Here is a 51,352-nt window from a genome sequence, read left to right as displayed (position 1 = left end):
AGCTCCTACAGGGTAATGCGATTCATGTAGGAGCTGCCGAAGGCTGCGATCTTTTGATCTACAGGTTTTGCAGTGCCAGGTTCAGCTCCAGCACATTCACCACCGGCGGCCCCACCAGCGGCTGTTCGATGTGCTTATCGAGCAGTTGCTGCAAGGTCGACACCGGCAGGTTACGCGCCGCCGCGACACGCGCCAGTTGATAGGCAATTGCTGCCGGTGGCAAGTGCGGATCGAGGCCGCTGGCGGAGGTGGTCAGCAGTGCCAGTGGCACCGGGCCCTGGCCGGGGACTTGTTGTTTGTGGGCGTCTTCGATCACTCGGGCAGCCAGGGCCGGATTGCTCGGCGCGAGGTTGCTGGCGCTGCTGGCCACTGTGGCAAAAGCCCCGGCGGACGGGCGTGGGTGAAACCAGTTGTCGCCGCTGAAATCCTGGGCGATCAGCGACGAGCCGCGAACCTTGCCGTCGGCGTCGTGGATCAGGCTGCCGTTGGCCTGATCCGGAAAAGCGACCTGGGCAATGCCGGTGACCGCGAGTGGATAGGCGACGCCGGTGACCAGGGTCATCAGTGCCAACAGGGTCAGGGCCGGGCGTATCATTGTGGACATTTCAAGATCCTCGAATTCGTTGGGCAAACTTTTGCGGGGTGTCAGGGAGATCTTTTCCCCCTCACCCCAGCCCTCTCCCCCAAGGGGGCGAGGGGGAAAGGGAGCCGATCTATGTGCAGTTCAAAACCCGAGTTCGGCTCGGTATCTCAAGTCGGCGTACCTCGCACAAACACCTCGGTCAGTCCCCTCTCCCTCCGGGAGAGGGCTAGGGTGAGGGGCTTTTTTCAGCCTCACACCAGATGCAACGCCGTAAGCAGCATGTCGATCGCCTTGATCCCCACGAACGGCACGACAATCCCGCCCACGCCATAAATCAGCAGATTGCGCCGCAACAACGCCGCCGCACTCGCTGCCTGCACGCGCACGCCGCGCAACGCCAGCGGAATCAGCACGACAATGATCAACGCGTTAAAGACGATGGCCGAGAGAATCGCGCTCTGCGGACTGCTCAGGTGCATGATGTTCAGCACGCCCAGCTGCGGATAAATCGAGGCGAACAGCGCCGGCAGAATCGCGAAGTATTTGGCGATGTCGTTGGCGATGGAAAAGGTCGTCAGCGCGCCACGGGTCACCAGCAATTCCTTGCCGATCTGCACCACGTCGAGCAGCTTGGTCGGGTCGCTGTCGAGATCGACCATGTTCGCCGCCTCGCGTGCCGCTTGCGTACCGTCGTTCATCGCCATGCCGACGTCTGCCTGGGCCAGTGCCGGGGCGTCGTTGGCACCGTCGCCGCACATGGCGACCAGGCGACCGTCGTTCTGCTCGTGACGAATGCGCGCGAGTTTTTTCTCCGGCGTGGCTTCGGCAAGCACGTCATCGACGCCCGCTTCAGCGGCGATGGCCGCAGCGGTCAGCGGGTTGTCGCCGGTGACCATCACCGTGCGAATCCCCAGTTTGCGCAGCTCGGCAAAACGCTCGCGGATGCCCGGTTTGACCACGTCCTTCAGATGAATCGCGCCAAGCAATTTGCTGTCAGCGCAGACCAGCAACGGCGTGCCGCCGCTCTGGGCGATCCTGTCGATTTCCCGCGCCAGCGCCGGGGCCAGATCGGTGCGTTGCTGACCAAGAAACGCCAGCAGCGAATCCACCGCGCCTTTGCGATACACGCGGCCCTGATAATCCACGCCGGACAAGCGGGTTTCCGCGCTGAACGGTACGGCGGTCAGGGTTTCCAGGGCAGGCTCCGGTTGTGGATGCAGACCACGGAGGAACTCGACGATCGATTTGCCTTCAGCGGTTTCATCGGCAAGCGACGCAAACAACGCACCTTCGGACAGCTCACGGCCGGTCACACCCGGCGCGGCATACACCGCGCTGCAACGACGGTTACCGAAGGTGATGGTGCCGGTCTTGTCGAGCAACAGCACATGCACGTCACCCGCCGCTTCCACCGCGCGACCGGACTTGGCAATCACGTTGAGGCGCACCAGACGATCCATCCCGGCGATACCGATGGCCGACAGCAGACCGCCGATGGTGGTCGGAATCAGCGTGACCAATAACGCCACAAGGAACACCAGCGGCAGGCTGCCATTGGCGAAGTGCGCGAACGGTTGCAGGGTGACGACCACCAGCAGAAAGATCAGGGTCAGGCCGATCAGCAGAATGTCCAGTGCCACTTCGTTCGGGGTCTTCTGGCGTTTGGCGCCTTCGACCAGCGCGATCATGCGGTCGAGGGTCGATTCACCGGGGTTGGCGGTGATCTTCACCAGCAGCCAGTCGGACACCAGCCGCGTGTTGCCGGTAACGGCGGAACGGTCGCCGCCGGACTCGCGGATCACCGGCGCCGATTCACCGGTAATTGCCGCTTCGTTGACCGCCGCGATGCCTTCGATGACTTCGCCGTCACCGGGGATCATCTCCCCGGCCTCGACACGCACCACGTCGCCCTTGCGCAGATTGGCAGCCGGCACGATCTTGAAACTGCCATCGGCCTGGCGGCAGCGCGCACTGAGGCCTTCGCTGCCGGCCTTGAGGCTGTCGGCGCGGGCCTTGCCGCGACCTTCGGCCAAGGCCTCGGCGAAGTTGGCGAACAGCACGGTGAACCACAGCCACAGGGCGATTTGTGCGGCGACGAAGGTCGGCACGTCGGCATCCGGGATGAAGCACAGCACGGTGGTGAAAATCGCCGTCAGTTCGACCACCAGCATCACTGGCGAACGCGCCAGTTGCCGTGGGTCGAGCTTGACGAAGGCTTGCACCAGCGCCGGCCGCCACAGGGCCGAGATCGCGGTTTTTGCTTGTTCCGGCGCCTTGACAGCGGCGGGTTTGATTGCAGGCATATTCATGGATGGATTCCTTGGAAGCCCATACTTAAATGTTCGGCGACAGGACCGAGCGCCAGCGTCGGCAAGAACGTCAGGCCGCCCACCAGCAAAATGGTCACGGTCAACAGGGTCACGAACAGCGGGCCGTGCGTCGGGAAGCTGTTCTGGCCGACCGGTGCGCTTTTCTTCATCGCCAGGCTGCCGGCCAATGCCAGCACCGGCAGGATGTAGCCGAATCGACCGATCAACATGCCCAGGCCGAGCATCAGGTTATGGAACGGGGTGTTCGCGCTCAGGCCACCGAATGCCGAGCCGTTGTTGGCGCTGGCCGAGGTGTAGGCGTAGAGCAACTGACTGAAACCATGGGGGCCGGGGTTGCTGATGGTCGCCGCCGGGCCGGGTAGCACCGCAGCAATGGCGCCGAGCACCAGCACGCCGACCGGCATCACCAGCAGCGTCACCACCAGCAACTGCACTTCGCGGGCCTGGAGTTTCTTGCCGAGGTATTCCGGGGTGCGGCCGATCATCAGACCGGCGAGGAACACCGCGATCAGCACGTTGAGCAACATGCCGTACAGCCCGGCGCCGACACCGCCGAAGATCACCTCGCCGACCATCATGTTGACCAGCGCGACCATGCCGCTGAGCGGGTTGAGGCTGTCATGCATGGCGTTGACCGAACCGTTCGAAGCCGCCGTCGTCGTCACCGACCACAGCACCGTGGCGGTGGTGCCGAAGCGCGCTTCCTTGCCTTCCAGCGGCGCGGTCTGCTCGACGGCGGCGTTGTTCAGGGTCGGATTCGGCTGATACTCGGCCCACAGCGAGGTCGCGCCGCCGATCAGGAACAGCGCCAGCATGCAGGCGATGATCGCGCGGCTCTGACGCAGATCCTTGACGTAGTGGCCAAAGGTGAACACCAGCGCCACCGGAATCAGGATGATCGAAGCGACTTCGAACAGGTTGCTCCACGCCGTCGGGTTCTCGAACGGATGCGCCGAGTTGACGCCGAAGAAACCGCCACCGTTGGTGCCCAGTTGCTTGATCGCAATCTGGCTGGCGGCCGGGCCGAGCGGGATCACTTGATCGACGCCCTGCAAGGTCACGGCATTCACATACTGGGCGAAGGTTTGCGGCACGCCCTGCCAGACCAGATACAGCGCCAGCAGCAGGCACAGCGGCAGCAGGCCATAGAGCGTGGCGCGGGTCATGTCGACCCAGAAGTTGCCGAGGGTTTTCGTCGATTTACGGCCGATGCCACGGCACAGCGCGACCAGAACGGCGAGGCCGGTGGCAGCGCTGACGAAGTTCTGCACGGTGAGGCCGACCATCTGGCTCAGGTAGCTGAGGGTTGCCTCGCCGCTGTAGGACTGCCAGTTGGTATTGGTCATGAAACTGACCGCGGTGTTGAATGCCTGCGTCCATTCCTGGCCCGGCAGGTTTTGCGGGTTCAGCGGCAGGTGGTCCTGGAACAGCAGAATCGCAAACAGCAGCAGGAAACCGGCGAGGTTGAAGGCCAGCAGCGCCAGCGTGTACTTCTGCCAGCTCTGCTCCGCCTGCGCATCGACCCCGGCGAGACGATAGCAACCGCGCTCGACCGGGCCGAGAATCGGCGTCAGCCAGGTGCACTGGCCCTCCATGACCTTGTAATAAAAGCGCCCGAGAAACGGCGCCGGCAACAGGACCAGCGCGAAAAACCCGAGGATCAGCCAATAGTCATAACTGTGCATAGCCGCTCCTAGTTCCGGTCCGCGCGCAACAGCGCAACCAACAGATAAATGAACAGCCCCACTGCCAACAGCAGTGACACCCCGTCCAGAACGCTCATGGAAGATCTCCGTGTTACGGCGTATTGCCGTGTGTGCGCTGATTGTCGGGAAGGTCGCTGTAAAGGAACGAGAGCGAGGCGCGGCGCAGGACATAAAGAAAGCGTAAAGAGTGGGTTTATGCGGGCTTTACAGGGAGATTTCTGGTGTTTGTACAGGCCCCATCGCGAGCAGGCTCACTCCTACATTTGGAATGCGTTGCCCTGTAGGAGCGAGCCTGCTCGCGAAGGCGGCGGCGCAGACAACATCGCACCCAACTGGCGCACAAAACCCACACATCCAGCGCCAATCATCCCCGCTGCGACAGCTTTGAACTCATTACGACTTGTTTCACGGCAATGGCACGCCCACTGCACGCGCCCTCCCCGGAGCTTTCCAACCATTGCGGGAGCAAGCGCATGAACACACAACTCAAACCGACGCTGGGCACGTTGCACCTGTGGGGCATTGCCGTGGGGCTGGTGATTTCCGGGGAATATTTCGGCTGGAGTTACGGCTGGGGCGTGGCGGGCACGCTGGGTTTTCTGGTGACTTCATTCATGGTCGCGACCATGTACACCTGTTTCATCTTCAGTTTCACCGAACTGACCACCGCAATTCCCCATGCCGGCGGACCATTCGCCTACAGCCGCCGTGCGTTCGGCGAGAAAGGCGGATTGATCGCGGGGCTGGCGACACTGATCGAATTCGTCTTCGCCCCGCCGGCGATTGCCTTGGCGATCGGTGCTTATCTGAATGTGCAATTTCCGGCCCTCGACCCGAAACACGCAGCGGTTGGCGCGTACATCGTGTTCATGAGCCTGAACATTCTCGGGGTGAAACTGGCGGCGACGTTCGAGCTGATCGTCTGCGTGCTGGCGGTGGCTGAGTTGCTGGTATTCATGGGCGTGGTCGCGCCGGCGTTCAGCTTCAGCAACTTCGCGCTGAATGGCTGGGCCGGCTCCGACGTCTTCGGCGCGCCGGCGATTGCCGGGATGTTCGCGGCGATTCCCTTTGCCATCTGGTTCTTCCTCGCCATCGAAGGCGCAGCGATGGCCGCCGAAGAAGCCAAGGATCCCAAGCGCACGATCCCGAAAGCCTACATCAGCGGCATTCTGACCCTGGTGCTGCTGGCCATGGGCGTGATGTTCTTCGCCGGCGGCGTCGGCGACTGGCGCACCCTGGCCAACATCAACGATCCGTTGCCACAAGCGATGAAAACCGTGGTCGGTGACAACTCCGGCTGGCTGCACATGCTGGTGTGGATCGGCCTGTTCGGCCTGGTCGCCAGTTTTCACGGGATCATCCTCGGCTACTCCCGACAGTTCTTCGCCCTCGCCCGCGCCGGCTATCTGCCTGCTTCGCTGGCTAAGCTCTCGCGCTTCCAGACACCACACCGCGCGATCATCGCCGGCGGGCTCATCGGCATTGCCGCGATCTACAGCGATGGCCTGATCAACCTCGGCGGCATGACACTGACAGCTGCGATGATCACCATGGCCGTGTTCGGCGCAATCGTGATGTACATCATGAGCATGCTCAGCCTGTTCAAACTGCGTAAAACGGAACCGAATCTGGAGCGCACCTTCAGGGCGCCGTGTTACCCGCTGGTGCCGTTGATTGCGCTGATGCTGGCCGTGGTTTGCCTGGTGGCGATGGCGTGGTTCAACACGCTGATCGGGCTGATTTTCCTCGGCTTCATGGCGGTCGGGTTCTGTTACTTCCTGCTGACCGGACAACTGCGCGCCGATGCACCGGCGGATGCGATGCTCACAGGCCTGTAACGCCCCGTCCCCTACAAAAATTTGGGATCCACCCGGGGGCAAGCGGCCTGGAAGGGAACCACTGCGAGTTCACTTCGCTCAAAAGTGGTATGCAGCATCGCACGGCGAAATCCTCGCCCGTCGAGCTGCCATTAAGGAGAGCCGTTATGCCCTGGTATGCCTGGTTGATTCTGGTCGTTGCGATCGGCTCGATTGTTGGCGGATTGATGATGTTGCGCGACACCGCCAACAAGGTCGAACTGACCGATGAAGAACGCAAGCGCGTCGCGCAGCGCAATGCCGAAGCGGATGCCAAGGACGCACAGGACCGCTGACACCAGACCCCGCTGCAATGGCGGGGTTGGTTTTTCCAATGCAATCGGACTTACTGGCAGGCTTTTTAGATTTTAGAAGTACAGTCACCATTTAATCTTCCGTGGTTAAGATGGCAACATCGTCGCGGAGAGCTCCACATGCGTTACTCGCCAGATCACAAAGCCCAGACCCATCAGCGCATCATCAAGGAAGCCTCGGCGCGCTTTCGCAAGGACGGCATCGGCGCGACCGGCCTGCAACCTTTGATGAAAGCCCTCGGCTTGACCCATGGCGGTTTCTACTCGCACTTCAAATCAAAGGAAGAACTGGTCGAAAAAGCCCTGCAAGCGGCCGGCGCGCAGGTCGCGGGCCTGTGCGAAGACATCTTCGCGCAGGAAAACCCTCTGCAGGTCTTTATCGATACCTACCTGTCAGAGTGGCATCAGACCTCGCCCCACGAAGGCTGCCCGCTGCTGACCATTTCCTCAGAGCTGGGCCTGCGCGGCCAGCCGAGCCCAACCAGCGACGAAGTCCTCAATGCTCGGCTCAGCCAGATTCAAGGCACACTCGCAGGCGACAATATTGCCGATCGCAGCATTGTCATCATGGCGACCCTGGCGGGTGCACTGCTGCTGTCGCGCAGCGTCGCCGATGCCGACTTCGCTCAGCGCATCCTCGACGTCACCCGCGAGCATCTCAAGCAATCGACCGATTAACCTCCCCAGCGCTTGAACAACACACTCGCATTGACCCCGCCAAAACCGAAGCCATTGGACAACGCAAACTCGATCGACATCGACCGCGCCTCGCCATGGACAATGTCCACCCCTTCGCTCGCTGGATCCGGGTTTTCGAAGTTGAGCGTCGGCGGCACCACCTGATCACGGATCGCCAGCAGGGTGAAAATCGCTTCCAGCCCACCCGCCGCGCCGAGCAAATGACCGGTGGCGGATTTGGTCGACGTTACGGCGATTTTGTTCTGCGCACCGAACACCGCCTTGATCGCGGCCAACTCGCCCAGGTCGCCAACCGGCGTTGAAGTGGCGTGAGCGTTGAGATGTTGCACCTGCGCCGGCGTCACGCCACCCTGGGCCAAAGCCAGTTGCATCGCCCGCCGCGCGCCGCTGCCGTCTTCTGGCCCGGCGGTCAGATGATACGCATCGGCGGTGGTGCCGTAGCCCACCAGTTCGGCCAACGGTTTTGCCCCCCGCGCCAGAGCATGCTCCAGCGACTCGATGACCAGCAGGCCGGCCCCCTCACCCATCACGAAGCCATCGCGCCCGCTGTCGAAGGGACGGGAAGCTTTCTCAGGGGTGTCGTTGTAACCGCTGGACAACGCCCGCGCGGCGGCGAAACCGGCCAGACTGACGCGATCGATCGACGCCTCCGCGCCGCCACATACGGCGATGTCCGCCTCTCCCGAGCGAATCAACCGCGCCGCGTCGCCGATCGCCTGAACCCCGGCGGCACATGCGGTCACCGGTGCGCCCAACGGCCCTTTCAGGCCATGCTGGATCGAGACATGACCGGCCGCGAGATTGACCAGAAACGATGGAATGGTGAACGGTGACAAACGCCGAGGACCACGGCTGTCGGTGGTACGCACGGCGTCGGCAATGGCCCCGAAGCCGCCGACGCCCGAGCCGATGATCGTCGCCGTGCGCTCCTGGCTTTCAGGGTCCGCTGGATGCCAGCCGGCCTGCTCCAAAGCCTGCCGCGCCGCTTCCATGGCAAACAGGATGAAGCGATCCATCTTCTTCTGTTCTTTGGGTGGCGTCGCGCGATCCGGGTCGAACCCGGCCTCGGCGTCCTCCTCGACCGTCGGCACACTGCCGCCCACCCGGGTCGGCAGATCAGCCACGACCGCGTCAGGCAAATTGCGCAACCCGGAATGCCCGGCGAGCAAACGCTTCCAGACGATTTCAACATCACTGCCCAAGGGTGAAACCAGGCCCATGCCCGTGACGACGACTCGACGTTGGTTCATACCGTGGTGACCCCTTTATCAATTCAAATATTCGACGTATCGCGGCGTGCTGCGATTCGGCTACTGCGTCAGCGACGAAATGCCGAGCAGCTCGGCCGCTGCCGTTTCGGCTGCTGAATCAGCCCCAAGCGGAATTTATTATAGGCATAATCAAGGCGCAATATGATACCCGTAATGTTTAGCCTGTAAGCCTCCACTGGTCGACAGCCAATAAAAAGGCCGGTCAATGACCGGCCTCTCGGCGTTAAACTGTCAGCTTAGTTCACTTCCAGCTTTTCACGGTTGCGATCCAGAATCGCCTTGCCGATCCCCTTCACTTCCAGCAACTCATCCACCGATGCGAACGGCCCGTTTGTATCACGATACGCAACAATCGCTTGCGCCTTCGCTTCTCCCACACCCGACAGCTCCTTTTGTAGCGTCGCCGCATCCGCGCCGTTGAGATCGACCTTCGCGCTTGCCGAGGGCGCAGCCGCCTCCATCAGCGAAGGCGCTTTTGTTGTCTCGGTCGGGGCTACAGGGGCAGCAATGGCAGCGATCGAGGCGCTGGTGAGGAAAGCAAAGATCAGCGAGTAGAAATAACCGGTACGCATAAGTGACGCTCCATCATCGTTTTAGAAAGCAGCTTTTCCGAAGCTGCTCTACAAACGTAGGTCATGCTGGAGCGATGTCAAAAATGCGTGCGTTACAGAATGTGAAACAATCAAGGCTCAAGGCGGCGTTGCTGGTAGATCCAGTCGACGATGTCGCCGTCGGGTGTATAGCCGCTGACGGTTTCGCGCAAGAGCTGCCGGACGTGGGTGTAGTTGTCGCTATCAACGGCTGACAGCAGTTCGCTTAGCCGGGCTTTCAGTACATCCCATGGCAGATGGTCCTCATGGGCGCTCATGATCATCGGATGCGGGGTGGCGGCGACGTTATCGCCGATCAACAACTCTTCGTAGAGCTTTTCGCCGGGACGCAGCCCGGTGAACTCGATGGAAATATCGCCTTGCGGATTGCGGTCCGAGCGCACACTCAGACCGGAGAGATGGATCATTTTCTCGGCGAGCTCGACGATCCTCACCGGCTCGCCCATGTCCAGCACGAATACATCGCCACCTTGCCCCATGGAGCCGGCCTGAATCACCAACTGCGCCGCCTCGGGGATGGTCATGAAGTAGCGGGTGATTTTCGGATGGGTAACTGTCAGCGGCCCGCCGGATTTGATTTGGCTGTGGAACAACGGGATCACCGAGCCGGACGACCCCAGCACATTGCCGAACCGAACCATGGTGAAGCGGGTTTTGTTGACCCTTGAAACGTTGGACTTGTCGCCAAACAGTACCGGAGCAATCTCGTGACTGAGCGCCTGCAGCACCAACTCGGCCAGGCGTTTGGTACTGCCCATCACATTGGTCGGGCGTACAGCCTTGTCGGTAGAGATCAGCACGAAATTGGCAACACCCGATTGCAGGGCGGCCTGCGCAGTGTTCAAGGTGCCGATCACGTTGTTCAGCACACCTTCGGCAATATTGTGCTCGACCATGGGTACATGTTTGTAAGCGGCGGCGTGATAAACAGTGTCGACGTGCCAGGTTTTCATCACGTCCAGCAGCTTGTGCGGATGGCGCACGGAGCCGAGGATGGGCAGCAGTCTGACCTTTCCCGACTCCCTGCAACTGCGCTGCTCGAGTTCGGACAGAATGCTGTAGAGATTGAATTCACTGTGATCGAACAACAGTAGCGTGGTCGGTTCCAAGGAAAAAATCTGCCGGCACAGCTCGGATCCGATCGACCCACCGGCACCGGTCACCATGACCACTTTGCCCTTGATGCAGCGCTGGAGCAGGTCCGGTTGTGCCGGCACCGCATCGCGCCCCAAAAGGTCAGCAATGTCGACTTCCTGAATATCCTCGACTCTCACCCTGCCACTGGCCAGATCGGTGAAATTCGGCACGCTGCGGATATGCAGAGGAAAACCCTCGAGCAGATTGAGGATTTCCCGCCGCCTGGCCCGGGTGGAGGATGGCAGGGCCAGCAGGATTTCCTGCGCACCGGTGACGTCGATCATTTCCTGAATGTGCTTGGGTTTATAGACATGCAGACCCGAGATCGAACGGTCAGCGATACTGGCATCATCGTCGATGAAAGCCACGGGGCGCATCACCTTGCCCATGCGCAACGCGGCAACCAACTGATTGCCGGCGACGCCGGCGCCGTAAATGGCGACCTTGGTCAGGCCGTTATCACGATTGGTGAAGGGCACGTGCTGTGCTGCAGTGAACCAGTCGCCCATGAAGTACTGGCGCATGCACAGGCGCAGTCCGCCGATGATGACCAGGCTCAACCACCAGTAATTGAAGATGATCGAACGTGGGACCACAGCCTCATGGTTGCTGTACCAGTACACGACAACGGCCAGGATCAGCGAAGAGAGACTGACGGCCTTGATGATGGCAATCAGGGCATCATTGCCGAAATAGCGCATGACCGCCCGGTACATACCGAAGCGGATGAACAGGGGAATGGCGACCACGGGTGCGCAGACAAACAGCCAGACATGCACTCTGAACGGGTTATACATGTCATCGATGCCCAGGCGCACGATGAACGCCAGCCACAGGGCTGCCCAGACCAGGACGATGTCCGTTGCCACCTGAATCAGGCGCTTGCGTCGCCTTGGCAATGCGACGAGCCGTTCCCGAACCTTGTCCATCAACTCTTCAAACACTCAGTTTTCTCCCTTCAACTGCTGTATCCCTCTGCGCAACTGCTGGCATGCCCTGCACTGTAAACCCAAATGACAGAACTGTTACCCGCGGATCTCCGAGCTCTTTTCCAGTTCGCCGGCGCGATACCTGATCGCCAGCCACAGCAAAGGAGCATAGGCGACAATAATGCCCACGCTCCCGTCCAGACCGAAATGCATGACGGCCACGGCAATCGGCAACAGCCAAAACATATTGATCACGGCAACGGCAATAGTGACGGGCAGATGACTGCCAAACCGACGAGAGGCATATTGATAGGCATGACTGCGGTGCGCCTCATAAACTTTATCGCCGCGCAGCAGGCGCCGAAACAGCGTGAACGTCGCGTCGACAATGAATACGCCGAGCAGAATCAACCAGCCCCACAGCAGTTCGCCATTCTGTCCTGCCGCCTGGAGCGACAAGCCTCCCAGCACGATACCGAGAAACCCGCTGCCGGCATCGCCCATGAAGATCCTCGCGGGCGGGAAATTCCAGAACAGGAAACCGCCGACGCAAACTGCGAGCAACAACGGGGCCCATATCAGCTGCGGCCAGCCACCCAGCCAGCCAAGAAGACAGGCGCCGAGGCACACGCAAATGGCTTCGACACTGGCGATACCATCGATGCCATCCATGAAGTTGTAGAGGTTGAGCAGCCAGACCAGATAAAAGGCCGCCAGCACATCACCGACAACGCCCAGGTCGACCAGCACGCCCCAAATCCGCAAGGCAGGCAGTCCGCCCATCCACCAGAGCAACCAGATCGCCGCGGCAAAATGCCCCAACAAGCGCCAGCGTGCGGCGATGTGTCCATGGTCGTCCATGAAACCAACCACGGCGACCAGCGTACCCGCCCCGGCGATGGCCAGAAATGGCGCAAACGCGAGCAGATCCCGCCACAGCAGATAAACCAGCGCCACTATGAATGTCAGAACAATCGCCACCCCGCCCCCGCGCGGGGTTGGCACCGAATGCGAGCTTCGCGCGTTGGGAATATCCATCAGACTGCGTGACAGTGCGTAATGGCGCAATGCCCAAGTCAGCGTGAGGGAGAAAAGCGCGATGATCGCGATGAACCATCCGTAATTCATATTTCGCGAGTATCCAGAAAATGCTGCGCCGTCAGGCTCAAGGCGCGATCAAGGGGCACAGGAGGCACCCAGTTCAATAGTTGGCGGTTCTTACTGATGTCGACCTGCAGAGAACCGAAGATTCTCTGCGACAGGGCTTCACGCCCCAGCAACCTGGCCACACCGCTCATCAAGCCGACAGGGACCGGCACCAGCCGGGCCGGTCTGCCGAGCGCGATGCCAAGCCTGCGCAACAGTTGAGTGGTCGACACATCTTCACCATCACTGGCCAGGAATACCTGGTTTGCAGCGGCCGGGTGCTCGACGCACGTCAGCAAAAGGTCGATCAGATTGTCCAGCCCCAGCAGGCTGCGTCGGTTGTCGACAGTACCGAATGGCAGCGGCACGCCTCGAACGAGCCAGCGCATCATGTCGAGGAAATTGGCTTTGACCCCAGGCCCGTAAACCAACACCGGTCGAATGATCACGACTTCCATGCCAGTCTCCTTCGCCAGCGCCTGCAACACCTGCTCCGCCTCGTATTTCGAGATACCGTACGGATCGACCGGAGCAGGTACGTCGTCGGCGCAGTACGGCCGGCCCGGCGGAGTACCTTCGCCATTGACCTTGATCGAACTGACGAAGATGAAACGCCGCACTCCGGCCGCCGCAGCTTGCCGGGCAAGATCCAGAGTGCCTTGGACATTGACCTGACGAAACGCTGCCAGCGGATCAACAGCCACCTCGTTCATGACGTGGACCCGGGCTGCCGCATGAATGACGCAATCGACGCCCTGCAGCGCTTCCGACAGATCCTGCCCGCTGCCAAGACCGGACCACTGGATCGCACGCATGCGAGGGTCGACGGCCGTTTCGGCGCGGCGCAGAGGGGCCACGACACGGCAGTCGGCTGACGCGAGCAATTGCCCGATCAATGCCCGGCCGACGAAACCGTTGCCACCCGTTACCAGAAATGTCTTGGTGCTCATGGGCGACCCTTGGAAGAAATGGATGCTGCAAACACACTGCAGCGACGCTGTTGCAAGTGGCGGAACTGCGCGTGTGGCGCGACGCCAGGAAAATCGGATCGGCTATCGACTTGAGGCGGGCAGTTTATTGAATCGTCGACGTCATAGCCACTTCTGTGGCGATAGCAATGCTGCACGCTGCATCCCCCGCAAAGCCCGACACTGGCGCTAATTGCACTTTGCTGTTGGAGCGGACTCAGGGTACGGATAGAATCCGTGCGGAAAAGTGATCAGAGCGCTCGCCGCTACAGGATTTTCAGATCCGTCATCACGCCAAATCTCGGCTAACACCGGCCAAAATCAAGATAGCAGACGCCTTTTGCTTCGAAATGGAGAGCACCCATGCAACAGATCAACAACCTCGCAGCGAAGATCGACAAGTTCAAGTCGCAGATTAATGCTTCGGTGCAGCGCGTGGTCGACAGCGGGTGGGTGGTTTTAGGACCGGAAGTCAAACGCTTTGAAACGGCATTCGCAGAGTATCTGCAGGCTGGCCATTGCGTCAGCGTCGCCAATGGAACCGACGCCATTGAGCTGGCGCTCAAGGCACTCGGTGTCGCTGATGGCGATCAGGTCGCTACAGTGGCCAATGCCGGCATGTACACCACCACATCGGTACTGGCCATCGGCGCCACTCCGCTGTTCATGGATGTTGACCTGGACACTCATGTAGTCACATTGGCGAGCGTCAAGCAGGCGATCGAAGCCGGGGCCAAAGCCGTAGTCGTCACCCACCTGTATGGTCTGGCAGTGCCGGACATCAAGGCGATCGCCGCGTACTGCGCGGCGCACAAGGTTGCCCTGCTGGAAGATTGCGCCCAGGCTCATGGCGCCGAGCGCGATGGTCAGCGGGTGGGTACCTTCGGGGACGCTTCCAGTTTCAGCTTCTATCCTACGAAGAATCTCGGCGCCCTGGGCGACGGCGGCGCTGTCGTGACCAATTCGGCTGCGATAGCCCAGCGTGTGGCGCAATTGCGTCAGTACGGCTGGTCCTCCAAGTACTGCGTGGAGCTCGCGGGCGCCCGCAATAGCCGCCTGGATGAAATGCAGGCAGCCATCCTGTCCGAGTTCCTGCCGCACCTCGATGAGGGCAATGCCCGCCGTCGCGAAATTGCCCAGCGCTACCGCACCGAGATCCGTCACGCAGAGGTCAGCCATGCGCAGGATGCAGGCCTGGCCTCGGTGGCCCATTTGTATGTGATCAAGTCCTCGAAGCGCGACGCCCTGCAGCAGCACTTGCGTCAGGCGCAGATCGCCTCCGACGTTCACTATCCGATTCCCGACTACAAACAACCGGTGTTCGGTGAGCAGTTTGCCGGCCTGAGCCTGGCCAATACCGAACAACTGGCATCGCTGATCCTGACGCTGCCCTGCTACCCGGAAATGAGCGATGCAGAAGTCGGCAACGTCATCGCTGCGGTCAATGGATGGGCTGCATGAGATATTCGGTCATCGTCCCGGTCTATAAAAACGCGGATTCCATCCCCCGGCTGATCCAGGCGCTGACGGACATGAACACCACCCTCGAGAACCAGCTCGAGGTGGTATTCGTCGTGGACGGCAGCCCTGACGATTCGTTTCTGCTGCTCAAACAGGCTTTGGGCGCAATGAGCTTTTCCGCACAATTGCTGGCCCACTCGCGCAACTTCGGTTCGTTCCCCGCCATACGCACCGGCCTGATGGCTGCCAAGGGTGATTATTTCGGTGTGATGGCCGCTGATCTGCAAGAGCCGCCAGAACTCCTGATCAACTTTTTCAGGTCGCTTGCCAACGATGAGTGCGACGTCGCCATCGGTACGCGCAACGCCCGCCAGGATCCGTTTTCCAGTCGGATGGCGTCATCGATCTTCTGGGGCCTGTATCGCCGCCTGGTGGTGCACGACATGCCGCCAGGAGGGGTCGACATCTTCGGCTGCAACAAAGCGTTTCGCGAGCAGCTGCTGCAGTTGAACGAGTCGCGCTCGTCGCTGATTGCGCTTATTTTCTGGCTCGGCTTTCGGCGCAAGTTCATCGAATACGAACGGCAGACACGCCTGGAAGGCAAATCGGCGTGGACCTTCAAGAAGAAGCTCGAGTACATGATGGACAGTGTGTTCGCGTTTACCGATTACCCGATCAGACTGCTCACACGCATGGGCGCCATGGGTTCGCTCATTTCGCTGTTCATCGGTTTCATGGTGATCATTGCGAAGCTGTCTGGAGCTATCGAGGTACCAGGGTATGCCGCCACCATGCTGGTGGTGCTCTTGTTGGGCACACTCAATCTGCTCGGCCTGGGACTCGTGGGCACCTATGCCTGGCGCGCCTACGAAAACAGCAAGCAGCGACCGCTTGCCATTGTCTGCATGAAACTCGACAACAAGGAACATTCCAATGACTGAGCCGTTCATCCACGCCAGCGCCGATGTAAAGAGTTCGAAGATCGGCAAGAACACACGCATCTGGCAATACGTTGTGGTCTTCCCGGACGCGGTGATTGGTGACGACGTCAACGTCTGCTCGCACTCACTGATTGAAAATGACGTGGTGATCGGTGATCGCACCACCATCAAGTCCGGTGTCTACGTGTGGGACGGCTTGCGGATCGGCTCCGACGTATTCATCGGCCCGAACGCCACGTTCACCAACGACAAGTTCCCACGCTCGAAGGTATATCCGGAGTCGTTTTCGCAGACGGTCATTCAGGACGGCGCCTCGATTGGTGGCGGCGCGGTCATTCTGCCTGGCGTCACCATCGGTACCGGCGCAATGGTGGGTGCAGGTGCGGTCGTTACCAAATCCGTACCTCCGTACGCCATCGTGACCGGCTCTCCGGCCCGTATAACAGGCTACGTGGAAAACTCCGCATCCAGTGATGCAACCAAGACTCCTGCCGTCAAAACCCAGGAGCAGGATGATGCGGTAGTACGTATCGGCGTCGGCGATGTCACCACCCACCGCTTCAAATACATTGCGGACATGCGCGGCGACCTCTCCGTGGGTGAGTTCCACAAGGAAATCCCGTTTACCCCCAAGCGTTATTTTCTCGTGTTCAATGTCCCGAGCCAGAAGACCCGCGGAGAGCATGCCCACCACAAGTGCCACCAGTTTTTGATTTGCGTCAAAGGCAGCTGTGCAGTGGTAGTCGACGACGGTACCAACCGAGCAGAAGTGATGCTCGATGCTCCGAACAAGGGCATCTATCTGCCGCCACTGACCTGGGGCATCCAGTACAAATATTCCGAAGATGCGGTACTGCTGGTGTTCACCTCGGACTATTACGAAGCTGACGATTACATCCGTGATTATTCAGAGTTCACCAAGCTGACCGCAAAAAAAACAACGCCGTGACTACACTGAAGGACAATCCGCAAGTTCGCCGCTGGATCAGCTTCCTGATCGGCGGCGGACTCAATACCGGAATAACCTACTGCCTCTATCTGTTGCTCAGCTATGTGATCAACTACCAGATAGCCTATGCGATCGCCTATGTTGCCGGAATAGTCTTTGCCTACTTCTTCAACTCGAAAGTCGTGTTCAAGGTCGAGCACTCGGTAATCGGCATGCTTGTTTATCCGAGCATTTATCTCGTGCAGTACGTACTCGGCGCAGTTTTACTCAATGTGCTGGTCGAGCACTTGAATATGCACAAGGCTGTCGCACCGATTCTGGTCATATTGCTTCTCCTACCCTCAAGTTACCTTCTAAACAAAGTCGTTCTCAAGGCAACTCATAAAACCAAGCCCGCGAAGGATTAACAGGCGCCCCATGACAACTACGAAACCGGCATTGCCTGCGATGCCTATTCATACCTATAGCAGGTCGATGCTATGGCTTGCCCACTTGGCTCCGGCACTGCTGACCGTTGTGTTCATATGGCTGCCCTTCGGATTTTTGCTGACCGGGCTTATTGAGGAATGGGGTGTAATCGGCCTCTTCAGCAGAGCGGGGCTGTTTTTCGTAACAGACATTTCAAGCCCCTTGCCTGCTCATGCCTTGCGACCACTGACGGTATTTCCCCACGCGGTTGCTTATTTTCTCGACCCGAACAGTTTCAATTTCTGGCACATATTGCTGATGGTTGCACTGACGATCAAAGGCGCCTCATTGAGTTTGCTTACCACGCGGGTGACAGGCTCTATCAAATGGGGAATGTTCGCCAGCATTCTGGTCATCATTTATCCAGCTGACACGATGCAGCTCTCGTTCCGGGCGATCCACATCAATTGGGCATTGAGCCTGGTATTGATTGGCAGCGTCTTGCTGCTCGCAGCAACTGACCAGAACAGCAAACTCCGCGGGACACTCCTGAGCCTGGCTGCTGGCTTCCTGCTGGCTTGTGCCAGTGCAATGTATGAAGCCTCCCTGCTGCTCGTCGCAATTCCGTTTCTGGTCGCGTTCGCACAGACGGGATTCAAGCGATTGTTTTCGAATCTGAAAGACAATTGCCTGTACTACGTGATCTGGGTTTCCGGCGCCCTGACGTATATTGCTTATGTCATTCATACTGCGCCGCTGGTAAAAAGCTATCAAAGCGTGCTGGCTGGCGGCAGCGCACTGACGACGCTGATGACGTACTATCCCAATCTGTTCAAAGTGGGCCTGTTTCGCAGTATCTTCGGCGGCTGGATCGATGCACTGCGCATCACTCGCATCGAGATAATCAGTTATTGGTACCTGGTAGTTGCGACTGCACTACTGATGGGATTGATTTATGTCTTCTTGAAGAGATCAGTAAAACCCGTCGCATTCGAAGAAAAAAGCGCCAACCTCGCAATCGTTTTCCGGCTCGCCTTGATCGGCCTCGCCCTTATTTGCATCGGCTACGCTCCGTTTCTGCTTTCGCCTCCGCATATGGCGATCAGCCAACGGACCTTTTTATTCGCCACACCGGGCGCCGTCCTGTTCGCAGTCTCAATGCTCTGGGCTTTGAGCAAAGCATCCAAAGCACTGACCTCGGCAGGATTCGCCGCGCTCATCTTCACTGGCCTCGCCTTCCAGCTGTTCCAGTTTCACCATTACATTGAAATTTCCAGGCAACAGCAGCTCGCGCTCAGGGACATTGTTCAAAATTTCGACGGCAACGCAGCTGATAAGACCCTGTTGATACTCGACTACAACAATCAGCTCAATCATGTCTGGATGTTCTTGAATCCTGATCTGGCAAACGTTCTTACTTACATTTATGGCAAACCCGTCAACGACATTCAGGTTTGCTATATGCCTAGTCGCGAATGGCAAGCTCCAACACCTTCGGTACAACGCAAGGGCACTTGCGAGGAGGGCAAAGATGACTGGACATTCAACTTTCCATCGCCTGTTACTGGCCCAGGCATGGAGTTGGCACCCGCTACCCCGAGCATGAAGCTCTCCAAGTCGAAAGTGGTCACGGTGGTAGTCGGGGACAGAAAGCCGAACGCGGAAAATGGTTTATCGGCATCCTACCGCACGGAGCTGGAATCGGGCGATACGCCGACCAGCCTGCGCTACCGTGGAATTACCGAAACCAAACCGTGGTTTGACTTTTTCAAATTTCGCGACCAATTGGCCAAAGATGAATACTCCTGGGGCTTTGGCAACTGGTGGAATCTCGACCTTCCTACGGCTGGCTCTGGATGGCGCGACGCAGATTGGGAACCTCGCCGGTTCAATCACATTGCTACGGCCTGGATGAATGCACCGCAAGCGTCACTTTACTTCGATATCGAGCCGAAAAACGCGCCTTACGTACTGAGCGGTTTTTTCGACGCGTTCCCGAACGAGGCGAGCCGCAGCAACATGAAGTTCAGAATCAACGGCGCAGAGATTCCTGTTGAATGGAGCGAGGTTGGAAAGTTCACTGGGACAGTGGACCCTAAACTTTTGAAAACGGGACGCAATGTACTCGAGTTCGAGACGGTCCCGAACCATGATTACTACGGTTACTCTGCCCGGCTGGACTGGGTCAAGATCGTACCTGAATAACCCTGCAGCCCCGCATCCTTGCCGAGTCAAAAATGCAGATGCGGGGTTTATCGGAATTTATTTCACGTCGAGCCAGCACACTCTTCGTTGAAAACGGAGCAACAACATGGATGCGATGAAAATCGATACCCGCACCCCGTCAGAGCAATCGGCAATGTATACCTTCAGACTAAGCGAGAAATTCGTCGCCTTCATACTGGCCACGCTACTGATGTTCATGGCCCAGCTTTACATCAACCCACAGACATTCCTGGGTGATGCCTATAACTATTGGGACCTGAGCTCAAAAGTCTGGGATTTTTCATTTCCAAAATCTTTGCGCGGTTACTTTTATCCATTGCTGCTCTCGCCAGCGAGGATATTCTTCGACGCTTATCCTGCAACGGGATATCTGGCTGTCCATTTGATCCAGGCACTGGCCTTCTCCTACTCACTGTGCATTTCGCTTCCATACGTGTTCAGCAAGGTCATCGGGGGCAAAGTCACTCTGCCGCGCCGCCTGTTGGTTCCCGCGCTGGTAGCCATTTTCTTCCCGCCGCTGATTGCTTACACACTTAGCGACCTTCCCGCTTTCTGCCTGATCATTGGCGCGCTGGCCCTGATTCTCAAAGCAAGCGAGCAAAAGAGTGTTGCAACAGCAATCGTCCTGATGATCGTGGCAGGGGTACTGGCATACGGGGCATACAATACTCGAACGATTTATCTGTTCACTCTCATTGCCTTGCTGCCGGCTATTCCCCTGCTCGCCCTTAAGAATCAATGCCTGCGTAAAAAAATGCTGTTATTGGCGTTCTTCGTTATCGGCTCGGCGATCGCAGCCATTCCTCAGTCTTTGATAAACAAAAAGCACTTGGACTCTGCAACCCCGCTGGTTGTCGCGAGCGTCAACGACGCTTCACTTTTTGCAAGTCAGCTGAAATGGGGGATTACCCTGCAGCGTTATGAAACAGGCCACGACACAGAGACCGGCGCAATCTTTCCTATCTTCTATCTCGATCCGATAGGTGTGCGATTGACTGAAGAATTAAAGTTTAAAGGTACTGTTCCAACACTACCGTGGTACTTCCAACTGCTCCTCTCGGAACCGGTTTCATTCCTCAAGATATACACCAAGCATTTTGTGAACGGGCTGGATGTTCGCGACTATGACACCTACACAAAGGTTCGTTCCAAGGAAAATGACGTTCGTTCGGCGACCAGTATCGCAACCGCTTTGTTTGGACTGATCTGCTTATTCCTTTTAGTGATTCGAAAATCGGACAAACCGGCGCAGGGCCTATATCGCATTGGCTGGCTGGCGGTTATTGTGCTGCCGGTATTCGCAATTCTTCCGGGCGCCATTGAGACCAGGTTTTTCTTGCCTCTGCATGTGATGGCTTACTGTGCGATTGCGTTCGGAGTTTCAAAACAGTGCGCACGAGCGACTTCGGCAAAAGTCCTGATTCCCTTGGGCATTTTGTTTGTGGTCGCCGTACCAATTGCGTTCATGATTGCAAAAGCTGCGATATCCAACCCGGTATTTCAGCTGAATTGAGAATCGGATGTCAGTGTAAGGGCGCCGCGCGAGACGCCCTTACATGCAGATTGAGCCGACGCGCTCACGATGGCTGTACGGAAGATTCCACGACGCTTGTGCGAAGCACTCGGACCTCAGGGCTTTCGCAGCAAGCGCCGATAGATTGCCGCGTACGCTGAAACCATGGATTGCGCAGAAAACACCTCAGAGTATCGACGCTGCGCATTCTCACCGAAGGCCTGAGCGCGCTCAGGTGCGTTCGACAACGTCAACATTGCGCTGGCAAGGGCACCGGAGTCTCGAGGCGGAACCACAAGACCAGTCTCACCAGCAATGTTGATGAAGGTCGTACCCGAACCGATTTCACAGGAAATGAGCGGTTTGCCATACATCGCCGCCTCAAGCAGCGAGATGCCAAATGACTCCGAACGCAAGTGTGATGGAAACACAAAGGCATAACACAGCGTCAACAGCGCAGCCTTGTCCTCATCACCCAACCCTCCCAGGAAATGCACATTGGCAAGGCCGAGCCGCGCAGCCTGCTCTTTTAGTTCGGACTCCTGATGCCCACCCCCGAGGATCACTACTGGCAGTCCGCTGATCTTTGCCGCATCCAGCAGGTAATCGAGCCCCTTGTAATATCGCAAGGCACCGACGAACAGGAAGAACTTCGACCCCACCCTGCTCCGCCAGAAATCAAGCCTGGCTTCGGGCACGACCGGATAGGTAGCCCTGTCCAACCCATAAGGAATGATTTCGACCTTGTCGCGGAACCGTGACAGCACCGGACTGCTTTGCGCGTAGTTAGGTGAAGACGCCACGATACAATCCACGCTGGAGAGAAAGCGGTTCATCAGTGGCTGATACAACTTGAGCAGTGTCTTTTGCTTGACGATATCGGAGTGATAACTGAGTACCGAGGGTTTGCCATGCCGAGTCGCAAAATGGACCAGGTCCATATAAGGCCATGGGAAGTGGTAATGCACCACGTCAGCCTGTTTGGCCAATTGCGAAAAATCCTTGAACGCGGACAGAGAGAATCCCGTCGAGGCAACATGCATATCCAGCCTGGAGCGATGGGTCAGGTGATTACCCACTGTTTCATTACGAGCAGCGCCCCGTTCACTGAGGTACAGCACTTCGGAGGAAAACCCGTGTTCCGCGCCACCTTGGGCTATCTGGAAAATGACCTGCTCGATCCCGCCCATCGTTTCCGGGTAATAGGTTTTGAAGAAGTGCAGAACCTTGATCATTTGGCGTCGATAACCTTTTGGTAGACCTGCAGGGTTTCTCGAGCACAACGCTCCCAGGAAAAGCCTTGAGCGTGCTTCACTCCCTTGATGACGGCGGCATCGCGCCAACACTGATCGGTCAGCCCGCGTTCGATAAGACCGGTCAGCGCTTCGACGTCCAGCGCGGCGCACATCAGCGCAGCATCACCCGCCACCTCAGGCAGCGATGAACTATTGGAGCAGACCACCGGCACCCCGGAGCTCATGGCTTCCAGCACCGGTAGACCGAAACCTTCATAAAGCGACGGAAACGCGAACAGACGTGCACCAGCAAACAGCAGGGGCAAGTCTGCGCTGGGAACGAATCCGAGATAATGCGCCCAGCCTTCACGCCTGGCGCTTTCGAGCTTCTCGTGAATCGCGTCGTTGCGCCAGCCGTGATACCCGGTAAGGATCAACGGCCAACGGGTTCGCAATGCAAGGGGCAATCGACCATAGGCGGCGAGTAAGGTCTCGATGTTCTTGCGTGGCTCGATCGTACCGACAAAAAGCGTGTAGCCATCGGGCTTCAAGCCATGGCGTGCAAGCACATCGCGAAGCTCGTGCGGCGCGCGAGGAAAGAACTCCGGAGAGCTGGCCAGCGGCACAGTATGGATTCGTTCGATGGGCCAGGAAAAATAGCTGGCCAGTTCCTGTCGCGTGAATTCCGAATCAGTGATCAGGGCATCAGCCCTGACCAGTGTGGTTTTCAGCTCTTTTTGCAGGTAACGGACTAACTGCGGCGCGTGACAATGCGCCCAGGTGAAGGGCGACAGGTCGTGAAACGTCGCCACGCTGCGCCCGGCAAAAGGCGGCAGATAATAATTGGGACTGTGGTAGAGAAAATCCCCGTGACCTTTCAGGGCAGCCTTTCGCAACATCGGCATCAATAGCCGATAAGCTTCAACTGCCAGGAAGTTCTTCTGCACCGCACGCTTCAAGCCGTAGCCACTGCCTGACTCATTGGCAGCTGTGGGAAGTTCAGGCAGAAAACGTCGACCGGCAAAAAATTGCAGGTCGGTAATTTCAGGACTTTGCTGAAGTCTCAGCGCAAGTTCATAGGTATAGCGGCCGATGCCAGTCAGCGGAAAGCGGATCGGCTCAACTGAAAGAACTAGCTTCATTTATTCCGCCGCAAGCATCCAGCTCAGAGTTTCTTCCAGCCTTGGCGTGTCCCAGCCCTGGACCAGCTCGCAAAGACGGGTATTGTCGCCGCACAGGATTTTGACTTCGTTGGCTCGGACGAACGCCGGGTTCACTTCGACTGCAAGTTGATGCCCCGTGATAGCCGAACACATGTCGATCACTTCACGCAGGGAATGACTTTTGCCCGAACTCACATTGACCGTCTGGCCAACAGGCCGCGCCTCGATCAAACCGCGATAAGCCTTGACCACTGCACGCACATCACTGAAGTCGCGAGACACATCAAGGTTGCCCAGCTCGATCTTGTCCGCACGCTGACGGAAATGAGCGACGATCTTCGGCAGCAGAAAGCTCTCGGCCTGGCCGACACCGGTGTAATTGAAAGGACGTGTCACCACTATCGGCAAGCGGTTATGCCAAAGACTGGCCATGTATTCCATGGCCAGTTTGCTGACTGCGTAATCGTTGGCCGGTGCTGGCGGTGTGGTTTCGCTGAGCAAACCCGCCGAAGCATTGCCATAGACATTGGCACTGCTTGCCAGCAGCACGCAGTCCGGCACCTTGCCACAGGCTGCGACGGCTTCAAGCAGGTGACGGGTGCCGATGAGATTGACGCGGTAAAAGGTATCGGCCGCACCGTGGGCCACAAAGGCGAGTGCGGCCAGATGAATTACCACGTCGGGTTGAATAGTTGCCAGTAACTCGCGCAAGGCAGGACCATCGGCCAGATCAACCTGATAATAGCCAGGTTCATCCGACGGCTGTGTACCCATCCCTATCACTTCATAGCCACCGGCTTTCAGCTCAGCAGCCATGTACCGCCCGGTGAAACCTTGAATACCTGTGATCAACGCGCGTTTACCGGCAATACTCATCAGAACGAAAACCCTTTCTCATTTCGACGCAGATCCGCTTCGACCATCATGCGGCACAGCTCTTCAAGCGTGGTTTTTGGCTCCCAGCCCAGCGCCGCTTTGGCTTTGGCAGGGTTGCCGATCAACAGCTCGACTTCGGTAGGACGGTAGAACTTCGGATTGATCGTGACCAACACCTTGCCAGTTGCCAGGTCTGTGCCCTTCTCGTCTTCAGCCGCACCGCTCCAGGCCAGATCGATCCCGACAGCCTTGAAGGCCATGGTGACGAAATCACGCACGGTTTCGGTACGGTTGGTCGCGAGTACAAAAGTATCCGGCTCGTCTGCCTGCAGCATGCGCCACATACCTTCGACGTACTCCTTGGCAAAGCCCCAGTCACGCTTGGCGTCCAGATTGCCGAGTTCCATCTTGTCGAGCAGGCCCAGCTTGATCTTCGCCACGGAGTCGGTGATCTTGCGGGTAACGAACTCGCGTCCGCGCAGTGGCGACTCGTGGTTGAACAAAATGCCGCTGGTGGCAAAGATGTTGTAGGACTCGCGGTAGTTGATGGTCATCCAGTGCGCGTAGAGTTTGGCAACGCCATAAGGACTGCGCGGGTAGAAAGGTGTGCTCTCGATCTGGGGAATCGCCTGCACCTTGCCGAACATCTCGGAAGTCGACGCCTGGTAGAAACGCACTTTCGGATTGACGATCCGGATCGCTTCCAGAAGGTTCACACAACCCATGCCGGTAATGTCACCGGTAGTCAGAGGCTGATCGAATGACACGCCAACGAAACTCTGGGCTGCGAGGTTGTAAACCTCAGTCGCTTCAGTGGTCTGAAGCAGACGGATGCTGGCCGAAAGATCGGTCAGGTCGTACTCGACCAGATGCAGATTGGGATGCTTTTCAATACCAAGCTCCTCAATGCGCCAGAAGTTGACAGAACTGGTTCGACGGTAGGTGCCGTACACCGTATAACCCTTTTCCAGCAGCAGTTCCGCCAGATAGGCGCCGTCTTGCCCAGTAATGCCGGTAACGATAGCTTTCATGCGAATCCTCTAAACTCCATTAGAGAGCCTTTGCCAGGCTCCGTTGTGTCATGTGCGCCCATTGAGCTCTAAGTGGAAGAGCCATGAAATCTTGCAGATCATACAGAATGCGGCTCGGAACGACGATACCAAAGCTGTTCGCAAGGCGTAACAGGATCATTATGCCAGCAGCCCATGACATTCCTCCGCATGTCGAGGATTGCATTCTGCCCGATCCCTGCCACACCTACACGGATATATAAATCAAGAAGTTGCTGCTACCGATTGAAATCTCCCAGCGCGTGCGACAGGCAATAAAGAAATAACTCAGAAAGAGTGACACTCCCCGCACCCAAGCCTAAAATGGCGTGTTTTTTTGATCAACAATCTGGTGCTATTAATGCGCAATGGTTCAGTAAGTATCGCCGTGTCGGACATCATCGCCGCGACGAGACGGTACGCTTTAGTAGGGATGCTAGGCTGGCAGGACGTTCGACAGCGCTATAGAAGGTCGGCACTCGGACCGTTCTGGCTGACCATCAGCATGGGTGTCATGATCGCCACGATCGGCGTGGTTTTCGGTCAGATTTTCAATTCTCCGATTCAGGAATTCCTGCCCTTTCTCGCTATCGGCATGATTCTCTGGAGTTTCATGTCCACGGTGATCACCGAAGGCTGCACCGGCTTCATTGCCGCCGAAGGCATCATCAAGCAACTACCGATCCCCCTGTTTGCCCACATCATGCGCATGATCTGGCGCAACATCCTGATTCTGGGTCACAACATCGTGATCTTTCCACTGGTACTGCTGGCCGTCGGCAAGCCGCTGACGTGGCTGGCCCTGATCAGCATTCCGGGTTTTTTCCTGGCACTGCTCAACTTGACCTGGATCGCCCTACTGCTGGGCATTCTGTGTGCGCGCTACCGTGATCTGCCGCAGATTGTCGGAAGTTTGTTGCAAGTCGTGTTTTACCTCACGCCAATCATGTGGATGCCAAGCTTGCTGCCGCAACGGGCAGGTCTGTACCTGCTCGATCTCAACCCGGCCTACCATGTAATGTCGGTGGTTCGATCACCGCTGATCGGGCAGTTGCCAACCGCCACCAACTGGTGGGTTTCCCTGGGCATGGCCGTCGTCGGCTGGGCTTTCGCGCTCGTGGTTTATGGCCGTTACAAGCGCCGCATCGCATACTGGCTCTGAGAAGAACGACTAATGTCCTTGATCGAATTCAAAAATGTCTGTGTAGATTTTCCGATCTATAACGCGAACGGGCGCTCGCTGAAAAAGCGTCTGATGCAAGTGGCTACCGGCGGTCAGTTAGGTGCGGATCAACAGGGTCGAGTGATTGTCAGAGCTCTCGAAGACCTGACGTTCACACTTCGCGACGGGGATCGGGTCGGTCTCCTTGGACACAACGGCGCCGGCAAGAGCACGCTGCTGCGCTTGCTCAGCAGCGTGTACGAACCTTCCTCCGGCACCGCCGTGATCAAGGGAGAAATCGGCTCGTTGATCGACATATCACTGGGTACGGATCCGGAGGCGACCGGCCGGGAAAACATTTTCCTGCGCGGCGGCATTCTTGGCATGACCAAGTCGGAGATCGCTGAAAAGCTCGACGAGATCATCGAGTTCTCGGAGCTTGGGGATTTCGTCGACATGCCGATCCGTACGTATTCGTCAGGGATGCACTTGCGTCTGGCGTTTGCAGTTTCGACGACGATAAAACCGGAAATCCTGTTGATGGACGAATGGCTTTCGGTGGGCGATGAAGGCTTCAAGCACAAAGCCGAAATCCGCATGAACGAGCTGGTGAAATCGACCAATATCCTGGTGATTGCCAGCCACTCGCGCGAACTCGTCATGCACACCTGCAATCGAGTGCTGTGGCTGGAGCACGGGAAAATAAAAATGGATGGCGACCCGGCGACGGTCACCGCGGCTTATTTCGGAGCTTGAGGCAGATGAACAGCATTAAGCGCAACGGCGTGGATATACAGGTGGCTTTCACGCTGGCCTCCAGCCGCCTGCACGCCAAGAACATCATTGAAACGGGCGGTGATGTCCCGGCGGAGGTCGTCGCGACCAAGCCAGGCATGAAACTGATCGTACGCCACTATACGAAGCAGGCGCTTGTGCGTATTGCGCATCGCCTTGTCAGAGCGGCCCGACCGGTCACCCGTCCGCTATTGTTCCGCCTGCGCAACTACTTCACCTCCACTCTCCGCCAGGAGATGCTGGAAGAGTTCACCAAACTGCAGAAGATTCAGTACCAGCAGCACCAGCAGATTGTTCTCGAATTCCAGCGCCTGGCGAACTCGGCGAAGATCCAGACCCGACTGTCGCAAAAAATCTTTTCCGGCCAGCACTCGCTGGAAAGCCTGCAACAACAACTGGACCGTATCGAACAAAAATGTCCGGGCGCCGACCGTCAAGCGGCTGTCGATTCGCTTCAGGACGACGCCACGGCCGCTCCTCGACAAGCCAGAGGTGAAGGTGCATGAAAAGTGAAGTGATCGTCGTCGGTGCCGGTGGGCACGCCAAGGTGTGTATCGAATTGCTGCGCGCCCAAGGCGATAGCGTCGCTTACTGCGTAGGTAATCCGGACAGTCCGGATACCTGCCTGGGGGTTCCCGTACTTAAAAATGACGAACACCTCGCCGCGCTTCGCAAGGACGGCTACGAAAAGGCGTTCATCGCGATCGGGTCCAATTCAGTGCGAAACAAGCTGGCCGCGAAGGCGACCCAACTGGGGTTTGGCCTGGTCAATGCGATCAGTCCGGCAGCAGTGGTATCGCCTTCAGCTACCTTGGGGAGGGGAATTGCCGTCATGGCTGGCGCCGTTATCAATGCCGAGGCGAAGATTTCGGATCTGTGCATCGTCAATACCGGCGCCACTATCGATCACGATTGCGTGATTGGCGAGGCGGTCCATGTCGCTCCGCAATGCGCGCTGGCGGGCAATGTGCATGTGGGCAATTTCAGCTTTATCGGTGTCGGCAGCAAAATCATCCCCGAGGTTCATATTGGTGAGTCGGTGATGGTAGGTGCCGGCAGCGTCGTCATTTCGAACATCGGGTCGGCAACCACAGTCGTAGGCGTGCCAGCCAAAGCTCTACACAAAATTTGAAGGAACAAGCATGAATCGTATTTCTGTTGCACAACCGAAGCTTGCCGGAAACGAACGTAAGTATGTGCTGGATTGCCTGGATACCAACTGGATTTCCTCGAACGGCAAATACATCGGCGCCTTCGAAGAAAGCTTCGCAGCATTCTGCGGCGTCAAGCATGCGATCGCCACCAACAACGGCACTACTGCACTGCACCTGGCATTGGTCGTGCTCGACCTGCAACCGGGCGATGAAGTCATCATCCCGACAGTGACCTACATTGCCACCGCCAATGCCGTGCGCTACTGCGGAGCGACGCCTGTACTGGTGGACGTGTGCGCCGATACGATGAACATCGATCCGCAGACCATCGAAAGCAAGATCACCGCGAAGACCAAAGGCATCATCCCGGTGCACCTGTACGGTCACCCGGCGCAGATGGATGTCGTCAACGAAATCGCCCGCAAACACAACCTGTGGGTGGTGGAAGACGCGGCTGAAGCCCATGGCGCCGAAGTTAAGGGCAGCAAGGTTGGCAGCCTCGGCACGTGCGCAACCTTCAGTTTTTTTGGCAACAAGATCGTCACCACCGGTGAAGGCGGCATGATTACCACCAACGATGATGAGCTGGCGGCGAAACTGCGCCTGTTCCGTGGTCAGGGCATGGACCCGAAGCGTCGTTACTGGTTTCCAGTGGTCGGCTACAACTACCGCATGACCAACATTCAGGCAGCCATCGGTCTGGCGCAGATGGAAAACATTGACACTGCCCTGGCTGATCGTGATCGGCTCGCTGGCTGGTACAACGAAGCGCTGGCCGACCTTGCTGGCAAAATCGTGTTGCCGACCGAGGCTTCCTGGGCCAAACAGGTTTTCTGGATGTACAACATCTTTCTGAGCGATGGCGACGAGCACAAACGTGACGAAGTCATGCAAAAACTTGATGCCATGGGTATCGAAACCCGCCCGGTCTTCTACCCGATGCACGTGCTGCCACCGTACATGGAAGACAGCACCTACCCTGTTGCAGACTTGTGGTCGGGGCGGGGCATCAATCTGCCGACGCATCAGGACCTGACTCAGGATGACATCATCAGAATTGCAGCCAGCCTGCGTGAGGTCCTGGCCGACTGATGAAAATCGCCCTTTGCTCCACATTCGTGCCCTTCATCAGAGGGGGCGGAAGGAATATCGTCGACTGGCTGGCCTCTACGCTGACGGCTGCCGGCCATCAGGTCGAAGTCGTCTACTTGCCCGAACTGGATGCGCCGGATCTGTTGTTTCAACAGATGATGGCGTTGCGTTGGGTCGATCTACAGAGCGCTGACCGGGTGATATGTTTCCGGCCACAGTCGCACCTGATTCCCCATCCGCACAAGATCCTCTGGTTCATCCATCACATTCGTGCGTTCTACGATATGTGGGACAGCCCGTACCGCGATTTCCCGGACGATGCCAAGCATCGCGCAATTCGCGATGCGCTGGTGGATGCCGATACCCGAGCCCTGGGCGAAGCAAAGGCGATCTTCACCAATTCGAAGGTCGTATCCAAGCGACTCAAGACCTACAACGACTTCGATAGCGAGGTGCTTTACCCTCCGGTCTTCGAGTCGGAGCGTTTTTTTTGCGCTGGCTACAACGATGAAATCGCTTACATCTGCCGCCTCGAACATCACAAGCGCCAACACCTGCTGATCGACGCACTGAACTATACGACGACGCCGGTCCGCCTGCGGTTGCTGGGAACGGGCGCGGGTCCTGACTACGGCATCGCCCTGCGAGAAAAAATCGAAGAGTACGGCCTTTCGGACCGAGTGACCCTGGATGATCGCTGGATCACCGAAGAAGAAAAGGTCGCGCAGTTGTCAGTTTGCCTGGCTGCCGCTTACCTTCCGGTTGATGAAGACTCCTACGGCTATCCCAGCCTCGAAGCCAGTCACGCGGAAAAACCGATCCTCACCACTACCGACTCGGGTGGCGTTCTGGAGTTGGTGCAGGATGGCTACAACGGTTATATCGCCGAGCCGACTCCAGAGTCTCTGGCCGTTGCGATGGACAAACTCTACCGGGATCGAAGTCTGACCGAAGCGATGGGCAAGAATGCCCGGCAGCGCCTGGTTGACTTGAAAATTTCCTGGTCACATGTGCTGGAGCGTCTGTTGGCATGAAAGTCCTGATTGTGAACAACATGGCTCCGTTCATCTGGGGCGGCGCAGAAGAACTGGCGGTCAATCTGCAAAGAAACCTGCTCATGGCCGGTCACGACGCCGAAGTCATGCGCATCCCGGCTCAGTGGGAACCGGCATCGCGCATCCCCTCGCAGATGTTGCTGACCCGCACGCTGGAAATCTTCAATACCGATCACGTCATCGCCTTGAAATTCCCGGCGTACCTGGTTCGCCACCACCGCAAATCACTGTGGCTGCTGCACCAGTATCGTCAGGCCTATGACCTTTACGACGTCGGCCAGACCAACCTGCCGGCAGACAAAAGCGGCACCGACATTCGCAACGCCATTATCAACGCGGACAACGAAACATTCGCGGAGAGCCGCAGCATCTACACCAACTCCGAAGTGACCAGACAGCGGTTGTTCAAGTACAACGGCTTCGACTCGCAGGTGCTGTTGCCGCCCGTAAACGATCCTGAAGCATTCACCGGCGGTGAATATGACGATTACATATTTGCCGGCGGACGCGTCAACGGCATGAAGCGTCAGCACTTGCTGCTGCGAGCACTTGCCAAAGCCGACAAACGGGTCAAGCTGGTCATTGCCGGGCCTCCCGAGTCGCACGCCGACACGCTGCAATTGCATTCGATCATCAATGAGTTCGGCCTGCATGATCGCGTCAAACTCGACCTTGGCTTCCTGCCTCGGTCCACCTACGTCAATTATGTCAATCGTGCACTCGCCGTTGCTTACATCCCGTTCGATGAAGACTCCCTGGGTTACGTCGCGATGGAAGCCGCCACTGCGCGCAAGGCACTGATCACGACGACCGACAGCGGTGGCATCCTGGGCCTGGTCAATCCGCAGGAGTCCGGATGGCGAGCAGAGCCCACTGCAGAAAGTCTGGCCGAAGCGATGAATGCGGCGTTCGAAAGCAAAACCCGAACCATCGAGTACGGCGAAGGCGCGGAGGCGCTGTGGAACACCCTGGGCATCAACTGGCCCGAGACCATAGAGGCGCTACTTAAATGAAACTGGTCATTTTTACCCCCGGCGTCAAATCCTCCGCCATCGGAAGGATGACTCGTCTCGTGGTTCGCGCCCTGCTCAGTCAGCAGCACCACATTGTGCTGGTGCGCACTGAAAGCCCGCATGTTCTCGACAAAGAGGCTCATGACTTCGGTTGCACCGTCATTGCCTGGACGGATGAAGAACGGGTTAGCACCGAAGTGGCCGACGCTGACTGCCTCGTCTACCAGATCGGCGACAACTACGAGTTTCACGAAGGTGGCGTGGCCTGGCTTCACAAAGCCCCAGGCATCGTCTGCCTGCATGACTTCTTCCTCGGCCATCTTTTCTGGGGTTGGGCGCAGCAGCGGCGCGATGAAGCCCATCACATCCTGACGCAGTGGTACGGACGCAGAATCGCCACCGACTACTTCAACGTCAGCGACAGTACGACCTTCATCAACTCGACGCGAGAAACCGCACCGCTGACCGAATGGATCAGTTCGATGGCCACCGGCGTGATTACCCATAGCAACTGGGGATGCAAGCGGGTAATGGCCGCGTGCGCGGGTCCGGTTTTCGTGACACCGCTGGCCTACGACGCTCCCGGGGCCGTCGATGTGCAACCGGTACACAATGACAATCGCAAGTTGCGCTTGTTGACCATCGGCCACGTCAACCCCAACAAACGCGTGGAAAGTTGCATCAAGGCGATTGCCAGCAACGCCTCACTTCGAAAGAACGTGAGTTACCGTCTGGTGGGGGCGATTCTTCCGGATGTCGAACGGAAATTGACCGAAATGGCCGCCAAGGCCGGGGTCGAGCTGATCATTTCCAACGAAGTCGATGACGCCGCGTTGTCAGAGGCCATTCGCGAAGCTGACGTCATCAGTTGCCTGCGCTGGCCCAGCCTCGAAGCTGCGTCGGCCTCTGCGATTGAAGCGATGCTCTACGGTAAAGCCACCATCGTTACCAACACTGGCTTTTACAGCGAACTGCCCGATCAGTATGTATTGAAGGTATCGCCTGAAAGGGAAATAGAAGATCTGAAGAAGATCCTTCTATCACTGCGCGGCAGCCCCTCCTCGGCGATCGATATCGGCAAGCAGGCGCAAACGTGGGCACAGGAGACATTCACGGCCGAGAACTACGCCCACAAACTTGCGCAGGCTGTGCCTGTCGCGCTTCGGGCGAAGGTCATCATTTCAGCGGTCGACCATTTTGCGACCATCATCGAGAAATGGTCAGCGAGCCCCGAATTGCTCAGTACGCCCGAGATTCTCAAGTCGCTGAATCTGTTCAACACCAATACGATTGCCTGAATACCAGCATGCGGTGGATCGCCCCTGATCCACCGCATGCTGTAATCGTTACTTCAGGCTATCGAAAACAAACTGCGCCGTCTCTTTCCAGGCAACGGGTTTGTAATCACGTTTGATCGCCGCTTCCTTGGCCGCCAGCGCCAGCGGATCGAAAGCATATTTGTGCAGTTCAGCGACCCACGCCGACACATCCCACGGCTCCAGGTAGTCCAGCAGCTGCCCGCCTACTTCCGGAATCGAAGCCGCATTGGAGGCCAGGCAATACTTGCCGGCAGCCAGACTTTCGGCAACAGGCAACCCCCAGCCTTCATACAAGGAAGGGAACGCGGTCATCATGCAGTTGCGATACAGATGCATGAGGTCAGAGTCCGAAACGTTGTTGAGAATCCGTATGTAATCCCGGGTTCTCGGGTCAAGCGAGATGTCCGATAACAAGTCACCCACGCCCCAACCGGGCATTCCGACGAAGACCAGTTTAGGCAGATCCTCAACACCGCTATCGATCAGGCGCGTGTAGGCGCGATATAGCACTTCGTGATTCTTGCGGCGCTCGATCGTGGAAACGAACAGCACGAAACGCTCTTTCAACAATGTTTCGACGTCAGGGCTGACGGTGTCGCTCAACTCGTGGGATAGCTGGCAGCCCAACTTGACCACCGCCGTTTCAGGAATCGGCGCACCCAATTCATCGAGCAACGCGATCAGATCCTTGCGCGTGCATTCGGAAATGCACAGGATCTTGTCCGCGCACCAGGCGACGTCAGCAAAGTAATTGGCAAACTTGGCCGCAACATCACCCACGCACAAGTGTGGCAGCCTCACCGGAATCACGTCGTAACAGAAGAGAATGACGCGCAAACCGACCTGCTTCTTCAACTCATAGAGATGCGCAAGGTCTTTATTGTCCCAGTCCAGCCCCACCGATATGTAGCTGTCGCCTTTGGCAAAGGGATGGCCGCCACTGTGCACTTTGCGTGACGAAGGATTGAATACATGGCTGCGCTGGGCCGGTTTGAAAAAAGCCCGTGCGGCCGAGATCAAATGGCGGACGCCGATCACCGCTTCAACGATGGAGGTACGGCGCAGCTGGAAAAACTGATAGATACGCCCGCTCAACTTTGGAGGCAGGCGGTTCAGCACCTTGGTCGCCTTTTCTTTCAGGCGCGCCTCTATCGAACGTTTATGGGTAGCGCCCGCAACTGTCCGGCCTGGCGCTGCCGCGTGAGCCCCGGAAATTCTCTTCAGGGTCGCTGCCACGTCGGCCGCATCGATCGCGCTGTATCCGGTAGCATGACTGAAGAAGCAGAACTTCACCTCTTCCCCCGCCGCGATCAGTTCGAGCGCATGGGCCGCAGCCTCGGCCTCGGTACGAATAATGCCTACGGCAGGCCGACGCCAGCCAAGAATGGTTGTTACATCAAACCAAGTGGTCATGCTTGCGCCTTCTGAACGATTACGTCTGCCGCTGTACGCGGAATTGATTCCAGACTCCGAGCCCACGTCAATGGCTCGCGCGATGCTCTGTCCGGGCCGTCACCACTGATCGTCGCAGGCCCGGTGAGACGCGCGCGGATTGCCGCATGAAACTCGTGTGGCGTACGCGCAACACTGAGCTCGGGAAGCAGAAGATGCTGTTCAAAACCACGAAATGCCGCTTCGGTACCGATGACGTACTTGCCAGAGTAAATGGCTTCCGCGGTTTTGATATTCGAGCCGCCACCGTGGGGGATCGGTAACAGAAATGCGTGCGCAAGTGTCTTGACGGCGTCCAGATCTTCGTCCGGCAGCATGTACAGCAGTTGCAGGCGCGAAAGGTTCAGTTGTCCCCAGCGACTGTCGCGAAGTGTGGTTTCGAGGTGCTCACATACACTGCCGACCACCACCAGTTTGCTGTCCGGAGGAATGCACGCCAGAGAACTGCCGAGGCATTCATTGAAACCCTTGAAGTTGGGCGGATGGGCACTGGCAACATAGAGAATCCAGGGCGACTGCGGCAGCCGCTCCTTCCAACTGGCGAGCAACTCCGCCCTGGCCGACCACGGCGCGATACCGTTGGACGCCAGCAGCGGTCTTTTCGCGCCCCAGGCCTTGAGAATATCGAAATCGGCCTGGGTTACCGCCACGGCAATATCTGCTTCCAGCGTTGCCTTGCGCTCGAGCGTCTCGATGTCGGCGATCACCGATTCGGCGCCCTTGATGCCGTAGCTGTCGAGGATCTCCTGCTTCAGCGGAGCCTCGATGTTCTGCGAGCCGTAAATGAGGCAGGCATTGGCGTATTGCGGCATCTGGCGGATCTTCAGCACCAGCGGCCATAGCCATGGCTGCTCGACATGAATGACGTCGATCACTGGCGGCAGTTTCTTGAGAATTTCAGCGAACCCGCCCTGCTCCGACGCTGCGAATTCCCCGGACAGCAAATCGTTGATCAACGGCACGTACGTGCCCTTGTATTTCCTGAAGTCGCTGCCAGCCGGAAAGCTGACATCGTTGGCACCCAGGGTAGATGGCGGATAACCTTCCGGCTCATAGACAGCCAGATGAGTCACATCCCAACCATTTTCGCGAAAGGTCTTGGCGATGTTGGCGACCCGGACCTGTCCGCCGTGGCGGGGACTGGCAATCGGGTACGTGCTTAGCAATAAAACCGTTTTCAAAATGGCAACCTATAGAAATGATATTTCGCAACCCGCGCCCGCATCGCTGTGCTTCGGTCACCAAAGCACCGGCGCCGCTGAATACCAGACGGGCGAAGCTTCAAGCCCCTTTGATCAACAACTCGATCTCTTTCAGACGCGCCCACATCAACGCCTGATCGCCACGGGTCTCGACGTTGAGGCGCAACAGCGGCTCGGTGTTGGAGCCGCGCAGGTTGAAGCGCCAGTCGGCAAACGACACGCTGATGCCGTCAGTCCTGTCGAGCGCGGGATTGAGCGGCAGGAAATGCTCCAGGACTTGGTGCAGCATCGCCGGCACATCTTCAACGCGATAATTGATCTCGCCGGTGCATGGATAAGCGGCAATACGCTCATCGACCAGTTGCGCCAGGCTCTTGCCAGTGCTGGACATCAGGGCCGTGACCAACAACCACGGGATCATCCCGCTGTCACAATAGGCGAAATCACGGAAATAGTGGTGGGCGCTCATTTCGCCGCCATAAATGGCGTCCTCGATACGCATGCGCTCTTTGATAAAGGCATGTCCGGTCTTGCACAGCACCGGTACACCGCCCGCTTGCTCGACCTGCTCGATGGTGTTCCAGGTCAGCCGCGGGTCATGAATGATCTTGCTGCCCGGGTGTTGCTTGAGCAACATTTCCGCCAACAGACCGACCAGGTAATAACCTTCGATAAACCGGCCGGTTTCGTCGAAAAAGAAACAACGGTCAAAATCCCCATCCCACGCCAGCCCCACATCGCAGCCATTTTCAAGCAATGCCTGGCGCGTCAGCTCGCGATTTTCCGGCAGCAGGGGATTGGGCACGCCATTGGGGAAGTGACCGTCCGGCTCGGCATTGATCAGCGTCCATTCGAATGGCAACTTGCCCATCAACTCCTGCAGGACCGGCCCGGCAGCACCGTTGCCAGGGTCTGCCAGGATCTTCAGCGGCTTGAGGTCCGCCACGTCGATGTAGGTCAGCAGGTGGTCGATGTAACGGCTTTTATCGAACGCCTCACGCACGTTACCGACGGCATCCGCCAACGCGCCAAGGTCACCACTCTCTACCCGATCACGGATGGCGTTCAGCCCGGTGTCACCGCTGATGGGCCGTGACTGCGACTTGACCAGTTTCATCCCGTTATAGCCTTTGGGGTTGTGACTCGCCGTGATCATTACGCCACCGTCGGCATTGAAGGCACTGGTGGCGAAATAGACTTCTTCAGTTCCGCAAAGTCCGATATCGATGACATCGGCACCTGCCTCTCTCAGACCACGGCACATCGCCTCGGCCAGCATCGGACTTTCCAGTCGCATGTCCCGCCCCAGCACGATGCTTCTGGCTTGCAACTCGACGACCATGGCCCGGCCGATCCGGTAAGCAACATCCTCGTTCAGATCGACCGGTACTTCACCACGGATGTCATAAGCCTTGAAGCAGCGGGTCTTGATAGGGGTATGCATTTCGATCTCTTGCCTGGGAATCCGAGACAGCCGCCGGTAAATGCCGCAGCTGTGAATCATCGATAGGGAGTGAAGTCGCGTGAAGCCACATGCAAATAAGCCCGACCGGTAAAAAATCGCCGATCAGGCTTATGGCTGCAACCCGCTGTTATTTATCTACGCGGCCGTAGTTGTCTTCGAAGCGGACGATATCGTCTTCACCCAGATAATCGCCGCTCTGCACCTCGATCAGCACCAGGTCAATGACGCCCGGGTTCATGAGGCGATGCTGGTGACCGGCACGGATGAACGTCGACTCGTTGGTGTTGAGCATCAGTTCCTGCTGGTCGTTGACCACGACCGCCATCCCGCTGACGACGATCCAGTGTTCACTGCGGTGATGATGCATCTGCAGCGACAGCGACGCCTTGGGCTTTACGACAATTCGCTTGATCTTGAAGCGTTCGCCATTTTCCAGGGTCGTGTAGGTCCCCCATGGACGGTGGACCGTACGGTGCAGCAAATGCACGGTGTGGCTGCACGCCTTGAGCTGATTGACGATGTGTTTCACGTCTTGAGCGTGATCCTTATGAGCAATCATCACCGCATCAGGCGTGTCGATGACCAACAGGTCTTCCACACCGACCAGCGCGGTCAGACGCCCTTCGCTGTTCACATAATTATTGCGCGAGCCATGGGACAGCACTTCGCCTTCAAAGCGGTTGCCGTTTTCATCCGGCGCAGTCAGTTCGCTCACCGCGTTCCATGAGCCGATGTCACTCCAGCCGATGTCACACGGAATGGTTGCGACTTTCTGGGAACGCTCCATCAATGCATAGTCGATGGAAATATCCGGCACCTGCGCAAAGCTTTCGCTGTCCAGCGCCAGGCAACGATATTTGTTGGAGGAAGTCAGGCGAGACACCTCGATGGTCTTTGCAACCGCCTCGACAACGTCGGGGGCGTGCAGCCGAAGCTCTTCCAGGACGGTGCCTACACGGAAACAGAACATGCCCGAGTTCCAGAAATAGTTGCCGGCACTGACGTAGTTCTGTGCAGTCTGCAGATCAGGCTTCTCGACAAACCGGGCGACCTTCAGCCCGCCTTTGAGCGGCGCCTCTTTCTGCGCCTCGATGTAACCGAAACCGGTTTCCGGATAGGTCGGCTGAATGCCAAACGTAACCAGCCAGCCTTCACTGGCCAGCGCCACGGCATTGGACACGGCCGCGGCAAAGGCTTTTTCGTCCTGGATCAAATGATCGGCGGCGAGCACCAGCATGTGTGCATCGGGACCATGGGTGGTCTCCAGTTGCAGAGCCGCCGCCGCCACTGCCGCTGCAGTATTTCGCCCAAAGGGTTCGAGGATGAAGCCTTGCGCGTGCCTGGCCGTGTTGACGACGCCGTATTCATCTTCAGTCTTGAACAGCAACTCACGATTGGTCACGGTGAGGACTTCCACCACACCGTCCAGCCGTGAGGCGCGCAGGAACGTCTTCTGGATCAGATTCTGACCATCCGGCAACTCCATGAAGGGCTTGGGATGGGCTTCTCGGGACACAGGCCACAACCGGCTGCCCACTCCGCCAGACAAAATTACGGGAATCAGTTCCATGCTCAAAGTCCTTAACCCTCTCTCCCGCCAATGATTGTCAGGAAAGCAGTCTCAATTATGTTTGCAATCGAACTGCACCAAACCCAGTGCAGAATCCTTGCCCCGCCTCTCGATCTCAAGACAACGGGACTGATGACACATGCGCCCTCGCGAGCGCGGAATACGTTGCGTAATTGCCTGCCATTCTACAGCGCCAATCGCAATTGATACCTCGACAGAATGCAACAAACAACGCTCGATAAACCGTGCCCGTCAACGTGCTGGCTGATCGAGCAGCTTCTGCAGATATTGCCCGTAGCCGGTTTTCTTCAGGCGCAGCGCCTGAGCTTCGACTTGCTCTGCGCTGATCCAGCCGTTGTGGTAGGCGATTTCTTCAAGGCAAGCGACTTTGAGCCCCTGACGGTGTTCGATAGTGTGGACGAAATGCCCGGCTTCCAGCAGCGAATCATGCGTACCGGTATCCAGCCAGGCAAAGCCGCGCCCCAACATTTCGACGTTCAGGGTTTTCTGTTCCAGATACGCGCGATTGATGTCGGTGATTTCCAGCTCGCCCCGCTCCGAGGGTTTGATGTTCTTGGCGATTTCGACGACCTGGTTATCGTAGAAGTACAACCCGGTCACGGCGTAGTTGGATTTCGGCTTCAGTGGCTTTTCTTCGATGCTCAGCGCGCAGCCATTGGCATCGAATTCCACCACTCCGAAACGCTCCGGGTCGGACACGTGATAGCCGAACACTGTCGCGCCTGAGGCCTGAGCGTTGGCAGAGCGCAGGTTTTCAGTGAAGTACTGACCGTAAAAGATATTGTCGCCGAGAATCAGGCAGCAAGGGTCGCTACCGATAAACGACTCGCCGATGATGAACGCCTGCGCAAGGCCGTCCGGGCTCGGCTGCTCGGCATAACTCAACTCGATGCCATACAGACTGCCGTCACCCAGGAGCTTGCGGAAATTGGGCAAGTCTTCAGGCGTCGAAATGATCAGGATTTCTCGTATGCCCGCGAGCATGAGCACCGACAACGGATAGAAAATCATCGGCTTGTCGTAGATAGGCAACAGCTGCTTGGACACCCCCAGCGTGACCGGATGCAAACGTGTCCCGGAGCCACCTGCCAGAATGATGCCTTTACGATTGGTCTTGATCATTTATTCAGAATTTCCCTGAGCATTCGGGTTACACCACTTTGCCAATCCGGCAAGTGTAGAGAAAAAGTAGCGCGCAGCTTTTGAGTATTCAGTCGCGAGTTCAGCGGTCGGTGTGCGGGCGTCGGATACGAAGTGGTTTCGACCGGCTCGATAGCCTTCACCGCGAGTAATTCACCATTGGCTTTAGCGAAAGCGATCACCTCGCTTGCGTAGCCATGCCAGGACACTTCACCAGCGGCTGCCAAGTGGTACAACCCCGCCAGCTCGGGCTGTTGCAGGGCCTGGCGAAGCGCCTGAGCCGTTACGTCGGCAATCAGATCTGCACCGGTAGGCGCACCAATCTGATCCGCGACCACGCTCAACGTTTCGCGATCACTGGCCAAGCGCAGCATCGTCTTCGCGAAGTTGTTACCGCGAGCGCCATAAACCCAGCTGGTACGGAAGATCAGGTGCTTGCAGCCCGATGCAGTGATTGCCCGCTCGCCGGCGAGTTTGCTGGAGCCATAGTGGTTCACCGGCGCAACGGCATCGGTTTCCCGCCACGCAGCAGTGCCCTGGCCATTGAAAACGTAATCGGTTGAGTAATGAACCAGCCAGGCACCGGAGGCGGCGGCTTCTTCAGCCATAACACCCGCTGCAATGCCGTTTACACGGTCAGCCAACTCGGTTTCCGATTCGGCTTTATCAACGGCAGTGTAAGCAGCAGCATTAACGATAACGTCGGGCTGCACCTGCCGAATCGTCGCGCGAAGAGCCTCGGGATTCGACAGATCGCCATTCAATCCATCGGCCTGATGGCGATCAAGTGCAATCAACTCTCCAAGCGGAGCCAGAGAGCGTTGCAGCTCCCAGCCCACCTGACCGCTCTTGCCCAGCAACAGAATTTTCATGCGTTGTTCGAGCGATCCGTGTAGTTCTGATCGATCCACTGCTGATAGCTGCCGCTCTTCACGTGCTCAACCCAATCAGCGTTGTTCAAATACCACTCAACCGTCTTGCGGATTCCGGTCTCGAAGGTCTCTTCAGGCGCCCAACCCAATTCCCGCTGGATCTTGCTGGCATCGATTGCATAACGCTGATCATGCCCCGGGCGATCCTGCACATAGGTAATCAGGCTGGCATGGGGACGATGGGCCGAATCAGGCCGCAACTCATCGAGCAACGAACACAGGGTATGCACCACGTCGATGTTCTGTTTTTCGTTGTGTCCACCGATGTTGTAGGTCTCACCGATGACGCCTTCGGTGACGACTTTGTACAACGCACGAGCATGATCTTCGACATACAACCAATCGCGAACCTGATCGCCTTTGCCGTACACCGGCAGTGGCTTGCCTTCAAGTGCGTTGAGAATGATCAGCGGGATCAGCTTCTCAGGGAAGTGACATGGGCCATAGTTGTTCGAGCAGTTGGTCACCAGCGTAGGCAAGCCATAAGTGCGTGCCCAGGCACGAACCAGATGATCGGAGCTGGCCTTGCTCGCCGAGTAGGGTGAGCTTGGTTGATAAGGCGTGGTTTCGGTGAAGAGGTCTTCCGGACCTTCGAGGTCTCCGTAAACTTCGTCAGTCGAAATGTGGTGGAAGCGGAAGCGCGCTTTACGCGCATCGTCCAGCGCGGCCCAGTAGTGGCGCGCGGCCTCGAGCAGCGTGTAGGTACCGATGATATTGGTCTGGATGAAGTCGGACGGGCCCGATATCGAGCGATCGACGTGGGACTCTGCGGCCAGGTGCATGATTGCATCCGGTTGATGCTCACGCAGAACGCGGTCGATCTGCTCACGATCACAGATATCGACTCGCTCGAACGCATAACGCGAATTCTGGCTGACTTCGGCCAAGGACTCCAGATTGCCGGCGTACGTGAGTTTATCGACGTTAACGACTGCATCGGAAGTGTTGGAGATGATGTGACGGATGACTGCCGAGCCAATGAAGCCGGCACCGCCGGTAACTAGAATTTTCACGCGAAGCGATACCCTTGAGCTGCGGACAGCGCTGCCAGCGAGCGCGGTCTAATCCATGAATGCAGAAGCCACTATCAGTCGGCATCCGTCAGAGTCAGTCTGAATCGACATGCAGAAGGCACGATCGAACAAGGGACGCATTTTACAGCTTAATGATGGTTTTACTAATGGATAAAGGCAGGCCGAGGCGCAATTTCGACAGATGCCTTGCGCCTGCCGTTTTCAGACCATTCGCTTGCGTGCGGCTCTGGACGAACGCCCCAGAAACCAGCCCAATACCGGGCCGATCAGCATGCCAATCAGCAGCGCCAACACTGCAACCACCGAGACCGGCAACTGCGGGCCGGAAAAACCCAGAAACAAAAGCGCAACCGATTGCTGGTTCTCCAGTACAAACGCCAGAACAACCAGAACCATCAACAGAAGAAATACGCCAAGCAGTATGCGTTTCAGATTACGCATTCACACGCCCTCGAATTTGAATAGCGAAGATCAAGCTCCCTCCTCCTCTTCCTCGTTCACGCGGTCACGCAACTCCTTGCCTGGCTTGAAATGCGGAACGAATTTGCCGTCCAGGCTGACAGACTGGCCGGTCTTTGGGTTACGGCCGACGCGGGGCGCGCGGTAGTGCAGGGAGAAGCTGCCGAATCCACGGATCTCGATGCGATCACCGGTGGCAAGGCACTGAGACATTTGTTCAAGCATGGTCTTGATAGCCAGCTCAACATCCTTGGATGAGAGTAGCCCTTGATGGGTGACAATTCGTTCGATCAACTCCGACTTCGTCATATTTTTCCCTTCTTTTTCAAGCAGCTAGATCAGCGCTTGAAAGGTTTTAGCATGCCCCGAAGAATTTGAACAGCCCAGGGATTGACATATCTTCCCCCGCGTTAAAACGCCCATTTTCAGGGCATCGAACCCGCGAGCCGGAACGCTGCGCACCTAGCGACACATCACCAGCATGGTCCGGGTGACAAAGCCTGCGGGATTGAAGCCGAACGGATAGTCGTCTTCATCTTTCGCATCATCAGAGCGGGTGATGACCTTGTAGCCTTTGCCCTTGCACTCTTTAGCCGCACGCTTCTGGCACTTCTCCCAGCTGGAACCGAGCCCCGAACAGTCGACTTCGATACCGCTGACACCACGTACTGCATGGGTCTTCGCACTGGTGGCACAACCTGCCAGCGCCATTACCATTGCAACAACAAGTAACTTGTTCATCCACTTCCTTATGCCAGGCAAGCCCGACGACTACACGCTCAAGACCAAGCTTAGTCGCGAATAGGCGATTGATCCGATTAAAGAAACAGACCCACAGGCGGACGCAATGGTTTCATGCACGGGCGTACAAAGAGCAAATCGCAGACACAAAAAAGGGCGACCGAAGTCGCCCTTTTTCATGATCAAGCAGAACTTAGTTCTGTTTGGCCATTGCTTGACGCAGCAGTGCCGCCATAGTGGTGTCAGCTGCTTCACCTTCCGGAGCTGCTTTCAGGCTCTGGATGGCTTCTTTCTCTTCAGCATCGTCTTTCGACTTGATCGAGAGCTGGATTACGCGGCTCTTGCGATCAACGCTGATGATCTTGGCTTCAACTTCCTGGCCCTCTTTCAGAACGTTGCGCGCGTCTTCAACGCGGTCACGGCTGATTTCGGAGGCTTTCAGGGTAGCTTCGATGTCGTCGGCCAGAACGATGATGGCGCCTTTGGCGTCAACTTCTTTCACGGTACCAGTCACGATAGCGCCCTTGTCGTTAACCGAGACGTACTCGGAGAACGGATCGCTTTCCAGTTGCTTGATGCCCAGGGAGATGCGCTCGCGCTCCGGGTCAACCGACAGGATGACAGTGTCCAGCTCGTCGCCCTTCTTGAAACGACGTACGGCTTCTTCGCCCACTTCGTTCCAGGAGATGTCGGACAGGTGAACCAGACCGTCGATGCCGCCGTCCAGACCAATGAAGATACCGAAATCGGTGATCGACTTGATGGTGCCGGAGATCTTGTCGCCCTTGTTGAACTGGCCAGAGAAGTCTTCCCATGGGTTCGACTTGCACTGCTTGATGCCCAGGGAGATACGACGACGCTCTTCGTCGATGTCCAGAACCATGACTTCCACTTCGTCGCCGACTTGTACGACTTTCGAAGGGTGGATGTTCTTGTTGGTCCAGTCCATTTCCGAAACGTGTACCAGGCCTTCAACGCCTTCTTCCAGCTCAGCGAAGCAGCCGTAGTCGGTCAGGTTGGTTACACGAGCGGTTACGCGAGTGCCTTCTGGGTAACGGGCTTTGATAGCAACCCATGGATCTTCGCCCAGTTGCTTCAGGCCCAGGGAAACACGGTTGCGTTCGCGATCGTATTTCAGAACCTTGACGTCGATTTCGTCACCAACGTTGACGATCTCGGAAGGATGCTTGATGCGCTTCCAGGCCATGTCGGTGATGTGCAGCAGGCCGTCCACGCCACCCAGATCGACGAATGCGCCGTAATCGGTGAGGTTTTTGACGATACCTTTGACTTGCTGGCCTTCCTGCAGGGATTCCAGCAGAGCTTCACGCTCGGCGGAGTTCTCGGCTTCGAGGACGCTGCGACGGGAAACGACAACGTTGTTGCGCTTCTGGTCCAGCTTGATGACCTTGAATTCCAGCTCTTTGCCTTCCAGGTGCGTGGTGTCGCGCACAGGACGGACGTCAACCAGGGAACCTGGCAGGAACGCACGGATGCCGTTAACGTCGACAGTGAAGCCGCCTTTAACCTTACCGTTGATAACGCCCTTGACCACTTCCTCGGCTGCGAAGGCTGCTTCCAGAACGATCCAGCATTCAGCGCGCTTGGCTTTTTCACGGGACAGCTTGGTTTCGCCAAAGCCGTCTTCAACCGAATCCAGAGCAACGTGAACTTCATCACCAACGTTGATGTTCAGTTCGCCAGCATCGTTGTAGAACTGCTCAAGCGGGATGAGTGCTTCAGACTTCAGACCAGCGTGAACGGTTACCCAGCGAGCCTGGTAATCGATATCAACGATAACACCGGTGATGATGGAGCCTGCCTGAAGGTTCAGGGTTTTCAGGCTTTCTTCAAAGAGTTCCGCAAAGCTTTCGCTCATTTTAATTCCTGTAGATGAGGGCGAAGTAAACGCCCATCTCCACACCCCAGACGGTGTGGGTTAGTTTCATTTAAAAGAAGCACCGCAGGACTATGACTGGTCCCCTGCGGCCCTCTTGGTCACCCGGCGATATCGCGAATGGCGATCTCGCTCATGATGCGTTCAAGCACCTGATCGATGGAAAGCTCCGTGGAATCCAGCTGAATCGCGTCGGCCGCCGGCTTGAGCGGGGCTACTGCGCGCTGGGTGTCACGCTCATCGCGTGCACGGATCTCATCTAGCAGACTCGACAGACTAACACCCTCGACTTTGCCCTTCAACTGCAAATATCGACGGCGCGCCCGCTCCTCGGCACTGGCGGTCAGGAAAATCTTCAGCGGTGCATCCGGAAAAACCACCGTACCCATGTCGCGACCGTCAGCCACCAGGCCTGGCGCTTCCTGGAATGCGCGCTGGCGCTGCAGCAGCGCCTCGCGCACGGCGGGCAGCGCAGCCACTTGCGAGGCACCGGAACCGACACTTTCAGTGCGAATGACATCGCTGACTTCATCGCCTTCCAGAATGATCCGCTGTAACTGACCTTCGGTCGCGGCGATGAACTGCACATCCAGATGAGCGGCCAATGTCTTCAACAGCTCTTCGTTGGTCAGGTCGACGCCATGATTGTGCGCAGCGAACGCGAGCAAACGATAAAGCGCACCGGAATCCAGCAGGTTCCAGCCCAGACGCTTGGCCAGAATCCCGGCGACCGTGCCTTTGCCGGAGCCGCTTGGCCCATCGATGGTGATGACCGGTGCAATGTTTTTCACGACTGAGCCTCTTGTGCCACACGAATGCCGACTTGCCCGCACAGCGCGAGGAAGTTGGGGAACGAGGTCGCGACGTTGGCGCAATCGTGGATGCGGATCGGTGCGGTAGCGCGCAACGAGGCAACGCTGAAAGCCATGGCAATACGATGATCGCCGTGACCGTGCACTTCACCGCCGCCGATCGGGCCGCCGTCGATGATGATGCCATCCGGGGTCGGTTCGCACTTGACGCCCAGCGCCAGCAAACCGTCCGCCATGACCTGGATCCGGTCGGATTCCTTGACCCGCAGCTCTTCGGCGCCGGTCAGCACGGTCCGCCCTTCGGCGCATGCAGCAGCGACGAACAGTACCGGGAATTCGTCGATCGCCAGCGGCACCAGTTCTTCCGGAATCTCGATACCTTTGAGTCTAGCTGCCCGCACGCGCAAGTCAGCCACTGGCTCACCGCCGACTTCGCGCTGGTTTTCCAGAGTGATATCAGCGCCCATCAAACGCAGGATGTCGATCACGCCAGTACGGGTCGGGTTGATACCGACGTGCTCCAGCACCAGTTCGGAACCCTCGGCGATCGAGGCCGCGACGAGGAAGAACGCCGATGACGAGATATCGCCCGGCACTTCGATGTGAGTTGCAGTGAGCTTGCCGCCGGACTCGACCGAAGCCGTGGCACCGTCGACGCTGACCGGGTAGCCGAAGCCACGCAGCATGCGCTCGGTGTGGTCACGGGTCGGTGCTGGCTCGGTGACGGTGGTCTTGCCTTCGGCGTACAGGCCGGCAAGCAGCAGGCAGGATTTCACCTGAGCGCTGGCCATCGGCATGGTGTAGGTCAGGCCTTTGAGCTTGTGGCCACCGCGAATGGTCATTGGCGGACGACCTTCAGCGGCGGTTTCGATCACGGCGCCCATTTCCCGCAGAGGATTGGCCACACGATTCATCGGACGCTTGGACAGCGACGCGTCGCCGGTCAGGGTGCTGTCGAAGTCCTGCGCCGCCAGCAGGCCGGAGAGCAGACGCATCGAGGTGCCGGAGTTGCCCAGATAGATCGGGCCCGGCGCCGGTTTCAGGCCGTGCAGGCCGACACCGTGAATGGTCACGCGGCCGTGGTGCGGGCCTTCGATGACCACGCCCATGTCGCGAAACGCCTGCAAGGTCGCCAGGGCGTCTTCGCCCTCGAGGAAGCCTTCGACTTCGGTGACGCCTTCGGCCAGCGAGCCGAGCATGATCGAACGGTGGGAAATCGATTTGTCACCCGGTACGCGAATCCGACCGGACAGGCGGCCACCAGGTTGAGCCAGGAAGATCAGATCGTTGGAATTCATAGCGTCCACATAGGCCCTGCGGGCCAGGATTTTACTGAAATGCTCGCGGGCAACCCGGGCGCGCGTGAAAACGCCCAACAATTGGTGCCCATCCCCTGCATCGACCGCGTCGCGCAAGGCGTCGAGGTCGCTGCGAAATGTATCGAGTGTGCGCAGGACAGCCTCGCGGTTGGCGAGGAAGATGTCGTGCCACATCACCGGGTCGCTTCCGGCGATTCTTGTGAAATCGCGAAAACCACCGGCAGCGTAACGGAAGATCTCCAGATTTTCATTGCGCTTGGCCAACGAATCGACCAGACCAAAGGCCAGCAGGTGCGGCAGATGACTGGTCGCGGCAAGCACTTCGTCGTGACGCTCGACCTGCATGTGCTCGACATCGGCGCCCAGCTCGCGCCACAGGCGATCGACCAGCGCCAGCGCGGCAGGATCGGTCTGCTCAAGCGGCGTCAGGATCACCTTGTGCCGACGGAACAGCTCGGCATTCGAGGCTTCCACCCCGCTCTGCTCGGAACCGGCAATCGGGTGGCCCGGCACGAACCGCGCCGGCATGCCGCCGAACGCTTCGGTCGCCGCGCGCACCACATTGCCCTTGGCGCTCCCGACATCCGTGAGGATCGCCTGCCCCAGATCCATTACAGCCAGACGTGCGAGCAGTTTTTCCATCGCCAGAATCGGCACCGCCAGCTGAATCACATCAGCGCCGACGCAGGCTGCCGCCAAGTCGTCTTCACAGCGATCGACGACCCCCAACTCGACCGCGAGCTTGCGCGATTGCGGATCCAGATCGACGCCGACCACTTCACGGCACAGGCCGCTTTCACGCAAGCCTTTGGCAAACGAACCACCGATCAATCCCAGACCGACCACCACAAGGCGACCGATCATAGGTGCAGCAGGTTGCAGCGCAGTGACATCAACCACGAGCCAGAACCTTGCGCAGCGCCTCGAGGAAACGGCTGTTTTCCGCTGGCAGACCAATGGTCACCCGCAGGTGATTCGGCATGCCGTAATTGGCCACCGGACGCACGATCACGCCTTCGCGCAGCAAGCCCTGGAAAACCGGCGCCGCGACCTGGCCGAGATCGACGCAAATGAAGTTGCCTTTGGACTCGATCCAGCCCAGATCCAGCTCACGGAAACCAGCCTGCAACTGCTGCATGCCCGCTTCGTTGAGCTGACGGCTCTGCGCCAGATACTCATCGTCCTTCAATGCTGCACAAGCTGCGGCGAGGGCGAGGCTGTTGACGTTGAACGGCTGGCGAACGCGGTTCAGCACATCTGCCACCACAGGCGTCGACAAGCCATAACCGACGCGCAGCGCTGCCAGGCCATAGGCTTTGGAGAACGTGCGCGACACCAGCAGGTTTGGATAAGCCGCGAGAAAGTCGAGGCCGTCCGGCAAGTCGCTGCCTTCGGCGTATTCGATGTAAGCCTCGTCGAGCACCACCAGCACGTGCTCGGGAACGTCCTGCAGGAACTCGTCCAGCGCTTCTGCGCCGAACCAGGTGCCGGTCGGGTTGTTCGGATTGGCAATGAACACCACGCGGGTGCTGGCATCGATAGCCGCAAGCATCGCTGGCAGATCATGCCCCCAATCCTTGGCCGGCACGACTTTGGCTTGTGCGCCGACCGCTTGGGTCGCAATCGGATATACGGCGAAAGCGTGCTCGCTGAACACCGCATTCAGGCCCGGTGCCAGATAGGCACGGGCAACCAGCTCAAGAATATCGTTAGAGCCATTGCCCAGGGTGACCTGATTCAGCTCGACGCGGCACTGCTCGGCGAGCAGCGATTTCAGGGCGAAACCGTTGCCGTCCGGGTAACGAGTCAGCTCGGCCAGCTCTTCGCGAATCGCCGCCAAGGCTTTCGGGCTGGCGCCCAGCGGGTTTTCATTGCTCGCCAGTTTGACGATTTTTGCCGGATCCAGATCCAGCTCGCGCGCCAGTTCGTCCACAGGCTTGCCCGGAACGTAAGGCGAAAGTTGTTGCACGCCCGGCTGTGCCAGAGCGAGGAAGTTGCCACTCATTTGCTACCACCCCTTAGAGAACTGCTTTCGGGTAGGAACCCAGCACTTTGAGTGCTACTGCTTCCTGACTGATCTTTTCCAGCACACCTTTGATCAACGGATCACGGTGGTGGCCGACGAAGTCGATGAAGAACACGTAGGTCCATTTGCCGCTGCGCGACGGACGGGTTTCGATGCGGGTCAGGTCGATGCCATTGTCATGGAACGGCACCAGCAGCTCATGGAGCGCGCCGGGCTTGTTGCTCATCGACACAATGATCGAGGTCTTGTCGTCGCCGGTCGGCGGCACTTCCTGATTACCGATCATCAAAAAGCGCGTGGAGTTGTCCGGACGGTCTTCGATCTTCTCGGCCAGGCGCGTCAGGCCGTACAGCCCCGCTGCCATGTCGCCGGCGATCGCCGCGGAATTCCACTCACCCTTGACCCGCTTGGCCGCTTCGGCGTTGCTCGACACCGCGACGCGCTCGACATTCGGGTAATGCGCGTCCAGCCACTTGCGGCACTGGGCCAGCGACTGCGCATGGGAATAGATGCGGCTGATGCTGTCGGTCTTGGTGTTTTCGCCGACCAGCAGATGATGGTGGATGCGCAGCTCGACTTCGCCGCAGATCACCATGTCGTGCTCGAGGAAGCTGTCCAGCGTGTGGTTGACCGCGCCCTCGGTGGAGTTTTCCACTGGCACCACGCCGAAATTCACCGCACCGGCGGCGACTTCACGGAACACTTCGTCGATCGCCGCCATTGGCTTGCTGATCACTGCGTGACCGAAGTGCTTCATCGCCGCCGCTTGGGTGAAAGTGCCCTCAGGACCCAGATACGCCACTTTCAGCGGCTGCTCCAGCGCCAGGCACGAGGACATGATTTCGCGGAACAGCCGCGCCATCTCTTCGTTGCCCAGCGGCCCCTGATTGCGCTCCATCACGCGCTTGAGCACCTGAGCTTCGCGCTCGGGACGATAGAACACCGGCACTTCGCCTTCGGCCAGCGAGGCCATCTTCACGCGGGCGACTTCCTGGGCGCAACGCGCACGCTCACTGATCAGCTCGAGGACTTTGGTGTCCAGAGCGTCGATGCGAACGCGCAGTGCCTTGAGTTCTTGCTCGGACATCAGCCGTGTTCCTTCTCGAATTCCGCCATGTAGGCCACCAGCGCGTTGACCGCAGTGATGTCGACAGCGTTGTAGATGGAGGCGCGCATGCCGCCCACCGAGCGGTGGCCCTTGAGGTTGAGCAGACCGCGCTCGTCGGCACCGGCGAGGAACGGCTTGTCCAGACGATCATCAGCCAGACGGAACGGCACGTTCATCCACGAGCGATCCGATTTGTTGATCGGGTTGCTGTAGAGGCCGCTGGCATCGATGAAGTCGTACAGAGTGCGTTGCTTGACGTCATTGAGCCTGGCGATCGCTTCGACGCCGCCCTGCTCTTTCAGCCACTGGAACACCAGACCGGACAGGTACCAGGCCAGGGTCGGCGGGGTGTTGTACATCGAGCCGTTGTCGGCCGCGACCTTGTAGTCGAGCATGGTCGGGCACAGCGAGCGGGCCTTGCCGAGCAGGTCTTCGCGGATGATGTTGACGAGGATGCCGCTCGGGCCGATGTTCTTCTGTGCGCCGGCGTAGATCATGCCGAAACGCGAGATGTCGACCGGACGCGAGAGAATGTCCGAGGACATGTCGGCCACCAGCGGCACGTCACCGGTTTGCGGGATCCACTGGAATTCCAGACCACCGATGGTTTCGTTCGGCGCGTAGTGAACGTACGCGGCGTCTTTCGACAGATTCCACTCGTTCTGGCCGGGAATGGCGAAATAGTCGTAAGGCTTGGCGGTGGCGGCAACGTTGACGTGACCGTAGCGCGAGGCTTCTTCGATGGCTTTCTGCGACCAGATACCGGTGTCGATGTAGTCGGCCGAACCACCTTCGGGCAGCAGGTTCAGCGGGATCTGTGCGAACTGCTGGCTGGCGCCGCCCTGCAGGAACAGCACTTTGTAGTTCGACGGGATATTCAGCAGGTCACGCAGATCCTGCTCGGCCTGGGTGGCAATGGACACGAACTCATCGCTGCGATGGCTCATTTCCATGACCGACAGACCCTTGCCGTGCCAATCAAGGAGTTCACCCTGGGCGCGCTGCAGGACAGCTTCAGGCAGCGCCGCAGGACCGGCGCAGAAGTTATAGGCTCGCTTGCTCACATCCAATCTCGCTCTGATTTGATATCACGCATTAAATCGTATCGACCGTCGACACTGGAACGGCGATAAACCGCTTTCCAGTGTAGGAGTGAGCCTGCTCGCGATAGCGGTGTGTCAGATAAACATTCGCTGACTGAAACACCGCTATC

46 protein-coding genes are annotated in these 51,352 nt (G+C 58.0%); 17 read left to right on the top strand and 29 right to left on the bottom strand.

Features of this window, described 5'->3' with window-relative positions; translation table 11 throughout:
* Positions 1-58: 58 nt before the first annotated feature.
* The 4 genes from kdpC to kdpF form a co-directional block, all read right to left on the bottom strand.
* The gene (gene kdpC, locus DCO47_RS08520) at positions 59-604 is read right to left on the bottom strand and encodes a potassium-transporting ATPase subunit KdpC (RefSeq protein ID WP_116657902.1); all 546 of its coding nucleotides are present in this window, start codon (positions 602-604) and stop codon (positions 59-61) included.
* 230 nt (positions 605-834) lie between these two features.
* Positions 835-2,892 carry a potassium-transporting ATPase subunit KdpB gene (gene kdpB, locus DCO47_RS08515; protein WP_116657901.1) on the bottom strand — a complete coding sequence of 686 codons (2,058 nt, stop codon included), beginning with the start codon at positions 2,890-2,892 and terminating at the stop codon, positions 835-837.
* Positions 2,889-4,598, bottom strand: a complete 1,710-nt coding sequence (gene kdpA, locus DCO47_RS08510) for a potassium-transporting ATPase subunit KdpA (RefSeq protein ID WP_116657900.1) — start codon at positions 4,596-4,598, stop codon at positions 2,889-2,891. Before kdpA ends, kdpB begins: the two co-directional genes overlap by 4 nt.
* Before the next feature lie 8 nt (positions 4,599-4,606).
* The gene (gene kdpF / locus DCO47_RS08505; protein WP_007899818.1) at positions 4,607-4,696 is read right to left on the bottom strand and encodes a K(+)-transporting ATPase subunit F; all 90 of its coding nucleotides are present in this window, start codon (positions 4,694-4,696) and stop codon (positions 4,607-4,609) included.
* Between the two features lie 396 nt (positions 4,697-5,092).
* Between kdpF and eat the strand changes: the two genes are divergently transcribed.
* The 3 genes from eat (at position 5,093) to DCO47_RS08490 (ending at position 7,467) form a co-directional block, all read left to right on the top strand.
* On the top strand, positions 5,093-6,457 hold the full coding sequence (gene eat, locus DCO47_RS08500; RefSeq protein WP_116657899.1) for an ethanolamine permease: 1,365 nt from the start codon (positions 5,093-5,095) through the stop codon (positions 6,455-6,457).
* Between the two features lie 146 nt (positions 6,458-6,603).
* Positions 6,604-6,771, top strand: a complete 168-nt coding sequence (locus DCO47_RS08495) for a DUF2897 family protein (protein WP_016770901.1) — start codon at positions 6,604-6,606, stop codon at positions 6,769-6,771.
* A 138-nt stretch (positions 6,772-6,909) separates the two neighbouring features.
* On the top strand, positions 6,910-7,467 hold the full coding sequence (locus DCO47_RS08490; protein WP_042607914.1) for a TetR/AcrR family transcriptional regulator: 558 nt from the start codon (positions 6,910-6,912) through the stop codon (positions 7,465-7,467).
* On the opposite strand, the gene fabF is transcribed toward DCO47_RS08490, so the two are convergent.
* From fabF to DCO47_RS08465, 5 genes are all read right to left on the bottom strand, one after another.
* Complete coding sequence (gene fabF / locus DCO47_RS08485; RefSeq protein ID WP_116657898.1) at positions 7,464-8,738, bottom strand: beta-ketoacyl-ACP synthase II; 1,275 nt, start codon at positions 8,736-8,738, stop codon at positions 7,464-7,466. The two genes, DCO47_RS08490 and fabF, sit on opposite strands and share 4 nt — an antisense overlap.
* 257 nt (positions 8,739-8,995) lie before the next feature.
* Positions 8,996-9,331 carry a helix-hairpin-helix domain-containing protein gene (locus DCO47_RS08480; RefSeq protein ID WP_116657897.1) on the bottom strand — a complete coding sequence of 112 codons (336 nt, stop codon included), beginning with the start codon at positions 9,329-9,331 and terminating at the stop codon, positions 8,996-8,998.
* Positions 9,332-9,441: 110 nt separating this feature from the next.
* A complete protein-coding gene (locus DCO47_RS08475) occupies positions 9,442-11,436 on the bottom strand; it encodes a nucleoside-diphosphate sugar epimerase/dehydratase (RefSeq protein WP_116657903.1) in 1,995 nt (664 codons plus the stop codon).
* A 96-nt stretch (positions 11,437-11,532) separates the two neighbouring features.
* The gene (locus DCO47_RS08470) at positions 11,533-12,564 is read right to left on the bottom strand and encodes a glycosyltransferase family 4 protein (protein WP_116657896.1); all 1,032 of its coding nucleotides are present in this window, start codon (positions 12,562-12,564) and stop codon (positions 11,533-11,535) included.
* Positions 12,561-13,532 carry an SDR family oxidoreductase gene (locus tag DCO47_RS08465; RefSeq protein ID WP_065616871.1) on the bottom strand — a complete coding sequence of 324 codons (972 nt, stop codon included), beginning with the start codon at positions 13,530-13,532 and terminating at the stop codon, positions 12,561-12,563. The genes DCO47_RS08470 and DCO47_RS08465 overlap by 4 nt, the downstream gene beginning before the upstream one ends.
* A gap of 381 nt (positions 13,533-13,913) precedes the next feature.
* Here DCO47_RS08465 and DCO47_RS08460 point away from each other — a divergent pair, with 381 nt between their 5' ends.
* The 6 genes from DCO47_RS08460 (at position 13,914) to DCO47_RS08435 (ending at position 21,048) form a co-directional block, all read left to right on the top strand.
* On the top strand, positions 13,914-15,011 hold the full coding sequence (locus DCO47_RS08460; protein ID WP_064361518.1) for a DegT/DnrJ/EryC1/StrS aminotransferase family protein: 1,098 nt from the start codon (positions 13,914-13,916) through the stop codon (positions 15,009-15,011).
* Positions 15,008-15,952 carry a glycosyltransferase family 2 protein gene (locus DCO47_RS08455; protein ID WP_042607920.1) on the top strand — a complete coding sequence of 315 codons (945 nt, stop codon included), beginning with the start codon at positions 15,008-15,010 and terminating at the stop codon, positions 15,950-15,952. The genes DCO47_RS08460 and DCO47_RS08455 overlap by 4 nt, the downstream gene beginning before the upstream one ends.
* Positions 15,945-16,901: a WxcM-like domain-containing protein gene (locus DCO47_RS27460; RefSeq protein ID WP_042607921.1), complete on the top strand. Its 957-nt coding sequence runs from the start codon at positions 15,945-15,947 to the stop codon at positions 16,899-16,901. The genes DCO47_RS08455 and DCO47_RS27460 overlap by 8 nt, the downstream gene beginning before the upstream one ends.
* The gene (locus tag DCO47_RS08445; RefSeq protein ID WP_223259132.1) at positions 16,898-17,308 is read left to right on the top strand and encodes a GtrA family protein; all 411 of its coding nucleotides are present in this window, start codon (positions 16,898-16,900) and stop codon (positions 17,306-17,308) included. Before DCO47_RS27460 ends, DCO47_RS08445 begins: the two co-directional genes overlap by 4 nt.
* A 10-nt stretch (positions 17,309-17,318) precedes the next feature.
* On the top strand, positions 17,319-19,514 hold the full coding sequence (locus DCO47_RS08440) for a hypothetical protein (protein WP_116657895.1): 2,196 nt from the start codon (positions 17,319-17,321) through the stop codon (positions 19,512-19,514).
* 106 nt (positions 19,515-19,620) lie between these two features.
* Positions 19,621-21,048 (top strand): hypothetical protein, encoded by a 1,428-nt coding sequence (locus DCO47_RS08435; RefSeq protein WP_064361516.1) that lies wholly within the window; start codon positions 19,621-19,623, stop codon positions 21,046-21,048.
* Between the two features lie 116 nt (positions 21,049-21,164).
* Here the strand turns inward: DCO47_RS08435 and DCO47_RS08430 are convergent, their stop codons facing one another.
* Genes DCO47_RS08430 through gmd form a run of 4 tightly spaced genes read right to left on the bottom strand, consistent with a single transcriptional unit; the run spans position 21,165 to position 25,353 of the window.
* Positions 21,165-22,283: a glycosyltransferase family 4 protein gene (locus tag DCO47_RS08430; protein WP_116657894.1), complete on the bottom strand. Its 1,119-nt coding sequence runs from the start codon at positions 22,281-22,283 to the stop codon at positions 21,165-21,167.
* Entirely contained in the window at positions 22,280-23,425 is a 1,146-nt protein-coding gene (locus tag DCO47_RS08425; RefSeq protein WP_116657893.1) for a glycosyltransferase family 1 protein, read from the bottom strand. Before DCO47_RS08425 ends, DCO47_RS08430 begins: the two co-directional genes overlap by 4 nt.
* A complete protein-coding gene (locus DCO47_RS08420; protein ID WP_064361513.1) occupies positions 23,426-24,322 on the bottom strand; it encodes a GDP-mannose 4,6-dehydratase in 897 nt (298 codons plus the stop codon). It abuts the gene before it with no gap.
* Positions 24,322-25,353, bottom strand: a complete 1,032-nt coding sequence (gene gmd, locus DCO47_RS08415) for a GDP-mannose 4,6-dehydratase (protein WP_039760002.1) — start codon at positions 25,351-25,353, stop codon at positions 24,322-24,324. Before gmd ends, DCO47_RS08420 begins: the two co-directional genes overlap by 1 nt.
* Before the next feature lie 379 nt (positions 25,354-25,732).
* Between gmd and DCO47_RS08410 the strand changes: the two genes are divergently transcribed.
* The 8 genes from DCO47_RS08410 to DCO47_RS08375 are packed head-to-tail and all read left to right on the top strand — an operon-like array spanning position 25,733 to position 32,940.
* The gene (locus tag DCO47_RS08410) at positions 25,733-26,533 is read left to right on the top strand and encodes an ABC transporter permease (RefSeq protein WP_039760005.1); all 801 of its coding nucleotides are present in this window, start codon (positions 25,733-25,735) and stop codon (positions 26,531-26,533) included.
* Positions 26,534-26,545: 12 nt separating this feature from the next.
* A complete protein-coding gene (locus tag DCO47_RS08405; protein ID WP_039760008.1) occupies positions 26,546-27,289 on the top strand; it encodes an ABC transporter ATP-binding protein in 744 nt (247 codons plus the stop codon).
* Positions 27,290-27,294: 5 nt separating this feature from the next.
* Positions 27,295-27,834, top strand: a complete 540-nt coding sequence (locus DCO47_RS08400; RefSeq protein ID WP_116657892.1) for a hypothetical protein — start codon at positions 27,295-27,297, stop codon at positions 27,832-27,834.
* Complete coding sequence (locus DCO47_RS08395; RefSeq protein ID WP_042607926.1) at positions 27,831-28,460, top strand: acetyltransferase; 630 nt, start codon at positions 27,831-27,833, stop codon at positions 28,458-28,460. Before DCO47_RS08400 ends, DCO47_RS08395 begins: the two co-directional genes overlap by 4 nt.
* Positions 28,461-28,470: 10 nt before the next feature.
* Complete coding sequence (locus DCO47_RS08390) at positions 28,471-29,574, top strand: DegT/DnrJ/EryC1/StrS aminotransferase family protein (RefSeq protein ID WP_042607927.1); 1,104 nt, start codon at positions 28,471-28,473, stop codon at positions 29,572-29,574.
* Complete coding sequence (locus DCO47_RS08385) at positions 29,574-30,608, top strand: glycosyltransferase family 4 protein (protein WP_042607928.1); 1,035 nt, start codon at positions 29,574-29,576, stop codon at positions 30,606-30,608. The genes DCO47_RS08390 and DCO47_RS08385 overlap by 1 nt, the downstream gene beginning before the upstream one ends.
* On the top strand, positions 30,605-31,642 hold the full coding sequence (locus DCO47_RS08380; RefSeq protein WP_042607929.1) for a glycosyltransferase family 4 protein: 1,038 nt from the start codon (positions 30,605-30,607) through the stop codon (positions 31,640-31,642). The genes DCO47_RS08385 and DCO47_RS08380 overlap by 4 nt, the downstream gene beginning before the upstream one ends.
* Complete coding sequence (locus tag DCO47_RS08375) at positions 31,639-32,940, top strand: glycosyltransferase (RefSeq protein WP_065616865.1); 1,302 nt, start codon at positions 31,639-31,641, stop codon at positions 32,938-32,940. Before DCO47_RS08380 ends, DCO47_RS08375 begins: the two co-directional genes overlap by 4 nt.
* 48 nt (positions 32,941-32,988) lie before the next feature.
* Here the strand turns inward: DCO47_RS08375 and DCO47_RS08370 are convergent, their stop codons facing one another.
* From DCO47_RS08370 to serC, 16 genes are all read right to left on the bottom strand, one after another.
* A complete protein-coding gene (locus DCO47_RS08370) occupies positions 32,989-34,374 on the bottom strand; it encodes a glycosyltransferase family 1 protein (RefSeq protein WP_083352246.1) in 1,386 nt (461 codons plus the stop codon).
* Positions 34,371-35,594: a hypothetical protein gene (locus DCO47_RS08365; protein WP_065616864.1), complete on the bottom strand. Its 1,224-nt coding sequence runs from the start codon at positions 35,592-35,594 to the stop codon at positions 34,371-34,373. The genes DCO47_RS08370 and DCO47_RS08365 overlap by 4 nt, the downstream gene beginning before the upstream one ends.
* 100 nt (positions 35,595-35,694) lie before the next feature.
* A complete protein-coding gene (locus DCO47_RS08360; RefSeq protein WP_116657890.1) occupies positions 35,695-37,059 on the bottom strand; it encodes a phosphomannomutase in 1,365 nt (454 codons plus the stop codon).
* A 148-nt stretch (positions 37,060-37,207) separates the two neighbouring features.
* The gene (locus DCO47_RS08355; protein WP_065616862.1) at positions 37,208-38,650 is read right to left on the bottom strand and encodes a mannose-1-phosphate guanylyltransferase/mannose-6-phosphate isomerase; all 1,443 of its coding nucleotides are present in this window, start codon (positions 38,648-38,650) and stop codon (positions 37,208-37,210) included.
* Positions 38,651-38,902: 252 nt separating this feature from the next.
* Positions 38,903-39,793, bottom strand: a complete 891-nt coding sequence (gene rfbA, locus DCO47_RS08350) for a glucose-1-phosphate thymidylyltransferase RfbA (RefSeq protein ID WP_064361506.1) — start codon at positions 39,791-39,793, stop codon at positions 38,903-38,905.
* Complete coding sequence (gene rfbD, locus DCO47_RS08345; protein WP_083352244.1) at positions 39,790-40,683, bottom strand: dTDP-4-dehydrorhamnose reductase; 894 nt, start codon at positions 40,681-40,683, stop codon at positions 39,790-39,792. The genes rfbA and rfbD overlap by 4 nt, the downstream gene beginning before the upstream one ends.
* On the bottom strand, positions 40,680-41,756 hold the full coding sequence (rfbB, locus tag DCO47_RS08340) for a dTDP-glucose 4,6-dehydratase (RefSeq protein ID WP_042607936.1): 1,077 nt from the start codon (positions 41,754-41,756) through the stop codon (positions 40,680-40,682). Before rfbB ends, rfbD begins: the two co-directional genes overlap by 4 nt.
* A 222-nt stretch (positions 41,757-41,978) precedes the next feature.
* Entirely contained in the window at positions 41,979-42,218 is a 240-nt protein-coding gene (locus DCO47_RS08335; protein ID WP_042607937.1) for a LapA family protein, read from the bottom strand.
* Between the two features lie 30 nt (positions 42,219-42,248).
* Entirely contained in the window at positions 42,249-42,545 is a 297-nt protein-coding gene (ihfB, locus tag DCO47_RS08330; protein WP_007950920.1) for an integration host factor subunit beta, read from the bottom strand.
* 153 nt (positions 42,546-42,698) lie between these two features.
* Entirely contained in the window at positions 42,699-42,977 is a 279-nt protein-coding gene (locus DCO47_RS08325) for a hypothetical protein (RefSeq protein ID WP_064361504.1), read from the bottom strand.
* 193 nt (positions 42,978-43,170) lie between these two features.
* Entirely contained in the window at positions 43,171-44,856 is a 1,686-nt protein-coding gene (rpsA, locus tag DCO47_RS08320) for a 30S ribosomal protein S1 (protein ID WP_016770920.1), read from the bottom strand.
* A 119-nt stretch (positions 44,857-44,975) separates the two neighbouring features.
* On the bottom strand, positions 44,976-45,665 hold the full coding sequence (gene cmk, locus DCO47_RS08315; RefSeq protein ID WP_024013869.1) for a (d)CMP kinase: 690 nt from the start codon (positions 45,663-45,665) through the stop codon (positions 44,976-44,978).
* Positions 45,662-47,869, bottom strand: coding sequence for a bifunctional prephenate dehydrogenase/3-phosphoshikimate 1-carboxyvinyltransferase (locus DCO47_RS08310; RefSeq protein WP_042607971.1), 2,208 nt, complete (start codon positions 47,867-47,869; stop codon positions 45,662-45,664). The genes cmk and DCO47_RS08310 overlap by 4 nt, the downstream gene beginning before the upstream one ends.
* Before the next feature lie 28 nt (positions 47,870-47,897).
* Positions 47,898-49,010, bottom strand: a complete 1,113-nt coding sequence (gene hisC, locus DCO47_RS08305) for a histidinol-phosphate transaminase (RefSeq protein ID WP_116657889.1) — start codon at positions 49,008-49,010, stop codon at positions 47,898-47,900.
* A gap of 13 nt (positions 49,011-49,023) precedes the next feature.
* Entirely contained in the window at positions 49,024-50,118 is a 1,095-nt protein-coding gene (gene pheA, locus DCO47_RS08300; RefSeq protein ID WP_016770924.1) for a prephenate dehydratase, read from the bottom strand.
* A complete protein-coding gene (serC, locus tag DCO47_RS08295) occupies positions 50,118-51,203 on the bottom strand; it encodes a 3-phosphoserine/phosphohydroxythreonine transaminase (protein ID WP_064361501.1) in 1,086 nt (361 codons plus the stop codon). Before serC ends, pheA begins: the two co-directional genes overlap by 1 nt.
* Positions 51,204-51,352 lie beyond the last annotated feature (149 nt).

The sequence above is a fragment of the Pseudomonas sp. NDM genome (assembly GCF_003105095.1).
Lineage (GTDB): Bacteria > Pseudomonadota > Gammaproteobacteria > Pseudomonadales > Pseudomonadaceae > Aquipseudomonas > Aquipseudomonas moraviensis_A.
Note: the sequence above shows the minus strand (reverse complement) of the source record. Positions and strands in the feature narration are given on the sequence as shown.

Bases quoted from the DNA above. Each gene is read 5' to 3' on its own strand.
- DCO47_RS27460 (WP_042607921.1), top strand. From the start codon at position 15,945: ATGACTGAGCCGTTCATCCACGCCAGCGCCGATGTAAAGAGTTCGAAG.
- kdpB (WP_116657901.1), bottom strand. From the start codon at position 2,892: ATGAATATGCCTGCAATCAAACCCGCCGCTGTCAAGGCGCCGGAACAA.
- DCO47_RS08380 (WP_042607929.1), top strand. From the start codon at position 30,605: ATGAAAGTCCTGATTGTGAACAACATGGCTCCGTTCATCTGGGGCGGC.
- rfbA (WP_064361506.1), bottom strand. From the start codon at position 39,793: ATGATCAAGACCAATCGTAAAGGCATCATTCTGGCAGGTGGCTCCGGG.
- DCO47_RS08310 (WP_042607971.1), bottom strand. From the start codon at position 47,869: ATGATCGGTCGCCTTGTGGTGGTCGGTCTGGGATTGATCGGTGGTTCG.
- fabF (WP_116657898.1), bottom strand. From the start codon at position 8,738: ATGAACCAACGTCGAGTCGTCGTCACGGGCATGGGCCTGGTTTCACCC.
- DCO47_RS08355 (WP_065616862.1), bottom strand. From the start codon at position 38,650: ATGGAACTGATTCCCGTAATTTTGTCTGGCGGAGTGGGCAGCCGGTTG.
- DCO47_RS08400 (WP_116657892.1), top strand. From the start codon at position 27,295: ATGAACAGCATTAAGCGCAACGGCGTGGATATACAGGTGGCTTTCACG.
- DCO47_RS08435 (WP_064361516.1), top strand. From the start codon at position 19,621: ATGGATGCGATGAAAATCGATACCCGCACCCCGTCAGAGCAATCGGCA.
- pheA (WP_016770924.1), bottom strand. From the start codon at position 50,118: ATGTCCGAGCAAGAACTCAAGGCACTGCGCGTTCGCATCGACGCTCTG.
- DCO47_RS08490 (WP_042607914.1), top strand. From the start codon at position 6,910: ATGCGTTACTCGCCAGATCACAAAGCCCAGACCCATCAGCGCATCATC.
- hisC (WP_116657889.1), bottom strand. From the start codon at position 49,010: ATGAGTGGCAACTTCCTCGCTCTGGCACAGCCGGGCGTGCAACAACTT.
- DCO47_RS08420 (WP_064361513.1), bottom strand. From the start codon at position 24,322: ATGAGTATTGCCGGTAAACGCGCGTTGATCACAGGTATTCAAGGTTTC.
- DCO47_RS08335 (WP_042607937.1), bottom strand. From the start codon at position 42,218: ATGCGTAATCTGAAACGCATACTGCTTGGCGTATTTCTTCTGTTGATG.
- DCO47_RS08475 (WP_116657903.1), bottom strand. From the start codon at position 11,436: ATGGACAAGGTTCGGGAACGGCTCGTCGCATTGCCAAGGCGACGCAAG.
- eat (WP_116657899.1), top strand. From the start codon at position 5,093: ATGAACACACAACTCAAACCGACGCTGGGCACGTTGCACCTGTGGGGC.
- kdpF (WP_007899818.1), bottom strand. From the start codon at position 4,696: ATGAGCGTTCTGGACGGGGTGTCACTGCTGTTGGCAGTGGGGCTGTTC.
- DCO47_RS08430 (WP_116657894.1), bottom strand. From the start codon at position 22,283: ATGATCAAGGTTCTGCACTTCTTCAAAACCTATTACCCGGAAACGATG.
- DCO47_RS08465 (WP_065616871.1), bottom strand. From the start codon at position 13,532: ATGAGCACCAAGACATTTCTGGTAACGGGTGGCAACGGTTTCGTCGGC.
- ihfB (WP_007950920.1), bottom strand. From the start codon at position 42,545: ATGACGAAGTCGGAGTTGATCGAACGAATTGTCACCCATCAAGGGCTA.
- kdpA (WP_116657900.1), bottom strand. From the start codon at position 4,598: ATGCACAGTTATGACTATTGGCTGATCCTCGGGTTTTTCGCGCTGGTC.
- rfbD (WP_083352244.1), bottom strand. From the start codon at position 40,683: ATGAAAATTCTGTTGCTGGGCAAGAGCGGTCAGGTGGGCTGGGAGCTG.
- DCO47_RS08460 (WP_064361518.1), top strand. From the start codon at position 13,914: ATGCAACAGATCAACAACCTCGCAGCGAAGATCGACAAGTTCAAGTCG.
- DCO47_RS08390 (WP_042607927.1), top strand. From the start codon at position 28,471: ATGAATCGTATTTCTGTTGCACAACCGAAGCTTGCCGGAAACGAACGT.
- DCO47_RS08395 (WP_042607926.1), top strand. From the start codon at position 27,831: ATGAAAAGTGAAGTGATCGTCGTCGGTGCCGGTGGGCACGCCAAGGTG.
- DCO47_RS08425 (WP_116657893.1), bottom strand. From the start codon at position 23,425: ATGAAGCTAGTTCTTTCAGTTGAGCCGATCCGCTTTCCGCTGACTGGC.
- gmd (WP_039760002.1), bottom strand. From the start codon at position 25,353: ATGAAAGCTATCGTTACCGGCATTACTGGGCAAGACGGCGCCTATCTG.
- DCO47_RS08495 (WP_016770901.1), top strand. From the start codon at position 6,604: ATGCCCTGGTATGCCTGGTTGATTCTGGTCGTTGCGATCGGCTCGATT.
- DCO47_RS08410 (WP_039760005.1), top strand. From the start codon at position 25,733: ATGCGCAATGGTTCAGTAAGTATCGCCGTGTCGGACATCATCGCCGCG.
- DCO47_RS08370 (WP_083352246.1), bottom strand. From the start codon at position 34,374: ATGACCACTTGGTTTGATGTAACAACCATTCTTGGCTGGCGTCGGCCT.
- DCO47_RS08325 (WP_064361504.1), bottom strand. From the start codon at position 42,977: ATGAACAAGTTACTTGTTGTTGCAATGGTAATGGCGCTGGCAGGTTGT.
- kdpC (WP_116657902.1), bottom strand. From the start codon at position 604: ATGTCCACAATGATACGCCCGGCCCTGACCCTGTTGGCACTGATGACC.
- DCO47_RS08375 (WP_065616865.1), top strand. From the start codon at position 31,639: ATGAAACTGGTCATTTTTACCCCCGGCGTCAAATCCTCCGCCATCGGA.
- DCO47_RS08455 (WP_042607920.1), top strand. From the start codon at position 15,008: ATGAGATATTCGGTCATCGTCCCGGTCTATAAAAACGCGGATTCCATC.
- DCO47_RS08360 (WP_116657890.1), bottom strand. From the start codon at position 37,059: ATGCATACCCCTATCAAGACCCGCTGCTTCAAGGCTTATGACATCCGT.
- DCO47_RS08470 (WP_116657896.1), bottom strand. From the start codon at position 12,564: ATGAATTACGGATGGTTCATCGCGATCATCGCGCTTTTCTCCCTCACG.
- DCO47_RS08440 (WP_116657895.1), top strand. From the start codon at position 17,319: ATGACAACTACGAAACCGGCATTGCCTGCGATGCCTATTCATACCTAT.
- DCO47_RS08385 (WP_042607928.1), top strand. From the start codon at position 29,574: ATGAAAATCGCCCTTTGCTCCACATTCGTGCCCTTCATCAGAGGGGGC.
- DCO47_RS08480 (WP_116657897.1), bottom strand. From the start codon at position 9,331: ATGCGTACCGGTTATTTCTACTCGCTGATCTTTGCTTTCCTCACCAGC.
- DCO47_RS08405 (WP_039760008.1), top strand. From the start codon at position 26,546: ATGTCCTTGATCGAATTCAAAAATGTCTGTGTAGATTTTCCGATCTAT.
- rpsA (WP_016770920.1), bottom strand. From the start codon at position 44,856: ATGAGCGAAAGCTTTGCGGAACTCTTTGAAGAAAGCCTGAAAACCCTG.